We start from the raw sequence: 50564 nt of genomic DNA on the forward strand, positions 1-50564 counted from the left end.
AGCGATGACGGTCGTGGTATTCCGACTGAAATGCACGAAGAAGAAGGCGTTTCGGCTGCCGAAGTTATCATGACGGTACTGCACGCTGGTGGTAAGTTCGATGATAACTCTTATAAAGTATCGGGTGGTTTGCATGGTGTGGGTGTTTCGGTCGTAAACGCCCTGTCTGAAAAAGTGGAATTGACCATCAAACGCCAAGGTGAAATTTTCCAACAGATTTATAAGCATGGTGTTCCTGAAGCGCCACTTGCTGTGATTGGTAAAACAGACGGTACAGGTACTTGTATCCGCTTCTGGCCGAGTGAAGAAACCTTTACTAACATCGAGTTCCATTACGAAATTTTGGCGAAGCGTTTACGTGAATTATCATTCCTAAACTCAGGCGTTTCGATTAAATTAACGGATGAGCGTGAAGAAGATAAATCGGATCACTTTATGTTTGAAGGGGGCATCCGTGCTTTCGTTGAGCATCTAAACCGCAACAAAACTCCAATTCACCAAAAGATTTTCTATTTTGACCATGCGCGTGAAGAAGACGGTATTACCGTTGAAGTAGCAATGCAATGGAACGATGGCTTCCAAGAAGGTGTGTACTGTTTCACCAACAACATCCCACAACGCGATGGTGGTACTCACTTAGCTGGTTTCCGTGGCGCATTAACGCGTACACTGAATAACTTCATGGACAAAGAAGGTTACTCTAAGAAAGCCCAAGCGGCGACTTCGGGTGATGATGCTCGTGAAGGTCTAACCGCAGTAGTTTCGGTAAAAGTGCCGGATCCAAAGTTCTCAAGCCAAACCAAAGATAAACTGGTTTCTTCTGAAGTGAAATCAGCGGTTGAGTCAGCGATGAACGAGAAGCTGTCTGAGTTCTTAATTGAAAACCCAGGCGAAGCAAAAATTGTTTGTGGCAAAATCATTGATGCGGCTCGTGCTCGTGAAGCTGCGCGTAAAGCACGTGATATGACTCGTCGTAAAGGCGCATTAGATTTAGCCGGTCTACCGGGTAAACTGGCGGATTGCCAAGAAAAAGATCCTTCTCTTTCTGAACTATACATAGTGGAAGGGGACTCTGCTGGCGGATCAGCCAAGCAGGGACGTAACCGTAAAAACCAAGCGATTCTGCCGCTTAAAGGTAAAATCCTTAACGTTGAAAAAGCCCGTTTTGATAAAATGTTGTCTTCTCAAGAAGTAGCAACGCTGATTACCGCACTTGGTTGTGGTATCGGACGTGACGAATACAACCCAGACAAACTGCGTTACCACAACATCATCATCATGACCGATGCCGATGTCGATGGTTCTCACATTCGTACTTTGCTATTGACCTTCTTCTACCGTCAAATGCCAGAGTTGATTGAACGTGGTTACATCTATATTGCCCAGCCACCACTTTACAAAGTGAAGAAAGGTAAGCAAGAGCAATACATTAAAGATGAAGACGCAATGGAGCTATACCAAGCGGGTCTAGCTTTAGATAATGCGGGTTTATATGTAAATACAGATGCTCCTGCATTAACGGGTGAAGCACTTGAAAAGCTAGTTCTTCAATACAATGAAGGCATGAAGCTAGTGAAACGAATGAGCCGTCGTTATCCGCATGCGATGATCAATGAGCTGACTTACATTCCTCGCTTAACCGCAGAAATGTGTAAAGATGCGACTCAAGTTCAAGCTTGGGGACAAAAATTGGTTGAGCAACTCAATGCTAAAGAAGTCGGTGCAAGCCAATACTCACTAGAAGTGGAAAAACACGAAGAGTTGGGTGTGAGCATTGCTAAGCTGGTGGTTCGTACTCACGGTGTTATGCATGAATATGTCGTGTCATTAGACTTATTGAACTCGAAAGAATACGGTCGTTTAGCGGATTTATCGGAAGCGTTAGATGGTTTAATTGAAGAAGGTGCTTACGTGAAACGTGGTGAGCGTACTCAGCCTGTTAGTAGCTTCTCAGAAGCATTAGACTGGTTAATTAAAGAGTCTCGTCGTGGTTTATCTCTACAACGTTACAAAGGTCTAGGTGAGATGAACCCAGATCAGCTTTGGGAAACCACTATGGATCCAGAAACTCGTCGCATGATGCAAGTCACCATTGATGATGCCGTTGCATCGGATGAATTGTTTACGACATTAATGGGTGACCAAGTTGAACCTCGTCGTAAGTTCATCGAAGACAACGCATTGAAAGTAGCTAACCTAGACGTTTAGATACCTGACATCTAGTTTCACGAAAGAATAAGAACCTTGGTTAGCCATACCGAGGTTTTTTATTTATTTTTTACTATGCTCTCTTGAAAGCTGATGCACTCATCCATATATCAAGTTATGAAGGAGATGCCATTAGGGTCTTCTGAAAAGTTAATTGAGTATTGCCAATGATAACTGCGTCGATGACGGGTTTAGGGATATGGATTAACACACAATTTGAAATTGCAGGATTAAGCTCGGGCTTTAACTGCACACTATTGCTTAAATAAGAGGATAGTATTATGCGTAATGTAGACTTCTCACCTTTATATCGTAATGCCATTGGTTTTGATCGTTTATTAAACCTAATGGAAACCAATAATGCCAAGAACACCTCTGGCGGATACCCTCCATACAATATCGAGAAAAAAGACGATAACCACTTCCGTATTACCATGGCGGTAGCCGGTTTCTCAGAAGAGCACCTTGATATTACCCAACACGAAAATATGCTAATTGTTCGCGGTGAACGCAAACCGGAAGAAGGTAAAAACTACGTTTATCAAGGTATTGCTGAGCGTGATTTTGAGCGTAAATTCCAATTAGCCGATTACGTCAAAGTATTGGGTGCGGATATGGAAAATGGTTTATTGCATGTAGATTTGGAACGTGAAATTCCCGAAGCGATGCAACCACGAAAAATTGCCATTAACGGTAAAGAGCTGCTAGAAAACCATTAAGTTAGAAAATAACCAATCTAGCCAGTTGATAAAGGAAGAGAAGGGTGCCAAATGGGGCACCCTTTTTTGTATCCTGAATACTTGAAGCTACTACTTCAGTTACTTTGGGTATGCATACTAATTTTGTTGATACGCTTTATTCACTTCCTCGGCAATAATTTCAATACCACGCTGCATATCTTGTTCATTTTGTACGTAATTCATGCGTAAGCACTGATGGGCGTGATCCCATTTTTCGTTATTTTCATCATTCTCTTGGCCGAAGAAGAAATATTCTCCCGGAACAATTAATACACCACGCGCTTTGAGGCGTTGATACAGTTCCATCGTCGTGATCGGCAATTCATCAAACCATAGCCATAAGAAGATCGCGCCTTCTGGTTTGTGGATTTTAAAGCGTTGATCGGTAATTGCGTTTTGCAATAATTCAACAGCATGCTGCGCTTTACGTTGGTAATACGGTTTGATCACATTCTCGCTTAGAGGCAATAAATCCCCTTGGTTGATCATGTGAGTGGCAAGGGCTGGCCCAATGCTGCTTGGTGCTAAATTGACGATGCCATTGATATTGGTCATAGCTTGAGTGATCGCTTCACTGGCAATCACAATGCCACAACGAACGCCGGGTAAACCGAGTTTAGATAAGCTCATGCATAAAATGGTGTTGTCATTCCAAAATGGCGTCACTTCTTCAAAAATGATATTCGGGAATGGGGTGCCGTAGGCGTTATCAATGATCAGCGGAATATTGTTGGCACGCGCCAGTTTATCGAGCTTACACACTTCTTCATCGGTCAATACATTACCGGTTGGGTTGGTTGGGCGAGAGGCACAAATGGCGGCCACTGACTCATCGACATGTACTTGCTCAAAATCAACATGATATTTGAACATGCGGTTATCGAGCATTTCAATTTCTGGGTGATAAGAGACAAAAATATCATCGTCGATACCGGCATCGCTATAACCAATGTATTCTGGAGCAAGTGGCAGCAATATTTTTTTATGGCTGCCATCGGCTTGTTTGCCTGCAAATAAATTAAAGAGTGAGAAAAAGGCACTTTGGCTGCCGTTGGTCAGGCTGATGTTCTTGGCGCTAATGTCCCAACCGTAAGTGGTTTTAAGTAATTCTGCCAAGGCTTGAGTAAAAGCATCTTTCCCTTTAGGACCATCGTAATTGGTCATGGCGGCGATCAGTTCACCGTTGTCGAGCATATCTAAGCTGGCTTGTTTAAAGTAATCGAGCATTTCTGGAATGGCGGCCGGATTACCACCACCGAGCATGATCGCACCGGGAGTGCGCAGCCCTTCGTTCAAATCATCCATTAACTGGGTAATGCCCGAGTAGCGATTAAACTTGTCACCAAACTTAGAAAATTGCATGAAACACCTAATCTTTATTATTGTCATTGGCCTTTGATATGAAGGCACAACATACCTAATTGTGCTTATTAGATAAAGAGGGTTGTTGAGTTTATTTCAACGGTTCACGGGGGATTCTTAGCGAATAGAACTGATATTCAGAAGAAAACAATTGGGAGATGATTTATGGCGCTCTTGAAAATGCACATCCTTATCCTCATTTATCTAATCATAAGAACGTATGTACTTGTCTTATTGACGTTGCAGTGGTGTGACCATGTTAGTTGTCATTACTTGTCGCTTTTCTGCAATGTTCATAGTTGAGTATAAAACAATACGACAACTCTCCACTCTGGTTGATTCTTGTAACCATGAGCCCTTTATTTTCGCTGCACTAGGATATCATTATGACTGACATGTTATTTCAACCTTATCGTCTCAACGATACGTTAACTTTATCTAACCGCATTACCATGGCACCTTTAACTCGCTGTATGGCTGATGATGATTTGGTACCAACGGATCAAATGGTCGCTTATTACGCTCGTCGCGCTGATGTGGGTTTGATCATTAGCGAAGCGACCATCATTCGTGCCGATGGCCAAGGTTTTCCAAATACACCGGGGTTATTTACTCAGGCGCAAATTGACGGTTGGAAGAAAGTTACTTCAGCGGTACATGACAATGGCGGCAAGATTTTTGCTCAGTTATGGCATTTAGGTCGCCAAGCGCATTCGCATTATTTTGGAGAAGGCACGGTTTATGCACCTTCTGCCCTGCAAATTGAGGGTACTTTACCTCGTGCGCGTGACTTTCATTATGAGATGCCAAAAGCGGCTAGCCATGACGAGATTGCTCAATTGGTAGCGGATTACACTCAAGCGGCTAAAAACGCAATTGAAGCTGGGTTTGATGGGGTAGAAATTCATGCAGCTAACGGTTATTTAATTGATCAATTCCTGCATTTTGATACTAACCGTCGTGATGATGAATACGGTCAAACAGTCGAAAATATGTCACGTTTTGCACTCGACATTACTGATTCAATTAGTGCGGCCATTGGCAAAGATCGTACGGCGATTCGCTTGTCTCCAGCGGCTTATACTCACATTGAAATTGATGCTCGTGATAAGGAAGTATTTGATTACCTGTTAGCTCAGCTGTCAGAGCGAGATCTTGCTTATGTGCATGCTGGTATTTTTGATGACAGCGTGGTGTACGAGCACTTAGGCGGTAAAGTTTCTGAATACATGCGTAAGCAGTTTAAAGGTCACTTTATGGCGGTGGGGGGTTACTCGCCTAATCAAGCGGCGAATCATATTGCGAACAATGATTTTGATTTGATTGCGATTGGTCGACCATTAATCGCCAATCCAGATTACATTGAAAAAGTAAAAACAGGCCAACCACTGACGGAATACAATGTCGATATGTTGGCTGAATTGGTTTAAAAACCCCAAGCGATAATGAAAAATAATAAGCCCAGTGAGCAGTGATGCTGACTGGGCTTTGTTTTGTTGGTAATGTTATTTTTAGATGAATTTTCAACCTTCCTAGGTCAAACAAACGCATCCCAATCAATCTTAGTGATACGCTCATCGGCGATATACACCAACACATCACCTTGCTTAATTGCGTGCTCTAACGGAGGGTTCAGTGCTAAACCTTCGCCTTGGTTAATCGCAATTAGAATCGCATCATATTTCTGCTTAAAACGTGAAAATACCGTATTAAAGCTGGTGGCTTGGCCTTGATAGGTCACCATGTATTGAGTCATGCCTAAAGCGTTATTTACTAACTCATAATGCAGTTGGCTTGAGCCGGGATCGACTGCCGACTTCGCTATCATTTCTGACGCAATGGATGGAATACATTCCACATTTTTACAATGTTGTTTGAGTAGGGTGCCTAAATGGGCATCCCTAAAGTAAGTCACGATGTGAGCGTTAGGGTTTTCATTGGCGCAATTTAGCCCAGCAGCCATAATGTCGTTATCACTGTCTAAATCAATAATGATGGTTTTGGCTTTACTGACACCCGCTTTTGCCATGTCTTGTTCATCGGTGAATGAGCTCACATGCACAAATTCTATTTTGCTAGGAAAAGGGTTTTCAATTTGTTGAGCGGAACACAACACAATGGCTTGATGCGTGCTTTTGATTTCGTGTAACAGCATTTCGATTAGATGAGGAGTACGCTCTTCACTCCAGCCTAAAATTAAAATATGGTTATCTACATTCACTTTTCTATGCCCCATTAATCGTGCTTTCCACAGTTGAATGGCGTTGGCGGCTAAGCGGCCCACGACCATTGCAAATAAACCCACACCGCCCGGAATAATAAACAGTGCTGTCACCCATTTTCCCATAACGGTTTGTGGCGACATATCACCATAACCGACGGTCGAACCAGTCACCATAATGTAGTAAATAAAATCAGTAAAAGGGGTTAGGGCTTCTTCTTGAGCGATATCCAACAGCACCCAAGCCAGCACTAAATAAATCCCTAAAGCGATCAGTAAGTTTTTGCCACTGAGCCGATTAAATTTAGCCGTGAACCAGCGATGAAGCTTTTGCAGTATTGGCACGTAGACTTAATCCTTTTCCCTTGGTACTAAAATAAATAAAAAGCCCAAGCTAATAATAGCTTGGGCTTATCTTGACGACTTTTAGTGCAACGACCAAGGATGTTTTTGTAACAACAACTATCGAGTCACGCTATTTAATCATTTAGTGTTTTTGGCGACGCTTATTTTTGCAATAAAGAGATGTCCGCGATCTGCAAGAACAAGTTACGTAAGTTGTTCAACAGAGTTAAACGGTTTTTCTTCAGCGCTTCGTCATCGGCCATTACCATGACGTTATCGAAGAAAGCATCGACAGGTTCGCGTAGTGCAGCCAACTTGCTTAATGCTTGTTGGTAGTCACCCGTTGCAAATGCAGGCTCTAGGGCTTCGGTCATGACTTCAACGTTTTCAGCCAGTGCTTTTTCGGCGTCTTCTTGCAGTAACGCAAGGTCGATATCAGCGCTTAATTCACCATCGAATTTAGCCAGAATGTTCCCCACACGCTTGTTGGCGGCAGCCAGTGCTTCGGCAGCATCCAATTCACGGAAGTGTGATACTGCTTTTACGCGTTGGTCGAAATCCAGTGGTTTGGTTGGACGACGAGCCAATACCGCTTGAATGATATCAATACTAAAGCCAGCGTCTTGATACCAAGCGCGGAAGCGACCTAGCATAAATTCAAGCACATCTTCTTCAACATTCTTGTTGCTAAGATCAACGTTAAATTGAGCTTTGGCTTGAGCGATCAAGTCAATCAGGTCTAGGTTGTAGCCTTTTTCAACGATGATGCGCAAAATGCCTAATGCCGCGCGGCGTAGAGCAAATGGATCCGAACCTTTTGGTGCTTGGCCAATACCGAAGATGCCAACCAGCGTATCCAGTTTGTCTGCCATCGCAACTGCTGCTGCAACGTTTGAGCTTGGTAATTCGTCCCCAGCAAAACGTGGCATGTATTGCTCGTTTAGCGCAACCGCCACTTCTTCATCTTCACCATCATGGCGAGCATAGTGCATGCCCATCACGCCTTGAGTATCGGTGAATTCAAATACCATTGAGGTCATCAAATCACATTTGGCTAATAGACCTGCACGTTTTGATTTGGTTACGTCTGCGCCAATCGCTTCAGCAATTAAGCCGGCAAGCTCGGTGATGCGATCGGTTTTATCTTTGATAGTACCCAGTTGTTTCTGGAATATCGCCGTTTCTAGCTCAGGTAGGTGAGATTCTAGTGTGCGCTTACGGTCGGTGTTAAAGAAGAACTCCGCATCCGCTAAACGTGGGCGAACGACTTTTTCGTTGCCTTCGATCACTTGACGTGGATCTTTAGATTCGATGTTCGAAACAAAGATGAAGTTAGGTAGCAGCTTCTTGTTGTCATCATAGACAGGGAAGTATTTCTGGTCGCCTTTCATGGTATACACCAAGGCTTCTGAAGGTACTTTCAAGAACTCTTCTTCAAATTTTGCGGTCAATACTACTGGCCATTCAACCAAAGAGGTGACTTCTTCTACTAAGTCATCTTCTAGATCGGCGATACCGCCAACCGCTGCTGCCGCTTTTTGTGAATCACGCAGAATAATGGCTTTACGTGCTTCGTAATCAGCCATCACTTTACCGCGCTCTTCTAGCAAGCTTGGGTATTGGTCGGCGTGATCGATAGTGAATTCACGTTCACCCATGAAACGGTGTCCACGAATGGTGCGCGCAGAAGCCACGCCTAAGATTTCACCTTCGATCAGCTCATCACCCAATAAAATAGTTAAGGTTTTTACTGGGCGAATAAATTGTGTGTCTTTGTCAGCCCAACGCATTGGTTTGGCGATTGGTAGGTTGGCTAATGCTTTAGCTGCCATATCAACCACTAAATCTTTAACTGCTTGGCCTTTGACTTGTTGTTTGTGCAGTAGCCATTCACCTTTGTCGGTTTTTAGGCGTTCCGCTTGTTCAACGGTGATGCCATTACCGCGAGCCCAGCCTTGAGCCGCTTTAGTTGGGTTACCATCGGCATCGAAAGCAGAAGAGATCGCAGGGCCACGTTTTTCAACGATTTTGTCCTGTTGGCCTTCTTCTAGTTCGGTGACTTTTAGGGCCAAACGACGAGGCGCGGCGTACCATTTTACGCCTTGATGAGCGATATCCGCGGCTTTTAATTCGGCTTCAAAGTTTGCCGCAAAGGCTTCTGCTAGAGTGCGAAGTTGCGTTGGTGGTAGCTCTTCGGTACCGAGTTCAATTAGAAAATTCTTCGCCATGATTACTTCTCCTCACCTTTGCTTTTCACGTCACTATTTTTACACATTGGGAAGCCTAAAGCCTCACGAGAAGCGTAGTAAGCTTCTGCAACGGACTTAGTTAGGTTGCGAATACGTAAGATATAACGTTGACGTTCGGTGACTGAAATTGCTTTACGTGCATCGAGTAAGTTAAAGGCATGGCCTGCTTTTAAAATCCGCTCGTAAGCGGGCAGAGGAAGCGGTTTTTCTAGCTCAAGTAAGTGCAGACATTCTTTTTCACATTGATCGAAAAAGGTGAATAGGAAATCCACATCAGCATGTTCGAAGTTGTAGGTTGATTGCTCAACTTCATTTTGATGGAAAATGTCACCATAGGTTACTTTGCCTAATGGGCCATCTGTCCAGACGAGGTCGTAAACGGAATCGACTTCTTGAATGTACATCGCAAGACGCTCGATACCGTAAGTGATCTCACCGGTAACTGGCTTACATTCAAGACCACCCACTTGTTGGAAGTAAGTAAACTGAGTTACTTCCATGCCGTTTAACCACACTTCCCAGCCAAGCCCCCAAGCGCCTAAAGTTGGGTTTTCCCAGTTATCTTCCACAAAACGAATGTCATGAATAAGTGGGTCAATACCAAGGACTTCCAGCGAGCCTAAGTAAAGCTCTTGAATGTTGTCTGGTGATGGTTTGATTATCACTTGGAATTGATAATAGTGCTGAAGACGGTTTGGGTTTTCGCCATAACGACCGTCGGTTGGACGGCGTGAAGGTTGCACGTAAGCAGTAGCAATTGGCTCTGGACCAATTGCGCGAAGGCAAGTCATCGGGTGTGAGGTGCCAGCACCTACTTCCATATCTAAAGGTTGAACAATGGTACAGCCGACTTGGGCCCAATAATCCTGCAGCGCGAGGATCATTCCTTGAAAGGTTTTGACGTCGTATTTTTGCATAACTTTATTTGCCTACTCAGTTCGCGCAATGATTGAAAATGGATAATTTTAAAAATAGTGATTCAGTATAGCGAGTTCACTTATTCGCCTCAATCTGTGATTGCAGTAAAAGCAAATGATTGCAGTAAAACAGATGAACTTATATGCTTTTGCGACAAAAAAGCCATAAATCAGGCTAAATCATAAGAAAAGTGAGCAATTGATAATGTTAGATGTAATGTTTTTGGCGCTAGCCTTGAGTATGGATGCATTTGCTGTGTCTATTGGTTTAGGGTCAAAGTTGGGCACTCAAACCAATAAGCCGATGTCACTTGCTATAAAAGCGGGCGTGTATTTTGGTGTGGCTCAAGCGGTCATGCCATTCATTGGTTTCCTTGGTGGACAAGGCGTTTTAGGTTGGGTGGAAGATTATGCCCCATATATTGCTTTTGTTTTATTGTTGTTTATTGGTGGCAAGATGATTTACGAATCATTTGTTGAAGGTATTGAAGAGGATTTTTGCCAAATTACTCATCGAGTTATGTTAACGCTGGCTATTGCCACCAGCATTGATGCGATGGCAGCGGGCTTTAGTTTGCCACTACTTGGCGTGAACCCATTTATTGCCTGTGCCTTAATCGGTATTGTGACTTTTGCCTTTAGTTTCTTGGGTGTGTTTATTGGGCGTAAAAGTGGCACCTGGCTGGAAAGCAAAGCAGAGCTTTTAGGTGGCGTAGTGTTAATTATCATTGCCTTTAAGTTTTTGTTGGTGTGATAGAAATTCACCTTATTGTCATACCCATCATCTACACTTAAACAAGGTTATTTAGATCGTGTGAGGTGAGCATTATGTTGACACGTTATGCAAATATGACTCCAAAAAACCAAAGTTATCTTTTTACCTTTGGTTTGGCGTTAACCTTGATAGGTATGGCGGTGACTGATATGTGGTTGCCGATGGTGGTTGGAGCTATTGTGTTAGCGGCTTTGGCGGTAGAGTCTTGGATTCGAAACTTGTATATCATTCCGATGAAGAAGCAGATTAAAGAGTTAAATGTGCGTTTAGCTCGGCTAGAACATAAAGAGTAAAAAGCAGGCAGCCATAGGGTTGCCTGTTTTTTATGGCGTAATTTTTTAGATAAAGTGATGAATTACCTTAAGCCTTTTTTGATCAAAAATTGATAAGGTAGGCTGTCGGTTTCAGTGCCCAGCAACTGATGATCCATAAAGCGACAGAAGCTGGGAATATCACGTGTGGTTGAAGGATCGTCTGCGGTGACCAGCAATACTTCGCCTTCTTGCATGGTGCGGATTGTTTTTCTGACCATCATTACAGGTTCTGGGCAGCGTAAGCCTTGTGCGTCGAGTATTTTGTTGGCGTTTTTAGGGTCAAATGACATGGCTTGTGAACTCTATAGTGTGATCTAGGGCGTAAATTGAGCCGAGATAATACCGATGGAGAAAAAAAAGGCAATATTGACTTAGCAAACTCTCATTTTGTTCACTAGGTTTATAGTGTGAGTGACCAAGATATAACTTCTCGCTTCCAATCTGAATCTATTTTTATCCAGCTTAGGATTTTCCGCCAGTGTGGTTTCACACTTGGCGGTTTTTTATTTTAGTCATGGGGTATTTTGTATTTTATTGCCAATCAATGCTTTCTTCGGCGTGCTTTTCACACTCTGTTTTGACTAAATCAAATAAAATGGCGCCAGTTTTTGAACAAACCCAATCATCATTCGTGAATTTGAAGTGATATCCGCCAGATTTAGACGCTAACCAGATCTCGTGCATCGGTTCTTGGCGGTTAATAATAATTTGGCTGCGATTTTCAAATTCGAGTGTCATCACATTACCGGATACCTCGTAATCAATGTCAGCCTCTGAGTTATCAATGGCTTCTTCGATTTGCGTCATTTGTAGATCAACTAATTGGTGAAATTCCGTATCATTCATGCTGGTTTATCCTATTTCTTGATAGCGCTTGGCTATTGCTTTTCTTGTGTGTGGTGCGATTATAGGGGGCATTAAATCATTAATCACGATATCAAAATGAAAAAACCTATTTTAGCGGGAATAATGCTGTCAGTAACGGTATTAGCAGGGTGTGGTCAAACAGGTGCTTTATATTTGCCACAAGATGCGCCAGAGCCTGTCAATACAGAAGCGGTCAGCATTAAAGGGTCGGATGGCAGCGTAACCAAACAACCAGCTGCGGACCAAGCAGTCAGCGCAGCACAATCTACTTTGCCTGAATCAGAGCAACAAGCACAATAAGGAAGAGAACATTGGATTTTTTTAATTATCAGGATGATGGTCAGCTTTGGGCTGAAGACGTCTCTCTTACACAATTAGCCGAGCAATATGGAACACCTCTTTATGTGTATTCTCGTGCCACATTAGAGCGTCATTGGAAGGCATTTGATTCTTCAGTGGGCGAACACCCACATTTAGTGTGTTATGCAGTCAAAGCGAATTCTAATATTGGTGTGCTTAATGTGTTGGCTCGCCTTGGTTCAGGTTTTGATATTGTGTCTGGTGGTGAGCTTGAGCGTGTGATTGCCGCTGGTGGCGATCCGAAAAAAATCGTGTTCTCTGGTGTGGGTAAAACGCCAAGCGAGATGAAGCGTGCATTAGAGCTTGGTATTAAATGTTTTAACGTTGAATCCGAGCCAGAGCTTGAGCGTTTAAATAAAGTCGCCGGTGATTTGGGCGTTAAAGCGCCAATTTCATTGCGTATTAATCCAGATGTTGATGCACATACTCATCCTTATATTTCGACTGGCTTACGTGATAATAAATTTGGTATTGCGTTTGATCGCGCACCGGAAGTGTATAAATTTGCCAATAGCTTAGAAAACTTAGATATCCACGGTATTGATTGCCATATCGGTTCTCAGTTAACGGATTTAACTCCATTCATTGATGCCACCGATCGCCTGTTGGCTTTAATTGACGCATTGACTGAGCAAGGCATTAATATTCGTCACCTTGATGTCGGTGGTGGTTTAGGTGTGGTGTATCGTGATGAATTGCCACCTCAACCGTCTGAATACGCTAAAGCGTTATTGTCCCGTTTAGATAACCATAGTCACCTTGAATTAGTGTTTGAGCCAGGTCGCGCGATTGCGGCGAATGCAGGCGTGTTATTAACCAAAGTAGAATTGCTCAAACCAACCGAGCATAAAAACTTTGCGATTATAGATGCGGCAATGAATGACTTAATTCGCCCTTCGCTATACCAAGCTTGGATGGATATTGTTCCAGTTTCGCCTCGTAAAGGTGAAGTGACGACTTACGATTTAGTTGGACCAATTTGTGAAACCGGTGACTTCTTAGGGAAAGACCGCGAGTTGGTGCTGGAAGAAGGTGATCTGCTAGCGGTACGTTCTGCAGGTGCTTATGGCTTTGTGATGTCTTCGAACTACAACACGCGTGCTCGCGCCGCAGAAGTGATTGTTGATGGCAAGCAAGCGCATTTAGTGCGTCAACGTGAAGAATTGACATCTTTGTGGGAACTGGAAAGTATCCTACCGCAATAAATACAGCAATTTACGCCCTAGATTTTGACTAGGGCGTTTTATTTGAATAAATGAGGCGATATGCATTTCCATTTTTCTAAAATGCACGGTTTGGGTAACGACTTTATGGTGGTCGATTGTATTACTCAAAACATCTTCTTTTCACCGGAATTGATTCGTCGCTTAGCCGATCGTCATACGGGCGTAGGGTTTGATCAATTATTGGTGGTGGAAGCGCCCTACGATCCAGAAACCGATTTTCATTATCGTATTTTTAATGCCGATGGCAGTGAAGTGGAGCAATGTGGTAATGGCGCACGCTGTTTTGCCCGCTTTGTTCGTATGAAAGGCTTAACCAATAAATACAGCATTAATGTTAGCACCAAAAAAGGCCGCATGGTCTTAAAAGTCGAAAGCCTTGATTCGGTGACAGTGAACATGGGGCAACCTATTTTTGAACCAAGCAAGATCCCATTTAAAGCCAAACAAGCTGAAAAAACCTACATTCTACGTGCCGGTGAGCATACGTTATTCTGTGGTGCCGTTAGCATGGGTAACCCGCATGTGGTGACGATTGTCGAGGATGTGAATACCTTCGATGTCGATACAGTTGGCCCGTTGCTTGAATCGCATGAGCGCTTCCCTGAACGTGTAAATGCCGGTTTTATGCAGATTATCGACCGAAATAACGTAAAACTACGTGTTTATGAACGTGGTGCCGGTGAGACGCAAGCTTGTGGCAGTGGTGCTTGTGGCGCAGTGGCAATAGGAATTGACCAAGGGCTGTTAGATTCGGATGTTACCGTACAATTACCTGGTGGCACGTTAAAAATCTACTGGCAAGGTGCGGGTAAGCCGCTACACATGACAGGCCCGGTTGCGCATGTCTATGATGGCCAAATTACCTGTTAACATATTAATAATATCAATAGAGAAATGATGGAAACGACAGACTTAACTGCCGAGATTGTGGCCGATTATTTGAAAGATCACCCTGACTTTTTTGCCGATCGTCGGGCTCTTCTCGATCATTTGTCGATATCCCACCAGCAACAAGGGGCGGTGTCGTTAGTTGAAATCCAAATGCGTCGCCAACGCCAAAAAATTGAAGAGCTTGAAGAAGACATTACTCAGTTGATGTCTCTAGCGGCGAAAAATGATCGCACTTTTCATCAATTAATGAATCTACAGCAACGGCTATTACGTTGTGACTCTCTTGTTCAGATTGAAGCTGCGCTTGAGGGTTATGCTCATTCGATAGGGCTGAAAGCGCATCTATTTTTGTTGGTTCAAGATAAATCACGCAATAAGCATGGTTCGCTTGAGAAAAATGATGAACGTGAAATGAACCAGCGTAAATGGGCATTACAACACGATACCTACCAACGTTTTATGACCAATCACTTAAATGGTAAAGAAGCCTACCTTGGGCGCTTGAATCGCCAAGACCGCCATGCTTTATTTGGTGGCGATCGCTTTGCCAGTGATGAGTTATCCGAGTTGGGTTCTTATGTTATTTTGCCATTGGTGCGTCAATCACCATTAGGGTTGCTTGCATTTTCAAGCCAAGAAGGTGGGCATTTCCAGCCAGAAATGGATACGTTATTTTTACGTCACCTTACCGCGTTAGTGACCTTTTTAGTCAAAGATATGCCTATTGATGATGAAATGATGTCTGAAATAAAAACGCTCAGTTGTGCTAATGGCGGGTAAATCCTTCGTATCACCTGAAATACTGCCCGATGAGCTTGCTCATCCGTTGCAGCGTTTTTATGATTATCTGCTTAATGAAAAAGGCCTTAGCCAACGAACTCAAGCGAATTATCAACAGCAATTGACCACGATGGCTCAGCAGCTCGTTTCACTTGGGGTGTCCTCATGGCCAGAAGTGGATGCCGCTTGGGTAAGGCAATTGGTTAGCAAAGCCAAGCGAGAAAAGCTCAAAGCCAGCAGTATCGCCACTCGCCTTTCTTCTCTACGCAGCTTTTTTGATTACTTAATCTTGGTGGGTCTGCTCGAAGCCAATCCCGCTAAAGGGGTGTCTGCGCCAAAAAACCAACGGCCTCTGCCGAAAAACTTAGATGTCGATGAAATGGGGTTGTTGCTGGAAGTGCAAGATGATGACCCTCTCGCGGTTCGTGATCGCGCCATGATGGAATTAATGTACGGAGCGGGGCTGCGTTTGGCTGAATTGGTCAATATCGATGTTAATCAAGTGCAATTAAGCCAAGGTGAAATTCGCGTGATTGGTAAAGGTAATAAGGAGCGTAAAGCGCCTTTTTCCGGCCAAGCTAAAGAGTGGTTAGGGCGATGGTTATCCATTCGCTCAACGATGGCATCAGAATCGGAACTGGCTTTATTTGTGTCGAAACGTGGCACTCGAATCTCGCATCGTAACGTGCAAAAACGCATGGAAGAATGGGGGATTAAACAAGGTGTTTCGAGCCATATTAGCCCGCATAAATTACGCCATTCATTTGCCACCCACATGTTGGAATCCAGCGGTAATTTAAGAGCAGTACAAGAACTGCTTGGCCATGAAAATATTTCGACCACACAAATCTACACTAATTTGGATTTTCAACATTTGGCCAGTGTATACGACAAAGCCCATCCAAGAGCCAGAAAGAATAAAAAATCCGACGATTAATCCCTAAGGAGTTGTTATGTCTGTGCGTTTTTATCGCAACATCCCCACCATTAAAGCCATGACGTTCGATTTAGACGATACCTTGTATGACAACCACCCAGTGATCGTGGGGTTAGAACAAAAAACCACGCAGTGGATGCACACCCATCACCCGATCAGCCAACAAATGAGCCCTAGCCAATGGCGAGCTTTAAAGTTGCAACTTGCTAAGCAAACGCCCTTTTTGCAAAGCGATGTTTCTGAGTGGCGTTTTCAGCAGATCCGTCAGGGGTTAATTCATTTGGGTTACGATGATCCAAATGCTTCCCAAGCGGCAAAAGATGCCATGGATCAAGTGCTTATTTGGCGTCATCAAATTGATGTGCCAGATTTGATTCACCAAGTGATGAGTAAGCTGAAGGCACACATGCCACTGATTGCGATCACCAATGGCAATGTTAATCCAGATAAAATTGGCTTAGGTGACTATTTTGATTTGGTGTTGAACGCCGGCCCTGATGGTTGGGCAAAGCCGCATGGGGAGATGTTTGAAACGGCTTTAGCGCATTTAGGTTTACCCGCGAAGCAGGTTTTGCATGTTGGGGATAATTTGATTTCCGATGTGGCGGGGGCGAAATACGCAGGAATGAGTGCTTGTTGGATAAACGATTTTAGCAAGAGCTTGTTTACAGAAAATGAAGCCAAAGTATTGCCTGATGTGGAGATCACCTCGGTTGGGGATTTGTTGTGTTTTTTAGGTGACGAGTAGGTTTGTTGTGAGTGTGCCGGATTTTTCCAGTTCATGGTGATATGAATGTTCATGGGCTAGCCTTCGGCGACCAACCTTTTTTCAACAGCCAAAAAAGGTGGCAAAAAGGCCGCTGCTAGAAATTTTGTTCTCTTTGTTGCGTTTGGTCTTTTTGCTAACGGCTTCAAGAGGGCATCCATGCCCTCGAGAAGCCTAGCCGTCATCCATGACGACTTACGCAAAAATACTGGCACTACACAAAGCAAAATTTAGGCAGAGGGGTTTCATTGAAGATAATTGAACTGTATACCCATCGTCATCCTTGAAGCGACGAAGGAGCTATCAGGGATCTCGCATTCTTGTGCTTTGCAGAAGGTGGTCAGTAGATTCCTGCTCTCGCCTAGGCTCGGAAGGAATGACGTTGCGTTTGTGATGAGCAGCTGAGTTCGAGCTATAAGCAGCGAAGAATCCTAGTCAGAGAATTTTATTAGACGTTTATTTAGTCTGATATTTAAGTAAACGATCTTAATTTCATATTTTACCGTCATCCTTGAATCGACGAAGGAGCTATCAGGGATCTCGCTTTCATGTACTTTTCAGAAATTGGTCACTAGATTCCTGCTTTCGCCTAGGTTCGGAAGAAATGACGTTGCGTTTGTGATGAGCTGCTGGGTTCGGGCGATGAGCCGCGAAGCTCCCTAGTTTCGATAATCCGTTTATAGAAATTCTTTTCCCTTTTCCTGCCAAACCCTATGATTCCGATCTTCTTCATACACCGCCAAAAACAATTCAAAATATTGCTGTAATGGCGTGACATCCCGTTGCGGTTCTCGTTGCTGTAATAGCGCCATCCCCACTTCGCAGGTACACAAATGACCGGTCGTTTGATTACGACGAAGTGAGTAGTGGGAGTCGTTAGATGTATGCAGCATCACTTTAGGTAGTGCGGCGAGCCACGGGCTTTTGTTGAGCATTTTTTTGGCTTCTTGCCAGGTACTATCCAAAATAATGAACAATGGTTCTACGGCATCACTCTGTTGGTTATCTTGGATGGTTATGCTACTAACTGCAAACGCATCATCACTCGGAAATAACACATAAGTCGGTTGGTGCTTTATCTGTTCCAGTAATGCCGCTGGGGGGTGGACGCGATCCCAAATATGTACGGTGCAATTCGCTAGACTTTGAGTTAACAGTTTTCCAGTGTTGGTCGCGCGGTTAAGTTCATTGGGGTGAGTTAGTAGTGCAATATGAACCGCGCTATCAAGCTTTGGATGGTGTGAACAAATACACTGATAACGAAGGCCACACTGGAGGCATAAGGTGGCTGGTTTGCTTGAAGCCACTGGTATGTGTGGCGTATCTGAATTCAGTGACATGATTGAATGGTGCACCCTAATTAAAAAGCTTAGGTTCAGAGTTTACAGTTTTATTCCTTTTTGCGCTGCGTTGATCTTATCGGAAAATAAAGTGACATTGGCTGGTTCACTTTCACCATCAATTCCTTGCGAGACACTTAATGGGTAACTGACACCGGTATAAGCGAGGGTTTTATTTTTTCCCAACTCGTTTGGAATGATCAGATCTCGCCAGCCAAAGTGATGATAGTTGGTGACTTTTATCGGTAAGTGAGTGGCGCTAATTCGGCTATTAAATTGCCATTGTCCTTGATGATTTTCAAACATCAGCACTGTACAGCCTTCACTTTGACACCAATCCATCAATACAAATAATTCAGGTTGATTGTCGTTGTTAATATCGTAGGTAAGCCAACGGTAACGGTTGTTATCGGGGTTAGAGCGGCTCATGGTAAAATAGTCACGAATGGTGGCATCGACTTTTGCGTTGTAATCAGTACGTCCAACAATGTTGGCTGTAGGCAACGTATTAACTGCGCCTTGGGTCATTTTATTTTGCGTAGGGATGATGCTGATCTCGACTTTCATCTTTTGTAAGATTAAGCCGTTATTGCCTAATTGATATTCCATCCCGTTAACGATTTCTTTTTCTGCTGTTAACTGAAAACCATCGATAGTAAACATACGCAGCGCATTGATAGTTTGACCGTCATGTTGTGTCATTAACACATTGATCTGTTGTTCATTAGCTTGTTGCCAAAAGCCCGTTTCAACTAAGCTTTCATCGCCATTTTGATAGTCATAGACAGTGGTTGCCGTGTGATCGGCATTGAGTTTCAAAGTCGTGGTTAAACCTGCAATTACTTTACTTTGATAGGTGCCAGCAGACTGTTGGCCAATATTTTCATTGGCTTGTTGCTGGCTATCGATAATAAAATTTTGTTCATCAGTGAGTTTTTCTGAAGGCGGCTGATTTTCGCTGCTGCCCATTTCTATCGGTTCACTTTGTGCTAACAATTGAGGCTGGCTTGAGCAGGCTGTCAGTAAAAGGAGAGTGATAAAACTCAGTGGGATTGTAAAAGCCTTCATGTTACTTTCCTTAGTGTTAGCGGGTCATGAGATACCGTCGTTGATGACAAACTACCTTGACTACCAATAGACTGGTATAAAAACAGAAGGTTCATTATGGCATATTGGTTATTTAAAACTGAACCGGACACCTTTTCTATCGATACTCTGCGTGAGCAAAATGTGTCGTGTTGGGAGGGAGTACGCAATTATCAAGCAAGAAACATGCTGCGTGATGACGTTAGTGTTGGTGATCAGGTGTTGATCTATCATTCGTCTTGTAAAAAAATTGGCGTGGCAGGCATCGCGAAAGTGGTGAAAGGGGCGTACCCAGATCATTTTCAATTTCACCCAGAAAGCCCGTACTTTGATATTAAATCCGATCCAAGTAATCCTCGCTGGGTTATGGTGGATATTGAGTTTGTGCGCAAAACCAGCCGCATTATTAGTTTGGCGGAAATGAAAGCGATGCCGCAATTAGACAATTTACCTTTAGTGAAGCGTGGTAATCGTTTATCGATTATGCCTGTCAGCGAAGAGGAATGGTTGGCGATTTTAGATAAAGAATAGACAATAAATCGAGCAATAAAAATGGCGACTCATTGATAAAATGAGCCGCCATTTTTGTATGATGTCCAAGTGAATTCTGTGTCTTGAAGTGACTTGGGTAGACATTAAATACTATAAGTTTATAGCAAATGGTCTTCTAAATAATGCGCGACGGCTTCATCGGCGCTGCTACCAATAATGTCATTGTTAGGGAGTGCTTTCATCACTTTTTCGTGTGCGGTTCCCATGATCAAACCTTTATGCGCGGCAGCCAGCATTTCAACATCGTTCATGCCATCGCCAAATGACACACAATGTTCCAGCTCTTTACCCAGCTTTTGTGCTACGGCTTGTAGTGCATCACCTTTTGATACATTTGGAGCCATCATTTCCAAGCACCAAGGTGTCGAAAAGGCAATACTGATGCGATCACCAAATTCTGCTTTTAGTTGTTGTTCATACTCTGCCAAATGATCGTGATCAGGGTGAGTGAAGAACAATTTCGCAATATCTTCAGTTGGCGCATTGTTGGTATCAAATAGGCTGTAGTTAAAGCCAGATTCTTGATGATGCTTGCTCAGTTTGAGATCTTCTTTATCGGTTAACCAGTCGTTACTGCGATAAATGTGAATACGGTGGTTTGGATCTTGTTTGATGATATCGACAATCGGTTGGATCACATCTTCAGGTAGGTTTTTGCTGTACAGCAATTCGTTGTCTGGAGAATGAACACGTGCACCGTTTGAGGTGATCATATAAGCCGGAATGCCTGCACTTGTACGAAAACTTTCCACATCGACATGGTGACGGCCGGTGGCAAAAATAAATGTCATGCCTTTTTCATGTAATTTCTTGAGGGTTTTTTTCGTAAATTCCCCAAGGGTGTGATCAGGCAAAAGTAAGGTGCCATCAAGATCGGAAGCAACGATATGAAAATTATGGTTTGAAGATGATGTTGAAGAAATAGGGTTCGACATGTTGCCTCTTTTTAATAACCGTAAAAATAAATACAGAGTAATTGTACGCCAAAACAAATAGGAAAAAGAGGGTAAAGCTTTGAATGGCAATTTTCCTCTTTTGTGATTGCTAGGCTTGTTTTGGTTGAGTTCTCATCTGTGAATTATAAAAAGCTAATATGTTGTCTAATGCTTGATTGCGAAAACGATCGGCCTCACAAAGCAATTCATGTTTCGCGCCTTTAATGACCACAAGTTGCCCTAGTGCTGGCTGGTTTTTGTTGAGTTTATTGATAAAGCGGCGCTGGGCGGCATTGTCGACAATGGTGTCTTCACTAGCTTGCAATAGCAATAAGGGTAGGTTGATCTGTTGCACTTGTTGGCTGCATTGCTTTGCTGCTAATAAAGATTGATGTACCCAATGACTGCTTGGTCCACCTAATTGAATGTCCGGCACTTGTTCGTATAAACCACGAAACCATTGGTAGCGTAAAGCGCTGCTGGTTAAGTTGTTGGTTTCAAAAGGCTTGGCATGGTAAGGGGTTTGCCCGGGCGCATAAGCTGGAATATCGCTGCGTGACGACATCCATTTGGTTATTGAGCGTGAAAATGGACGCAGATACCATTGCATCTGAATACCAATCATAGGGGCGCTTAAGGCGACACCATCAAACCCATGTTGTGGGTGTGTTTGCAGATAGCGGGTTGTAATCGCGCCCCCCATTGAGTGAGCGAGAAAGAACTTTTGTTGATAGTGACTTAAATCAAAACTGTTGAGAACATGATGTAAATCTTTGATATAAAAATCGAAATGTTCGACATGGCCAATTTGTTTATCGCTGCAACAGCGATCTGATAACCCTTGTCCACGGTGATCATAAGAATAAATATCATAGCCTTGTTGGAATAAATCCCAGAATAATTCTTGGTATTTATTGACGCTTTCAATGCGTCCGTTGACCACGACGATTGCTTTGGTGTGTTGGGGCTTCGTCAACGAAATCCAATAAAGCTTTTTGCCTTGTTGCCCTTCAATGAACCCATCATTTTTTGTTTGCCAAAATGGCGTTAAAGTCTGCTGTGAAAACTCAATGAGCTGGTCTTCACTGTTCCATTTGGTTTGCTCTGGGCTAGTTTGATTCATGCGTCTTTCCAATCAATAACAGGGCGGCAATCACTCGATTTATACAGCCGTCACTATGCCATTTTTTTCTCATTATCACAGCTTCTATATTGGTATTTCTTTGTCTATTTGAATATGAATATTTGATGACAATGTGGTTTGAGTGGTTGCCTTTTTTTAAAAAAAATACAATATACGCATATCCATATATAAGAATGAGTTTTAAGCATGTTACCTCATCAATTTTTTAAAATGTTATCCGATGAAACGCGTATTCGCTGTTTGTTATTAATTGCTCGAGAAGGGCAGTTATGTGTATGCGAACTGACGGAAGCATTGCAAGAAAGCCAACCTAAGATTTCTCGCCACTTGGCGCAGCTGCGTCAGTCTGGGGTGTTGGTGGATGAACGTAAAGGCCAATGGGTATATTACGGCTTAGCGGGTGATTTGCCCGGTTGGTTGCGTAAAGTGATTGATGGTTTAAAACAGTCTCAATGCTTGCAAAAACAGTATTTAAACGATAGTGAACGCTTACACAAAATGACGGAAAGACCGGTTTGTTGTTAAGTAAACACATCTTAATAAACACAATGAATACACAAGATTTAAGGAATAAACGAGATGACAATTAAAGTTGGAATTAACGGTTTTGGTCGTATTGGTCGCTTAGCATTACGCGCGGCATTTGATTGGCCTGAAGTAGAGTTTGTGCGCATTAATGATGTAGCGGGTGATGCGAATACCCTAGCACATTTGTTGGAGTTTGATTCTGTGCAAGGCCGTTGGTCATATGAAGTTACGGCAGAAGAGTCTTCTATCGTCATTAACGGTAAACGTATTGCGGTGACCCAACAAAAAGAGATCCAAGCGGTCGATTGGTCAGATTGTGATGTGGTGATTGAGTCGACGGGTAAACATAAAAAAACCGCGCTGTTGAACCAGTATTTAGAGCAAGGCGTAAAACGTGTGGTGGTGTCGGCTCCAGTAAAAGAAGAAGGCATTGCGAATATTGTGGTTGGGGTGAATGACGCGATCTTTAACCCAGAAAAGCATCGCATTGTAACGGCGGCCTCTTGCACCACTAACTGCATTGCACCGATTGTTAAAGTGATCCATGAAAAACTGGGGATTGAGCAATCTTCTTTCACCACCATCCATGATTTAACCAACACTCAAACCATTTTAGATGCACCGCATAAAGATCTACGCCGTGCTCGCGCTTGTGGCATGAGTTTGATCCCAACGACAACAGGCTCTGCCACCGCGATTGTGGAAATTTTCCCTGATCTAAAAGGTAAAATTAACGGACATGCCGTGCGCGTTCCATTAGCCAATGCCTCATTAACCGACATCATCTTTGATGTGAAACGTGATACCACCGCTGAAGAAGTGAACGCATTATTAAAACAAGCCTCTCAAGGTGAATTAAAGGGAATTTTAGGCTTTGAAGAGAAACCATTAGTGTCGATTGACTATCGTGGCGACCAACGCTCAACGATTGTTGATGCTTTATCAACCATGGTGGTAGGAACGCGTATGGTGAAAATCTACGCTTGGTATGACAACGAAATGGGATACGCCACTCGAACTGCAGAGTTAGTTCGTAAAGTCGGCTTGGCATAATCAAAAAGGAATGAATCATGACACATCCAACATGGCAATTACCGTTAAATGAACAAGGTTCTGGGTTAGTACTTACTCCTTGCCCTGGTACTAAAGGTGTTGAGTTAGAAGCATCATTACAACAACTGAAGGCGCAAGGTGTGTCAGTGGTGGTGACTGCGCTTAATGATGAGGAACTGCATGAGAAGTCGGTAAATGACCTTGGTAAACAAGTGCAAGCATTGGGCATGAAGTGGTTTCAATTGGTGATTGAAGATGATCGAGCGCCAGATGCTAATTTTGCTTTAGAGTGGAATGCGGCTAGCCCTTCTATCCATGCGGCCTTAAAACAAGGTGAGAAAGTTGCAATGCATTGCATGGGGGGATCTGGACGTACAGGTCTATTAGCGGCACATGCATTGCTTGAGCTGAATTGGCCATTAGACAGGATTATAAGTGAAGTTCAGGCTTTGCGTCCTGGCGCTTTTACTAAGCCGGTGCAAGTGGATTACATCAAACAAGTGGCTGGTCAGTAAGCCCATTTAGATTCAGGTAGCCTTATGTTTGCTCATTTAGACCGACAAGTTCGTCAATACATGCTGGTGACGTTTAATTATTGGAATTTTACTTTAACCGATGGTGCACTGCGTATGCTGGTGGTGTTGTATTTCCATGATTTGGGTTACAGCACTTTAGCGATTGCTTCATTGTTCTTATTTTACGAGTTCTTTGGTGTGGTCACCAACCTTGTTGGTGGTTGGTTAGGGGCTCGTTTGGGCTTAAATAAAACCATGAATGTTGGTCTAGCAATGCAAATTGTTGCCTTGGTGATGTTAGCGCTTCCTAACCCTTGGTTAACCATTCCATGGGTGATGGCTGCGCAAGCATTATCGGGGATTGCCAAAGACTTAAATAAAATGAGTGCCAAAAGCGCCATTAAAACCTTAGTGCCAAACGATCAACAAGGGGCGCTGTATCATTGGGTTGCGGTGCTGACGGGATCTAAAAATGCCTTGAAAGGGATTGGTTTCTTTATTGGTGGCCTCTTGTTGTCATTAATTGGCTTCCAATACTCTGTTTTAGCGATGGCTGCGGTGTTGTGCTTGGTATTAATCAGTAGTGTTATTTTGCTTGAAAGTGATATGGGCAAAGCCAAATCCAAACCAAAATTTACACAAATGTTTTCCAAATCTGCGCCTATTAATATTCTTTCTGCTGCTCGTTTATTCTTATTTGGTGCACGTGATGTGTGGTTTGTGGTGGCATTGCCGGTGTACTTAGGCAGTGTGTTTGGTTGGGATCATTTGTGGGTCGGCGGTTTTCTTGCGTTGTGGGTGATAGCGTATGGAATCGTCCAAGGCTTTGCGCCAAGGTTAACAGGCAAAGCTAAAGGTCAAGTTCCTGATGGTCGTTCGGCTTTATTTTGGGCATTAGGTTTAACGGTTATTACTGGTTTGGTCGCTTATGGTGTGCAAAGTCAATGGCAACCTGAGCTGGTGATTGTCGGTGGTTTAATGATTTTTGGAGCGGTATTTGCGGTGAACTCATCATTGCATTCTTACTTAATTGTGAGTTTTGCTAAAGGGGATGGAGTGTCGTTAGATGTTGGCTTTTATTATATGGCTAACGCGATGGGGCGCTTAATCGGTACAATTTTATCCGGTTGGGTATTCCAAATGGCTGGATTAGCGGCTTGTTTGTGGGTGTCATTTGCCTTTTTAGTCCTGACTTGTGTGATTTCGTTATGGTTACCGAGACAACCTCATAATCAGGCGTCACAAACGTTAAGTTAAGTTTCCGTCAACTTATAGCCACTGCCATGCACATGCTTTATTGTTATTATCAATATTAATAACAATAAAATAGCGATCACCTATGAATCAACGTGTGTTTTTCTTTGATCTCCTTCGCTGTGTGGCAGCAGTGGCTGTTATCGCCATTCATGTATTGGCTCCATATCGCCATGAACTTGGAGTGATTTCATTCTCTGATTGGGCGACTGCAGTCAGTGTCAACGGTGTGTCTCGTTGGGCGGTGCCAGTTTTTATTATGATATCAGGCGCTTTGTTACTGACCGATACACGACCATTTAATTTTAAATATTATGTTCAACGTCGGTTGGGCAAAGTATTAGTACCTTTTGTGGTGTGGTCACTGTTCTATGTTTACTTATCGGGTTGGACAGCAACTGGCTTTGATGTTTCTGTTAGTCAGCAAGTGCTCCGTGACAGCTTGACTCACGAAACTTACTATCATCTAGGCTTCTTCTATTATTTCATTCCTTTGTATTTGTTGATCCCATTCTTTCAAATTTTTGTCCGATATGTCGATGACACTACCTTGTTTGCTACTGTGGGATTGTGGTTGCTATGTACGACGATGTTTTTATTCAGCATCGATGGTCCTTGGAGTAATCAATACTTCCTTTATAGTGGTTATTTACTGCTAGGGTATGTGTTGTATCAAAAAATACCGTTAACTTCGGCTGCTGTATCTGCGATTGCTTTACTTGGTATTGTGGCATTAATCGCGACGGTGGGTATGGTGATTTATGGCAGTTTAGAGGCGGGTGAATATACCGTAGGGCGTTGGCTATCTTATAAAACATTAAATACTGTGTTAGCGGCAAGTATGGTGTTTATGGTGTGTCGTTTTTATGGTGAAAGGTTATCAGGAAAGGCACGTAAAGTGGTTGGGTTTGTGAGTACTTACAGCTTGGGTATTTATATTTTGCATCCGATATTCTTGTGGCCAATGAAAAACTTTGGTTGGTATCAAGGGCATTCTGCTTGGGTGATCCCATTGTGGATTGTGTTAAGTGGCGCTGGATCGTTAGGGCTTAGTTGGTTAATTGCGCGTTCCGCTAAAACGCGCTGGTTGCTTCCTTAATCTCTTTTTAATGCAAAATGAATAAAACGGTTACCTTTATAAGTCAGTGTGCCTTTATCACCAGGATTGAGGGCACTAAAATAATGAATGCCGACTTTGAACTCTCGTTTTGGACCCAAAGGTAACTTTTGCACGTATATCCAATATTCCTGATCTTCTTCACCAACGGCTGCGTCGGGGATATCTAGGCTTTGCTTGTCTAATACTTCGACATTCACTTTTTGTTCAGGAGCATCTTCTCCTAAATTATGCCTCTTATGGAAACCAATATACATCCAAGCCGCTAACGCGATGAGTAAGAGAATACAAATTAATAAAGTGATGGGCATACTAATGAATCCTAAGTGTTTAATTTAAGTGGTGATATTAACTAAGCTTGGATTAAAAAGCGTGATCTAGTTGGTTTTTTCTTTGTGAATTGCTAGTTTTCTCTAAGTTATCTTGTTGTAGTTGGGTATATAGTAAACAAATATAGACACCATGAGGTGGTGAGGGGGAAAAGTGTCAGACATTGAAAAAGTGGTTTCCCATACTCGTCGTTTAGAGCGTTTATTAAGGGAGCAATATTACGCTAAAGGGCAAGGCTTACTTGAGCTCACAGAAAGCTGTGTTAGCCGTTTACCTCATGATGTCGTACAGAAGATCCATTATATTTCTAATATTCGGCAGCAGCTATTAGAGGATGATGATTATCAGCTTGAAGATAGAGATGCATTTATTCGAGCGTGTTTAGAGTGTGAAAAAGAGCTCACACCAAGAAGTGGTCGGTTTATCTGGGGAGTCGCCATTTTTCTCATGGTACTGATGACGGCCGGAGCATTATTGTTTTATACCATTCACTGGGATGAAGTGACGAAATTTTTATAAAACTTATCGTTAGAAAACAAAAAAGGACGCCTAAGCGTCCTTTTTTGTTTTTGGAATTAGATTAAGAAATCATTGGTAGAGTCATCAAACCAACCATTACTGCAATTAATACCAATCCTTGTCTTTGAGATGTAGTCATAAGAAAACTTCCTTCTGGTTGATTGAATATGCAGCTAATATAACAAAAAAAACGCAGTTGATCTAGATCTTTTTAATAGTGGCTTAAAAAAGTAAGTTTACTGTGATTTTTTTACCTGATATTGACATTTAAATGTCATCAGATCTCTAATGGAATCTTGAGTTTCATTTATGTGGCTTATAGGTTTATTTTTAAGTTGTTGTTAAGTAATAAGTTAATGGTTATTCGTTTTTATTTTTACTATGTAAGAAAACCTTACTGATGATTTTGTTATGGTTGAGGTTGAGAGCCTTCTTTACTCGTTTTTAAAACTTTTTCTTTATTCGAATAGTGCCTTTGTGAGAATAGATCTCATCTTTCGTTGAGGGTGGAAGGCATAATTGAACGTTAAATATAGCTATCTTGTGATTGCTCGTTATTGATACAGTTATTTCCATTTTAACTTGTTGTTTTTTATTGATATATGTCTATTGATTGCTTTTTGTCCTCTAAAACTTATGTTTTTGGTGCTTAGCTTGCTTGAAGGGGAGGTTTGTAAGATTTTTATTGCTTTATATTTAGATGACGAAAGGTTTAAATGTAAATGAAGAGCGGTTTATTTTTATATCGGTGCAAAATATCGTTGTTTTTAAGGTAAATTGAAGGCGCTAGTAGGGAAAAATCGACAATTTAAAGAATTCTGGTTATAAAACTCTTTATGGCATTAAGTATAAATATTATGGTATTTGATCGTTTTAGTGGCTTGTAAGCACCACGAGAAATAGCGATGCGTCTTTTGTGTTATAGCAATCTCAGCAATTATCTGATTAATAAATTACTATCATTGATATTAATACGCCCCCACTCATTTTTATGTTGGACTTTTTATGGAAATTTTATCAGCAGCAGTAATGCTGTTTTTGATTATGGATCCTTTGGGTAATTTGCCCGTTGTCTTGTCGATTTTAAAACATTTAGAACCCAAACGACGCCGAATTGTCTTGGTTCGTGAGTTATGTTTTGCCCTTATCATCTTGATGCTATTTTTATTTGCAGGGAAATCGATACTGGGTTTTTTACATGTAAAAGCAGAAACGCTTAGCATCTCTGGCGGTTTGATCTTATTTATTATTGCGATTCGCATGATATTCCCGCAGCCTGGCGGTGTGGTAGGCCTCGCTGCAGGTGAAGAGCCTTTCTTCGTACCAATGGCGATGCCTATGATTGCTGGGCCGTCAGTGATTGCGTCTTTATTGCTATTATCGAGCCAATCCCCAGATAAAATGTTGGATTGGTCTTTGGCGGTTTTATTGGCTTGGGGGGCAACCTTTATCATTTTAATGTTTTATAACTTCTTCCACCGTGTTTTAGGTGAAAAGGGCTTGAAAGCAATTGAGCGATTGATGGGCCTATTGTTGGTGATGATGTCCACGCAGATGTTCTTAGATGGATTAAAGCAATACTTATCATAGAGTGAATAGGAAGTAAGATCGTACCGGCAAAAAAGGCGTACTTTGAAAGTACGCCTTTTTATTGGAAGGGGTTCTAGAGCGAGTTATTTCAAATATTTGTTTTTAATATCAATTAAGGCAAAAGTGCCAAATAAGAAGATGGAAAACTTTTCCCATCGAGTGAGTTTCACGTCTTTGCCTAATGCATCGCCCGAGAAAAGCAAACTTTGTAGTGCATGCATAAACAACATGAAAATCGCCATCACATTGAGTGCAACATGAGTTAACCCTGGAAATGGCTGAATGAGATTTGCGATAAATACTCCCCAAACCAACAACATAAACAGCTTAGCGACGATATGCATGATCTTTTTCATAGTGATTACTCTATTTCAGTTTGATAAAGGCGATAACAGACTTGCCCTGCGGTTTTTTCTCGGTGCAGTTGCCAGTGCTCTGGTAATGTTGGCAATGTGAGTTCTTTTTCGGTTTCGATGTAAATCAGTGCGTTGGGCGATAACCAATGATTATCTTGCAACAAGGTAATGGTTTCTTCTAATAATCCTTGTCGAAAAGGTGGATCAATAAAAACCACATCATAAGGTGTGCCTTCTTTTTGTAAGAATTGCAGGGCATTTTGGTTGAATATTTCGATATTGTTGGCTTTGAGTTGCTGGCTATTTTTCACTAATTGTTGATGAGCGTGCTTATTTAGCTCAATCATAGTGACCAATTCAGCCTGACGTGATGCGGATTCAAAGCCTAAACCGCCTGAACCGGCAAACAGATCTAAACACCGCGCATGAGGAATATCGGTAGCTAACCAATTAAATAAGGTTTCTTTTACTCTATCAGTGGTTGGGCGTAAGCCTTCAGCATCGTGAACGGGCAATTTTCGCCCTCGCCATAAGCCACTGATGATGCGAACAAAGCCGCCACTGCCTTTGTTATTTGAAGTGTTTGTAACTTTACGTCTTTGCATAGGGAATAAACCGCAGATAGATTTTTTAGACCACAGATAAAGTGATAGTATACCAACCCAGAATATCAGAGGTGAATATGCCATTCTGGGCGTTTGGTATAAAGTGTATCAAGCTTCTGAGTGTGTGTTCAGGATTTTGTCGTTTTTCCCATTGGCTGTGATTTGATATTATGGCCCAACGACAGGTCATCTCTACCTTTAAGATCAGAAATAACATTATTAATTTAGTCACTTGAACTCAAAGTGAATGCTAGGATTATTCCATGACAGCTAAAAAGAAACGCGGTTTACTCTCTTGGCTTGGTTTTGCTGATGAAGAAGAACAGAAATCATCAGTTGAAAACGGTGCTGATACTCAAGAATCTTCAGAATTAGAAGAACAAAGCGAACACCTTACCGAGAGTGATGTGGTTGAGTCTGCTGCAGATTCAGAAGCCGAAGAAGCGTTGGAGTCATCCACGACTGCGGAGCTTGATGACAACATTGATCAGCCTGAAAGTGAGGTGATTGACGATCAACCTATTGAAACTGAGCCAGAAGATCAAAGTGATACAATACAAGCTCAAGAATTAGAAAGTGATCGAGTTCAAGAACAAACCAAACCAACCGAAAGTTTCTTTGCTCGTTTAAAGCGCAGTTTGCAACGTACTAAGCAAAATATTGGTGCTGGCTTCTTTGGTTTATTTAAAGATAAGAAGATTGATGACGAGTTATTTGAAGAATTAGAAGAACAATTGCTTATTGCTGACGTTGGCATGAACACGACAGTTAAAATAATTGATAGCCTAACCGAAAAAGCCTCTCGTCAAGATCTTAAAGATGGTGAAGCGTTATACGGCTTATTAAAGCAAGAAATGGCGGATTTACTGTCTGAAGTGGAACAACCGTTAGAGATTGATACCACTAAAACACCGTACGTTATTTTAATGGTCGGTGTGAATGGTGTGGGTAAAACCACCACGATTGGTAAATTGGCGAAACAATTTCAATCGCAAGGTAAATCGGTCATTTTAGCGGCTGGTGATACTTTCCGAGCGGCTGCAGTAGAACAGTTACAAGTTTGGGGACAACGTAATGATGTGCCTGTTATTGCCCAACATACTGGCGCAGACAGCGCATCGGTTATTTATGATGCGATTGAAGCGGCAAAAGCGCGTGGAGTTGATGTGGTCATCGCTGACACGGCTGGTCGTTTACAGAACAAAAGTAACTTAATGGAAGAGTTACGAAAAATTGTGCGTGTGATGAAGAAAATCGATGATTCAGCACCGCACGAAGTCATGCTGACGTTAGACGCAGGCACTGGCCAAAATGCGATAAGCCAAGCGAAATTATTTAGCGACGTTGCTCCGGTAACGGGGATCAACTTAACTAAGCTTGATGGTACAGCTAAAGGCGGTGTGATTTTTGCTTTAGCCGATCAATTTAAAATCCCAATTCGTTATATTGGCGTGGGTGAAGGCATTGATGATCTGCGCCCATTTGAAGCTAATGATTTTATTGAAGCCCTATTTAGTCGAGAAGAATGATTTCATCAACAAGATGATTGAAGGAACATAGATGATTCAGTTTCAACAAGTGAGTAAAGTATACCGTGGTGGGCATCAAGCTCTACAAAAGGTGAACTTTCAGTTGCATAAAGGTGAGATGGCTTTCTTAGGTGGTCACTCTGGTGCAGGTAAAAGTACCTTATTAAAGCTTATTTGTGCGATAGAACGCCCAAGTGATGGAAAAATCTTATTTAACGATCATGATATTAGTCGGATCAAAAGTGGTGATATTCCTTTCTTGCGTCGTAATATTGGGATCATCTTTCAAGATCATAAATTGCTGATGGACCGTACGGTCTTTGATAACGTTGCTTTACCGATGCGAATTGAAGGTGCATCGGAAAACGAGATCAAGCGTCGCGTTTCCGCAGCATTAGATAAGATTGGTATGTTAGATAAAGCACCTTGCCTACCTAGACAGTTATCCGGTGGTGAGCAACAACGGGTTGGTATCGCTAGAGCGGTAGTGAATCGTCCGCGCTTATTATTGGCCGATGAACCTACGGGTAATTTAGATCATGATTTGTCTCATCAAGTCTTACGCTTACTTGAAGAATTTAACCGTGCTGGAGTGTCGATCATTCTTGCTACCCACGATTTAGAATTGGTGAATAGCCGCCCTCAATATCGTCGTTTTGAGTTAAACCAAGGTTTCTTAAGTGAGGTTGAGCGCTATGGTCAATAAGAAAACCAACGCGGCGAAAAAGCCTAAAGCAAAAGCGTCAGCTCGTCCAAAGTCTGAAGGGTTTATTCGCTCTCATATTAAACAAGCTAAAATTGCGCTGCATAATTTGCTGCAACGCCCCTTAGGCACCATATTGACATTAGCTGTTGTGGCTATGTCATTGGCGCTGCCTGCTACTTTCTATACCGCGGGAAAAAACATCGCGACCGCGGCAGAAGATATGAACAGCGCTTCACAAATGAGTGTTTATTTTAAAGAAGGCACACCAGAAGCACGTTTAATGGTGCTAAAAGATCAATTAGAAAGCTGGCCAGAGGTTCAATCGATTCAATATATTTCATCTCAACAAGGCTTGGATGATTTGAGTCAGTTTGCTGGCCTTGAAAAAGCAATGTCGTTATTAAGCGATACAGCTCTGCCACCAGTGCTGATTGTTTTGCCTAAAAGTGAATTTGAACAAACGGATGCGGCTAAAGCGTTGTCTAAAAAGCTACAAGCTCAAGATGGCGTGACCGATGTTCGTATGGATGAAGATTGGTTTGCTCGATTGGATGCGATTAAACACTTAGCGTATATCGTATCGTGTTCATTTGCCGTGTTAATGTTGGTATCGGTTTTCTTAATTGTGGGTAACACGTTGCGTTTCAACATACTGGCGCATAAAGAAGAGATTCAAGTAATGAAAATGATTGGCGCAACCGATCGTTTTATTCTTCGTCCTTATTTATACACTGGTTTATGGTTAGGATTTTTAGGCGCGTTATTAGCGTGGTTGATGACCATGACCATTACGTTGTTAGTGAGTGGCGCTGTGGACACTTTGGCTAATTTATATGACAGCCATTTTAGTTTACTGAGCTTAGGCTGGGATGAGAGTGTCATTTTATTGATGGTCGGTTCAACCTTAGGTTGGATTGCCGCTAATTTATCAGCAAGAAAACACCTCAAAGAAATTGAACCTGTTTAAATTTTAGGCCTCTAATAGCCAGTTGGTTGGTTTTAGAGGCATAAAATGAAGGTTTACCTACTTATTTGGCCTTTAAAATAGAAAGTGAGTCACAAATCCAACTTGTTGATAGCATTTTAAAAATAGGGGGTCAGCAATCGCTTGCATCCTATTCATTTACTATGAATAATAGTTACCCCCTTGAAGATGGGCTTGTTTAAGTCCAGAATAGGTGGGTTGAAATACAGTAAAATGTCTTTTTAACATGTTTAACTAAAGACGAATGAGGAATTGAATGTCAAACGCATATCCAATGGCTTTAGTCACTGCAGAGAGCTTAGATAGCTACATCCGCACAGCAAACAGCTACCCAATGCTGACTGTTGAAGAAGAACGTGACTTAGCAGAGCGATTACATTACAACGGTGAAATTGAAGCTGCAAAAGGCTTAATTTTGTCGCATCTACGTTTTGTTGTGCATGTTGCTCGTGGTTATTCTGGCTACGGTCTGCCTTTAGCGGATCTCATCCAAGAGGGTAACATTGGCTTAATGAAGGCAGTAAAACGCTTCAATCCTGAAGTGGGTGTTCGCCTTGTGTCATTTGCCGTTCACTGGATTAAAGCCGAAATTCACGAATACGTGCTACGTAACTGGCGTATTGTGAAGATTGCAACCACCAAAGCGCAACGTAAGTTATTCTTTAATTTACGCAAATCAAAGAAGCGTTTAGGTTGGTTCAATAATGGTGAAGTCGAAACGGTTGCAAAAGAACTGGGCGTTTCCACCAAAGAAGTTCGTGAAATGGAATCTCGTTTAGCGGCGCAAGATGCGACGTTTGAAATGCCTTCTGAAGATGATGACTCAGTATCGTCTTACACTGCTCCGGTACTGTATCTTGAAGATAAGCAATCTGATATTGCTGAAACCATTGAAGCGGATAATTGGGAATCGCACACCAATAATCGTTTAGGTCATGCTTTAGCGACGTTAGATGAGCGCAGCCAACATATTGTACGCTCTCGTTGGTTAGATGATCAGAAAGCGACACTTCAAGAGTTAGCCGAAACGTATAATATTTCTGCTGAGCGTATTCGTCAGCTTGAAAAGAATGCGATGAAGAAGTTGAAGCTTGCTGTCGGTGAGTTTTAATCTTCAGATAATTTGCTACTAAAATACGGCAATAAGATCGATTCAAATTTAAAAGCCAAGATCATTTGATCTTGGCTTTTTTTATGGGATCACAGTGGGTGATCACAAGGTTATTTATTATGATCTTAATCTGTGGGTAAATGTGTGGAGAAAGCATGTGCCTATCGTCGGATAGACACACTACATATAGTGTTAGCGGCAATGGATCGATGGGGATAAAAATGAGGTTACACACATTTAGATCAGGATCATTACTACATGTTGTGGATCCAAATTTGAAAAAACACTTTATCAACGTAATCCACAGTTTTATCCACAAATGGTGAAAATTTAGCCATTTGGTTTGACCTTAGTTTCTATCTGTCTTTGTTTATTGTGGGATACGTTATACTGGGCGTGAATTTTGCGACCATAAGTTGAGTAGAAACAACGAAATTTAAGGTCAAGCAATGTTAGTGTATGGATATCAAATAAAGGAAAGAACATGGATCAATTTCAACATATTAGTGTCGAACAGGCTCAACAGATGTTAACCACAGGATCGGCGGTATTATTGGATATCCGAGACCCTCAATCTTTTGCTGTGGCACATGCTGAACAAGCGAAGCATTTAACCAATGACACTATCGTTACTTTGATGGAAGAAGTGGAATTTGATCAACCCGTGTTGGTGATGTGCTATCACGGGATCAGCAGTCAAGGTGCGGCGCAATATTTGGTCAATCAAGGCTATGAAGAAGTGTATAGTGTAGATGGCGGTTTTGAAGCGTGGCAACGCAGCGATTTACCTATGGTGAAAATGGCGTAAAGTCATTATCCCATATAGGTGGATTGAACAATGAGAAAATCTAGGTAGGTACTATGGTTCGGTTAGTGGCTTTAAATAACCCTCGTTTAGCGCAAGCTTTCATTGATTATATGGCTTCTCGTCATATCGATGTTCAAATGCTGCCGGAAGGTGAGGGTCAGTTTGCGCTTTGGTTACAGCAATCGGAGCATCAAGTTGAAGCCGAAGCAGAATTAGCGAGATTTCTTGAAAACCCCAACGACTCTAGGTATCAAGCTGCTTCATGGGAAGTTGCGGGTTCGCGTACTCAAAAGTTTCACTATAATACGCCTAACTTTATGGCGTTGATCAAAGCGAAAGCTGGGCCTTTTACTTTGTTGATCATGCTTGCTTGCACGATTATTTACGCTCTGCAAATGTTTGGCTTTGGGGTGCAAATCTTTCAAGCTCTACACTTTCCTGCTGATCCTCAACAAAAATGGCAATTATGGCGTTGGATTTCGCATGCGTTATTACACTTCTCAATAGCGCATATTGCGTTTAATTTATTGTGGTGGTGGCAATTTGGGGGAGATATCGAGAAAAAACTAGGCTCTGGTAAGTTGCTACAAATTTTCTTGTTATCTGCCGCTTTATCTGGCGCAGCACAATACTGGGTGGAAGGCGCGAACTTTGGTGGCTTATCGGGTGTGGTGTACGCTTTAATGGGCTATTTATGGATTATAGGTTGGCGCAGACCAGATAAGGGATTGTTTATTCCTCGCCCTTTAGTGGTGTTTATGTTGGTGTGGTTAGGCCTTGGTTTCTTACAGCCTTTCATGGCGATTGCGAATTCAGCACATTTGGCCGGTTTAATTGCAGGGTGCGGGCTAGCGGCATTGGAAGGCCGAAGCAAAGCGTAATTCTGTGGCTTAGTTAAGCCTTTCGCGGTGAGTGGATACTCGACACTCTTTTCTCTTGTTACAATGGTGAATTATTGCCATTGATGTTGTAAACGAAAGCATGATGAAACAACGTTATTCCCAACATTTTAATATTTTTACTCGTATCGATTGGCAGCAAGTTCAATCGTTTCGCTTTTCTGACGCTTTTGATCCTGATTGGTTACTTGAGCAAGGCTCTTTGTCGCGCTTATTTTCAAAGCATTGTAATGACTTTGCGGCTCATTTAGTTACCCAACGTATTTTATCACCCGATAAGTTAACGGATTTTCAACGCGCTATGTTGTTTGAGCCTGGCTCTCCTGCACAAGAATGTTTATTGCGAGAGGTGGTATTAACTGCGGATGGTGTTCCATGGTTATTAGGTAGCACGCTGATTCCTCGTTCATCGCTGTCTGATGAGCAGTTTGATTTAACCCAGCAAGGGGAAGTGCCGCTTGGATTAACAGTGTTTCAAGCTGAAAAAGTATCTCGGGATGGTTTGCACTTAGGACAAATTCATTGTGAATTGGGTGACTTGGCTGCACGAAGTTCTCGTTTGTGGATGAACCAAAAGCCAATGCTAGTGGCGGAACTTTTTCTTCCTCCTTCACCTATTTATCGCAAGGAATGAATGCAATGAGTATGACAAAAGCGGCCGCGTATTGGCAGCTCACTCGTATGAATCGTCCAATTGGGTCGTTGTTATTATTATGGCCGACGCTTTGGGCATTGCTGTTAGCTGCCGATGGTATTCCTCAATGGGATGTAACGTTGGTTTTTGTGTTGGGTGTTTTTTCTATGCGTTCAGCAGGATGCGTGATTAATGATTTTGCTGATCGCAAAGTCGATGGTCATGTTAAGCGCACCAAGAATCGCCCATTACCTTCGGGGTTGGTGAGCAGTAAAGAAGCCTTAGTCTTATTTTTTGTTTTAATTTTGGTGTCTTTTTTATTGGTGCTGAGTATGAATACGCTCACTATCCAACTTTCTTTAGTTGGTGGAGTGTTGGCGTTTATTTACCCATTTATGAAGCGTTATACCAATCTTCCGCAATTATTTTTAGGCTTGGCATTTAGTTGGGCAATACCGATGGCGTGGGCAGCTGAAGCGGGATTGCTTCCCAATGAAGTGTGGTTAGTTTTTGTGATTAATCTGCTGTGGACCATTGCCTACGACACGCAATATGCCATGGTCGACAGAGATGATGATTTAAAAATTGGCATTAAATCGACCGCTATTTTATTTGGCCGTTTTGATAAGTTAATTATTGGATTATTGCAATTAGCGAGTTTGTTGTTATTGATGGTACTTGGATCGTGGATGGCATTATCTCAAGCTTATTATTGGGGTATTTTGGCTGCTGCAGCCTTGTTTGTTTATCAACAGCGTTTGATTAAAGATCGTGGCCGAGACGATTGCTTTACCGCTTTTTTAAATAATAATTATGTTGGAATGGTGATTACGATTGGGATATTGATTAGCGTTCTTTGATCTATATTTCTCGATGTAAGGTAGAGAAATAACCCACGTTAAACCATGACAAACGAAAACGCCGCGCCATCTTAGTGATGACGCGGCGTTTTTTGTTATACATCCATCATTAGTTTTTCTTCAAAATACTTTCTTGTAGCGTCAGTTGTATTTCAGGTGAAAGCAGCTCGCCCAATAGGTCGACCAGTACTTGGGTTTTGTAATGTTTATCAGCCGATTCAATGTAACCTTGTAGCTTGAGTGTTTGAAAGAAGGTGGTAAATACACCTTTATCAAAAAACTCTGGTGCATTGATGCCATGCAATCTGCCAAGACGTTGTGCGATGTTCTGGCTTTGTTGCTCTAGCGTGGACTTATCGATATCAGGTATTGCCACCAGCTGCGTTAACGCCACTGCGTAGCGCTGCAAGGTTTCAACAATCGTTCTAGAGAGCAATATGAGTGTTTGTACTTGGCTTGGATTGATAGACAGTTCGTCTTGTTGTTCAATAATCAATTGTTGGCGTATCAGCTCATCGACCAATGAATTTACGTAGTCCTCTAATGCTTCTTGCTCATGATGTAAGAACAATTCTGCTTTTAAGAATGGATAAATTAAGGCGATAGCTTGTTGCAGCTCATTTCTTGAGATGCGTTCTTTTTGTATGACCAAGTGAGCAATTAAAGAAGGCACCGCAAATAAATGGATGATGTTATTACGGTAGTAAGTCATCAGAATAGATTGCTTACGATCAAGTGAAATAATGTCACCTTTCTCATCACCTTCAATGACAAATTTATCCAGTTTTTGCGCATGTTCTACTAATTCAGATGCGGTTGTATTTGGTACGGTACTAGTGTCGCTGTAAGGCACTTGAGTTAACAGTGACAAGTAACAGCTGATTTGTTGCTCTAACTTCTTACGAGAAAGCGCGCGTTGATTAGAGGCCAGTAAAGCAGTTGCACATAATGTAAGTGCATTGGTTGCAGCCGCATCGTTAATACGAGTCATCATTTGGTTGGCGAGTTTAGCCACCACTGGATTCATCCATTGTGGCTTTTGAGCGGGATCGGCACTGTTGTCTTTGCTTGACCAACCTGGCACTTCTTCATTTAAGAATTGGTTTAAATTGATAGGCTCACCAAAGTTCACATAACCTTGTCCAAAGTTACGCAGCTTTCGGATGGTTTTTAACACCATGCCAGCATTTTCTTTTTCTTTGCGTTTACCTGTGAGCTCTTTGGCGTAAGTCGATACTTCCATGACATGCTCATAACCAATATAAACGGGTACTAAAGTCACTGGACGATTGAGTCCACGAAGCATGGTTTGAATTGTCATAGCAAGCATGCCAGTTTTGGCTTGTAGCAAGCGGCCAGTACGTGAGCGACCGCCTTCAGAGAAGAATTCGACCGAATAACCTTTAGTAAATAGTTCTGCTAAATACTCTCGGAAGATCGTTGAATATAGCTTATTGCCTTTAAAGGTGCGTCGGATAAAGAATGCGCCACCACGACGGAAAATTGGCCCCGCGGGGAAAAAGTTCAAGTTCACACCTGCCGCAATATGTGGGGGAACCATACCTTCATGATGCAGCACATAAGACAACAGTAAGTAATCCATATGGCTACGATGACAAGGAACATAAATGATCTCGTGGCCGTCTTGAGCCAGTTTACGTACCGTGGCCATATTATTAATGTTCAAGCCTTGGTAGAGCTTATTCCATAACCAGCCTAAGAAGGTCGCGCCAGTTTTGATTAATGAATAAGAAAAGTCGGCCGCGATTTCATCGAGAATATCTTGGGCTTGCTTTTGGGCTTTCTCAATCGAGATTTTTTTCGATTTGGCTTCGTCTGCAATCGCCTGTTGGATTTCTGGTGACTTGAGTAAACGATTAAAGAGTACTTGGCGTTGAGGCAAACTTGGGCCTGACGCTGCTAGCTTTTGGCGAGAAAAGTGAATACGTGCCACACGTGCAAGTTTGTGGGCAATGGTTTCGTCTACGCCATGGGTGTCAGCCATGTATCGCAGTGAAACCACTGGGCTGAAACGGATCAAGCAGTCACGGCCAGAAGACAGTAACAAGCGTGTTTTTTGACAGGCGCTAATGGCTTCAAGGTACGGCTTTTCTTTGCCTTCTTTATTAGGCTTTCTACCCCATAACACTGAGGTAGGCAGCATTTGAATATCAAGTTCAGAGTCACCTTGGTGTAGCTTGAGCAGTTGAGTAAATAGCTCGACCGATTGTTTAGGCAGCACTTTTTTACTTTGTTTGGTCATGCCTTTTGAGGTGAGAAAAACAAAGCGATCGTATTCTTTACCATTAATGACTAATGGAGTTAGTGGGTCAGGTAACCCAAGTGCTTTGGTTTGGGTTTGCAACGAAATAAGGTCAATATCCGAATTAAATGGCATGGCATACACGATAGGTTTACCCAAATCGAGCTGCAATTCTTCAGTCGGATTAGCTGGAATCGTTTTCCCTTTTACTAAGAAGGAAAGAGGTAGCTTGAGAAATGAACGAGAAATCATTTGTCCATAAGACATAACGTTGTATAGCCTCAAAAATAAAAAATATAGCCGTAGACCTTGCGATCTTCGATCTTAAAAATTGCGCTGCAAGGATATCAGAAACCGAGCAAGACGAAGAGTTTATTCAAACAAAATAGCTCGATTCAATATGAGTTTGCTCTTATCTCGCTCTAAAGTGCTTTTTCTTATGGTTGTTTAAAAAGTGATTCATTTCTCTGGAGTTATTGAAAGTTACTGTATATACTCACAGTCAACTGTATAAAAAGACAGGTGGAATATGAAGCCGTTAACCCCTCGCCAGCAACAGATATTTGAACTAATAAAAGATAAGATTGATGTAACAGGAATGCCACCGACTCGTGCTGAAATTGCTCGTGAGCTGGGGTTTCGTTCGGCAAATGCCGCGGAAGAACACTTAAAAGCGCTTGCGCGTAAAAATGTGATTGAAATTATCCCGGGTGCGTCTCGTGGTATTCGCATTGTGCAAACGGAAGAAGAAATACAAGAAGAGCTTGGTTTGCCTTTGATTGGCCAAGTGGCAGCTGGTGAGCCAATTTTGGCGCAAGAGCACGTTGAAAGCCATTATCAAGTAGATCCAACCATGTTCCGGCCTCAAGCGGATTTCTTATTACGTGTGCAAGGCATGAGTATGAAAGATATCGGTATTATTGATGGTGACTTGCTTGCTGTACATAAAACGCAAGATGTACGTGATGGGCAAGTCGTGGTTGCTCGTGTTGATGATGATGTCACCGTAAAGCGCCTAGAACGCAAAGGCTCAACGGTTTTATTGCATGCCGAGAATGAAGAGTTTAGCCCAATCCAAGTCGATTTAACTCAACAACATCTAACGATTGAAGGAATTGCTGTCGGCATTATCCGTAATAACACTTGGATGTAATTTAATCACTTGGTTAGAGTGATTTATGTTGTAAATCTAATTGATAATCATTACCATCAATTAATCTCAACCATGGAGGTTAATTGATGCCATCTTCACCTTCCACTTCTTCAGCAACACCAACCCAACCATTGCCTTGTACCTATCAAGTACCTGCCGATTTGCTTCAGCCATTATGGTTGCGTAGCCGTGAAAGCCTGATTGATGATGGGTTAGTTTATGATCCTATCGCGGCAAGAGCTTGCCAACGCTGTCATCTGTCGGCTGATTGTTTGGCGGGCGATATCGATCAAAAGCAATTACTCCATGCTACATTAACGCAATTGTGCGACATAGAAGTGAAGCGTTTTTTGACTCGCCATCCTAAAGCATGGGTGATTAATGTTGGAGCAGGACTCGATACTCGTTTTTACCGGCTAGATAATGGGTTGTGTAATTGGGTTGAAGTGGATATTGATGAAACCTTAGTGTGGCGACAAAAACTTTTTCACCACAGCGAACGTTATAAAATGTTATGTGGTTCTGTTCCCGATATGAGCTGGCTATCGCAACTGGATATTCCTGAAGATGTGCCGGTGTTAGTGGTCTGTGAACAAGCCTTACTTATGCAGCGACGAAATCAAGTCGCACATTTTGTGCAAAAAGTTGGTTGTCACTTTTCTCATGCGGAAGCGTGTTTAATACTGGCAGGCGATCGAACTCAATCTTATTGGGGAAAGCGTATGGGGTGCGCGCAATATCAACACGGCTTAAAAGATCCTGCCGCGAGCGTGGTGTCATGGCTTCCGTGGATTCACCGCATTAAGCTGCATTCACCCGTTGAGCATGATTGCAAACGATGGAGTGCTTGGCAGAGAGTCGTGTCAAAGTTGCCTTTTATGAAGCGCCGTTTAACCCCGGTTCTACTGCATGCTCGTTGGTAATCAAGACATAGTTCATTTTCTTAGTTTGATTTCTTCGTTTTCTAAAGCAAGGTAAACTGTCGCTTCATTAAGTGAGGTTTCCGTGATCAAACAACTCCAACATATCTTATCCAAACGCGCGCTGCACCAACAGGTGTTAGTGCTCGCTATCCCTATGGTTCTTTCCAACATTACCGTTCCTCTTTTAGGTCTGGTGGATGCGGCGGTGATCGGTCACTTAGATTATGCTTGGTATTTGGGTGGGGTGGCATTAGGTAGCACCATGATCAGTGTGACCTTTTGGTTGCTAGGCTTTCTGCGTATGGCAACGACTGGCTTAGCCGCTCAAGCGCAAGGTGAAGAAAGCTCGCAAAAACTCGCTCAAGTTTGGCTGCAAGGTATGCTAGTGGCTTGGATTCTTGCCGGTTTATTACTGCTTTTTCACTCTCCAATTGCTGATTTAATATTTTCCGTAAGTAATGCGAGTGAAGAAGTAAAGCACTATGGCATGCAGTATTTTTCCATTCGAGTTTGGAGTGCTCCTGCGGCATTAGCCAACTTTGTGATTTTAGGGTGGCTGCTTGGAACTCAAAATGCCAGAGCTCCGATGTACTTAGTGATCGTGACGAACCTAACCAATATTATTTTAGATATTTTGTTTGTATTGGTGTTTGATTGGAAAGTAGCCGGAGCGGCTTGGGCATCGGTGTTGGCTGATTATACTGGTTTGCTGTTGGGATTATTTTTTGTCATGCGAACGTGGCTCAAGCAGCAATTGCCTAATGTGCTGTCATTACTGCCTTCTGCTACACAAGGTTTAGGCCGCATGTTACGTCTAAATAGTGATATTTTCTTGCGCTCTCTTTGTTTGCAAGCGGTATTTAGCTTTATGACTTTTCAAGGCGCGGCATTAGGTGATGATGTGGTGGCGGCAAATGCGGTACTAATGAGTTTTTTAATGATGGTATCGTATGGCATGGATGGATTTGCTTATGCAATGGAGGCGATGGTAGGAAAAGCGGTTGGTGCGAAGAGCCGAGATCAGCTATTACATTCATTAATTGGCACGTCATTTTGGGGGTTAATTTGTAGCTTGATATTAACTCTTTTGTTTTTGTTATTTGGTCACAACCTGATTCGGTTAATTACGGATATCCCGAATGTACAAGCACAAGCTGATATGTATTTGCCTTGGTTGATTGTGATGCCAATTGTGTCGATGTGGTGTTTTCTTTTGGATGGTATTTTTGTGGGAGCAACCAAAGGTAAGGACATGAGAAATAGCATGTTGATCGCCATGTTGTGTTTCTTTGCTTTGTATTTCAGTTTTTCAGCATGGGGAAATCACGCTTTATGGATGTCGATGGTTTGCTTTATGGGTATGCGCGGAATTGGTTTAGCGATAATTTTCATCACTCAATGGAAAGCTGATCGCTTTGTTGAATCCAGTTAATCTACACTCTAATAATTACTGAATTATTAAATGACAACCAAACAATAGAGATAGAAAAGGAGCCTAAATTCAGCTCCTTTTTTGTTTTTTATGTTGAATCATTTATTTAAATAGTCATTAAAACAGACGATTTAAGCCATTAAGTGCCGCTACTCGGAACGCTTCCGCCATGGTTGGGTAGTTAAAGGTGGTGTTAACAAAATACTCGATGGTATTCGCTTTCCCTTTTTGTTCCATAATGGCTTGGCCGATGTGAATAATTTCAGCCGCTCGCTCACCAAAACAGTGGATCCCTAATATCTGTTTAGTTTCACGGTGGAATAAGATCTTCAAACTGCCAATATCTTTACCTGCGATTTGTGCTCGAGCTAGGTGTTTAAACGAGGCTCGACCAACTTCATAAGGCACTTTTGCTGCGGTTAGTTCTTGCTCTGTTTTGCCCACTGAACTGATTTCTGGAATGGTATAAATACCGGTTGGAATATCATCAATTAAGAAGTTATCGGCTTTTCCTTTGGAAATAGCTTGTGCTACAAATCGACCTTGATCATAGGCAGCACTTGCAAGGCTCGGGTAACCAATCACATCACCTACGGCATATACATGTTCAACGGCAGTTTGGTAATGCTTATTGACCGATAGCTGGCCACGAGAATCAGGGGTTAAACCCGCAGCTTCTAAATTGAGTTTATCAGTATTACCTGTTCGGCCATTGGCATACAGCAGGCAATCGGCTTTCATTTTTTTGCCTGAATCTAAATGGACGATAACCCCGTCATCTGTACCTTCTACTTTTTGATACGTTTCATCATTGCGAATCACGACGCCACTATTCCAAAAGTGATAAGAAAGCGCATCCGATGTTTCATTATCAAGGAAAGCGAGTAGACGATCTCGGGTGTTTATTAGATCGGTTTTAACGCCCAACCCGCGGAAGATAGACGCGTATTCACAACCAATAACACCAGCACCGTATATGATGATGTGTCTTGGGTCGTGCTTAAGGCTTAAAATGGTATCACTGTTATAAATGCGCTCATGATTAAAATCGACGTCATCGGGTTGATATGGGCGAGAGCCGGTCGCGATTACAAATTTGTCGGCGGTGTAATGTTCAAAAGTGCCATCGGTTTGTGCGACGGAAATGCTATTCGTGCCCGTGAATTGAGCGCTACCAAATATTAATGCGCAATCATTACGGTCGTAAAAGCCTTGTCGTAAACGGGTTTGCTTATCGATAACGCTTTTAGCATGGTCGAGAATATCAGAGAAAGAAGCCGTTAAGCTGGTGTTATTTTTGCAAAAAAGTGGGTTACTGTTGAATTCAATAATACGACTTACTGCATGGCGAAGGGCTTTTGAAGGAATCGTGCCCCAGTGAGTGCAACCCCCACCAACGCTGCTTTCTTTTTCAATGATCGCTACATTTAAACCAGCTTTTGCTAGCCCCATTGCTGCGCCTTCACCGCCTGGTCCACTACCAATGACGATGACATCAAAATGTGTCGAATCCTTCATGCTATTCCCTTGTTTTGCCTAATCGTTCATAAGTGCTCAAAAAAGAGAGCGACTTGATGTTATTTAGAAGTAGGATATTAACCTATTCATTTTATGGGTAAATGATCAGCATGACAGACAGTCGTTGTGATCACATAGATCAAATATTCATAAGGAAATTTGCGAGAGGTTGTAAGGAATATTTTACTGCATCAATAGGATAAACCTCCATTTATCGGTATATTAACCGTCTGGTTGATAAGTAGAATTGAATTATGGGTATTCGAGCTCAACAAAAAGAAAAAACACGCCGCTCTTTAATTGATGCTGCTTTCGGGCAACTGAGCGCGGATCGTGGTTTTTCCAATTTAAGTTTACGAGAAGTCTCTCGAGAAGCTGGTATTGCGCCAACTTCATTTTATCGCCATTTTAAAGATATGGATGAATTGGGTTTGGTGATGGTGGACGAAGGTGGTTTATTGTTGCGCCAACTCATGCGGCAAGCTCGCCAACGAATAGTGGCTGAAGGCAGCTTAATTCGCACTTCGGTTCAAACTTTTATGGAATTTATCGAGCAAAGCCCGAATATCTTTCGCTTATTATTGCGCGAACGTTCTGGTACTTCTGCTGAGTTTCGGATGGCGGTAGCTCGTGAAGTTCAGCATTTTGGCGCGGAATTAACTGAATATTTGGTGCATGCAGGAATGAGCCGAGAGCAAGCATCGATTCAGGCTGAAGCCTCGGTTACGATTGTTTTTACCTCGGGTGCAGAGGCCTTGGATTTAGAGCCAGAAGCCAGGGATGCTTTGGCTGAAAGAATGATTCTTCAATTAAGAATGCTGGCGAAAGGCGCGGTGGTTTCGCGTGATGTCACAAAGACAAGGTAATACACGCTCTATGCCGCAGAATTGATCTCTGCGGCTTTTTTGTTGGTATTAAATTTATTTACGATCCAGAAAAACGCCGACTTCCATGTGGTGAGTAAATGGAAATTGATCAAATAACGCAAAGCGAGTGATGTTGTGGGTTTGCGTTAATATCGCTAAGTTATCCTTTAATGTTTCAGGGTTACATGAGATATACATAATGCGCTCATAACCTTGAACCATTTTACATGTCCCTTCGTCCATTCCTGAGCGTGGTGGATCGACAAAAATCGTATTGCAATTGTAGCTGGTTAAGTCGATACCATTATCTTTTAGGCGGCGAAACTCCCGTTTACCTTCCATTGCGTCTGTGAAATCTTCAGCTGACATACGAATGATTTGCACGTTATCAATGTGATTGGCTTTAATATTGTATTGTGCGGAATCAACCGAAGGCTTAGCTAATTCAGTGGCTAACACGCGATCGAAATTTTGCGCTAACGCCAATGAGAAATTACCGTTTCCGCAATAGAGTTCTAATAAATCACCTTGGCTTTCTTGAGTGCAATCGACTGCCCATTCCAGCATTTTTTGCGCTACGATGCCGTTTGGTTGGGTGAAACTATTTTCAACTTGCTGATAAATATATGGCTTACCGTCAACATGCAGTTTCTCAATGACATAATCACGATCCATCACAATTTTCATTTTTCGAGCGCGACCAATCAGATCAAGATTGAAGCCTTCATCATTTAAACGCTGCTTCAAAGCGAGAGCTTCTTTTTTCCATTCTTCATCCAGTTGGCGATGGTAAAGTAAAGAAACTAAAACCTCGCCGCTAAGCGTAGATAAAAAGTCTACTTGGAAAAGCTTATGGCGCAAGCTACGGTTACCTTTCATTGCCTCAAGCAGCATTGGCATGAGGTCATTAATCAAGCGACTCGCGGTAGGGAATTGGTCGACACGATACTTTTCACGAGTTTTCTGATCAAACATGATGTAGTACATGTCTTCCCCTTCATGCCAAACTCGAAACTCAGCACGCATACGGTAATACTGTTCTGGAGATTCAAAGACTTCAATTTCAGGCGTAGTAAATTCACCAAACATTTCATCTAAACGTTGTAGTTTTTCATTCAATTGTTGTGTGTAGAGATTGCTGTCGCCAGTTTGGTTTGACATAAGTTAAGCCTTTTGCTTTGAAACAGAACAGGATTAGAACAAGGAGCGCAGATTTTATCCATCGAGGGCAAGATGTCCAGTTTTGTCGTCAATCTATCTATTTTCATGTATGAATGATAAGAAACTTATTCATTGTTACTAACTATAGGTAGACATCAAAATCATAGCACTTTAGGATGCTTGCAGCTGGTGGCCGTACGCTTTCTAATGTTGAAATGTGCGGCTTAAAAGGGAATTTGGTGTAAATCCAGAACTGACGCGCAGCGGTGAAAAGAACGAAACTTTCCAGTACCTTTTATTTTGGTACTTTGACACTACCTCAAAGGGATGGGGTGGGAAGTCGAAAGGAGTAGGTAACGAAACAACATTCTGTTTTGTTGAGCTTTAAGTCCGAAAACCTGCCAGTGATTCAGAGCAATGGCTCGCAATGTTTCTCGCGTTTTAGGACTAAACAATCATGAAAAAAACAACTTTAGCTGCAGCCATTAGTGCTGTAGTCAGCAGTAGTATTTTACTGCCTTTACATGCTCAAGAATCCACATCTTCACTGCAAACAACGGATGTAATGTTGGTGACGGCCACCAAGCGTACTGATCCGGTGACTAATTTAGTCACACCTATCATCGAAATTACTAAAAAACAAATAGAAGACTCTCAAGCCAATTCGTTAACGGATGTGTTGCAACAGTTACCGGGTGTGCAACTTAGTTCTAATGGTGGCTATAACCAGCCTAGCCGTATTTATGTGCGCGGCAGTAGTGATGTGTTGGTCTTGTTTAATGGTGTACGTTTAGGCAGTGCGACGCTTGGTTATTCTGATGTGAGCCAAGTTCCTTTGGCTGGTATCGAGAAAATTGAATATTTGCGTGGCTCAAGAGCCGCTGTCTATGGTGCTGATGCGAGTGCTGGTGTGATTAACATCATCACGCGTGGTAACAATAAAGAGACGACTGGAAGCGTACAGGCTACTGGTGGTTCAAATGGTTACCAAAGTTATACCGCCAGCGCCGCCATGGTGCCAAGTGATAAATCGTGGGTAAATATTACGGCTCAATACCAAAATTCGGATGGTTATGATGTTGCGACTTTTGGTGATGAAGACCGAGATGGCTTTGAGAATAGCAATTTTGTCGCAGATTGGGGCGTGCAGCTAGATGATAACTGGTTAATTCGTATGAATGGTTATTATCATCAAGGCCAAACGGAGTATGATTATAATCCTGCTTGGGGAATCAGTTCTGATCAAAATAAGACCAATAATTATAGTTTTAATGGACAGGTCATTTATACGACAGAACGTTTTGTTTCGAACTTAACGCTTGGTAATAGCCAAGACAAATCAAAAACCCAGCACAATATACCTTCTTCTCAAACCGTGACTCAAAGAAATCAATTAACTTGGCGAAACAGCTACCAGTTAACCCAAGTTGATAGCCTTGGTTTTGGTGCTGAATATTTGAATGATGATGTGAGTGATTCTGATACGGTATATGAAGTACAAGAACGTGATAATAAAGCAGCTTACTTAACATTAGGGCACGATGGAGATGTCCTTCAGTTAGAAGGTAGTGTTCGTTTTGATGACAATGAGCAGTTTGGTGATAAAACCACGTGGCAATTAGGTGCTGGCTGGCAATTTATTGAAGCGTTGCGTTTAACTACTAATATTGGTACTGGTTTTAAAGCCCCTACTTTTAATCAATTGTACTACCCTGGCTTTTCTAATCCAGATTTACAGCCTGAAGAATCAACCAATTATGAAGTGGCTATTGAAGGTGAGCATAGTTTCATTAACTGGCGTTTGGCTGGTTTTTATAACGACATAGATAATCGCATTAGTTGCCAATCCGCTTTTTCTACCTGCATTAATGACAGTCTTACTATTCAAGGTGTTGAGTGGGTTGGTAATTTCAATACTGGTTTGTTGAGTCATCAAGTTTCTCTGGAATATCTAGACCCAGAAGATAAAGCGACAGGAAAAGATGCCATTCGTATCGCTCGAGAGAACTTTAAGTGGCAAGTTGGCTATCAAGCGGAAGTTTGGCAGGCCAATGTTAGCTATGTATACCAAGGTAAACGTTATGATACGGGTGACGTACGCTTAGATGGTTACAGCTTAGTAAATTTAGCAGCAAGTTATAATTTAACTAATCAGTGGGTTTTATCCGCTCGTATCGATAATTTATTCGATGCTGATTATGAAACTGCAGCAAATTATAACGAACCTGAACGCTCTTATTATGGCTCTATTGCTTACCAATTTTAATATTTAGGTTTGGTTTCTTAATGCAAGCGCTCATCATATTGATGGGCGTTTTTTATTTTGCATGCGCGTAAATAAATCAGTTCGGTTATACTCGTCTGCAGTTGATTTTAAGTTAAGCAAGGTGAAGACGTTGGCCAATATTTTGATTTTTGACTCTGGCGTAGGAGGGCTTTCTGTCTTCCAGAAAATACAAAATCAATTACCCATGTTGAACTACGTGTATTTATTCGATAATGAAGCTTATCCCTATGGCGAATTAAAACCGGAGATATTGATTTCTCGTGTCACCACTTTAGTTTGTTCAATAGTAAAGCGATTAAACATTGATATGGTAGTGATTGCTTGTAACACCGCTAGTACGATTGTACTACCAGCGCTTCGGGATATATTAACTGTACCTGTTGTCGGAGTCGTGCCAGCGATCAAGCCAGCGGCATCGATATCACAAAAAGCGATTGGATTAATTGCCACGCCAGCAACGGTAGAGCGTCAATATACCCATGATTTAATTAAACAATATTCATCCTCTATTCCCGTGAGACTATTGGGAACGACGCGTTTAGTTACAATGGCTGAAGAAAAGCTGCGAGGAAAAGCGGTTGATATTGAAGAGTTAAAAGGTGTGCTGGGACCTTTGATTGATCAGATAGATGTCGCTGTATTAGGTTGTACGCATTTTCCATTGCTACATAATGAGATTCAAACGGTTTTCGGTTCGGATGTTACGTTAGTGGATTCAGGGCTCGCGATTGCCAAAAGAGTGGAGGATTTACTGCAATTAAACAATATTGGTTTTCAAAAGAAGCAAAAGCCTTACGCTATATACAGCAGTGCCACACCTTGGGAAGGCGTGGCACTGAATAATGGATTACAACAGTTTGGGTTTAGTCCAGTTCAGACATTCCGCCTTCAGGATGCTTAGGATCATTAGCAACACGAACTTTTAGAGTTCTTTGCATGTAATCTTTTTCATTTAAAGCTGAAATGACGTTATCAGCATCCGACTCAGCGACAACAACAAAACCAAAGCCACGACGTTTACCTGTTCTTTTGTCCTTCATAAGGCGAACAGCAAACACTTCACCGTGTTCAGAGAAAGCTTGACGTACATTTGACTCATTCGCTTTATATGGAAGATTTCCCACATAAAGAGTTTGAGTCGATGCTTTTTCTGAATTAGAGCTAGATTGTGCTGAAGAAGAAACAGAAAGAATAAGAGTGGTTGCGACAACACCAACTAAAAAGCTAACTACTGGATTTATATCTACAGAGAAAAATAGAGCGGTTCCAAGTACTGCAAGAGCGATGACCATAATGGTCGATTTTTTTGAGTTCATATTTGCATACTACATGTTGAATGAAAGAAAGTAAGAATACATCTATATAAGAATAGACATATTGATCTTACGTTTAATAACCAACATTTACCAACTTATTGCTGTGATACTGCTCAAATGTTGAAATTATAATCACAAAATAGTGATTTGGCTTAATTTTAAGCAGTTGAATTTTTTTTTCAAAAAAGCACTTGCCAATGATTAAATACTCCCTATAATGCGCCCTCACTG

General features: G+C 42.1%; 49 protein-coding genes, 1 pseudogene and 1 riboswitch (1 of these 51 only partly in view). Of the genes and pseudogenes, 33 read left to right on the forward strand and 17 right to left on the reverse strand.

Going from position 1 to position 50564, the window contains the following annotated elements:
• Positions 1-2208, forward strand: the 3' portion of a protein-coding gene (gene gyrB, locus A1QC_RS06650; protein WP_017024273.1) for a DNA topoisomerase (ATP-hydrolyzing) subunit B. 231 nt of this gene lie to the left of the window's left edge; the window shows 2208 of its 2439 coding nt (coding positions 232-2439); its start codon lies off the left edge, out of view; it ends in the stop codon at positions 2206-2208.
• Positions 2209-2489: 281 nt separating this feature from the next.
• Positions 2490-2927, forward strand: a complete 438-nt coding sequence (locus tag A1QC_RS06655) for an Hsp20 family protein (protein ID WP_017024274.1) — start codon at positions 2490-2492, stop codon at positions 2925-2927.
• Between the two features lie 117 nt (positions 2928-3044).
• On the opposite strand, the gene A1QC_RS06660 is transcribed toward A1QC_RS06655, so the two are convergent.
• Positions 3045-4310, reverse strand: a complete 1266-nt coding sequence (locus tag A1QC_RS06660) for a valine--pyruvate transaminase (RefSeq protein WP_017024275.1) — start codon at positions 4308-4310, stop codon at positions 3045-3047.
• A 386-nt stretch (positions 4311-4696) separates the two neighbouring features.
• On the opposite strand from A1QC_RS06660, the gene A1QC_RS06665 reads away from it, so the two are divergent.
• Positions 4697-5740 carry an alkene reductase gene (locus A1QC_RS06665; RefSeq protein ID WP_017024276.1) on the forward strand — a complete coding sequence of 348 codons (1044 nt, stop codon included), beginning with the start codon at positions 4697-4699 and terminating at the stop codon, positions 5738-5740.
• A gap of 107 nt (positions 5741-5847) precedes the next feature.
• Here the strand turns inward: A1QC_RS06665 and A1QC_RS06670 are convergent, their stop codons facing one another.
• From A1QC_RS06670 to glyQ, 3 genes are all read right to left on the reverse strand, one after another.
• Positions 5848-6876 carry an ion channel gene (locus A1QC_RS06670; protein WP_017024277.1) on the reverse strand — a complete coding sequence of 343 codons (1029 nt, stop codon included), beginning with the start codon at positions 6874-6876 and terminating at the stop codon, positions 5848-5850.
• Between the two features lie 161 nt (positions 6877-7037).
• A complete protein-coding gene (gene glyS / locus A1QC_RS06675; RefSeq protein ID WP_017024278.1) occupies positions 7038-9104 on the reverse strand; it encodes a glycine--tRNA ligase subunit beta in 2067 nt (688 codons plus the stop codon).
• Between the two features lie 2 nt (positions 9105-9106).
• On the reverse strand, positions 9107-10042 hold the full coding sequence (glyQ, locus tag A1QC_RS06680; RefSeq protein WP_017024279.1) for a glycine--tRNA ligase subunit alpha: 936 nt from the start codon (positions 10040-10042) through the stop codon (positions 9107-9109).
• Between the two features lie 205 nt (positions 10043-10247).
• Between glyQ and A1QC_RS06685 the strand changes: the two genes are divergently transcribed.
• Positions 10248-10796 (forward strand): manganese efflux pump MntP, encoded by a 549-nt coding sequence (locus A1QC_RS06685; protein ID WP_017024280.1) that lies wholly within the window; start codon positions 10248-10250, stop codon positions 10794-10796.
• A gap of 74 nt (positions 10797-10870) precedes the next feature.
• The gene (locus A1QC_RS06690) at positions 10871-11110 is read left to right on the forward strand and encodes a hypothetical protein (RefSeq protein ID WP_017024281.1); all 240 of its coding nucleotides are present in this window, start codon (positions 10871-10873) and stop codon (positions 11108-11110) included.
• Positions 11111-11172: 62 nt separating this feature from the next.
• On the opposite strand, the gene tusA is transcribed toward A1QC_RS06690, so the two are convergent.
• Entirely contained in the window at positions 11173-11421 is a 249-nt protein-coding gene (gene tusA, locus A1QC_RS06695) for a sulfurtransferase TusA (RefSeq protein WP_017024282.1), read from the reverse strand.
• A gap of 241 nt (positions 11422-11662) precedes the next feature.
• On the reverse strand, positions 11663-11977 hold the full coding sequence (gene cyaY, locus A1QC_RS06700; RefSeq protein ID WP_017024283.1) for an iron donor protein CyaY: 315 nt from the start codon (positions 11975-11977) through the stop codon (positions 11663-11665).
• Positions 11978-12073: 96 nt separating this feature from the next.
• Between cyaY and lptM the strand changes: the two are divergent.
• The 6 genes and pseudogenes from lptM to yigB all read left to right on the forward strand — a co-directional run.
• A pseudogene (gene lptM, locus A1QC_RS15690) lies at positions 12074-12172 on the forward strand (LPS translocon maturation chaperone LptM); the annotation flags it as partial.
• A 137-nt stretch (positions 12173-12309) separates the two neighbouring features.
• Entirely contained in the window at positions 12310-13563 is a 1254-nt protein-coding gene (lysA, locus tag A1QC_RS06710) for a diaminopimelate decarboxylase (protein ID WP_017024285.1), read from the forward strand.
• 60 nt (positions 13564-13623) lie between these two features.
• Positions 13624-14454: a diaminopimelate epimerase gene (gene dapF, locus A1QC_RS06715; RefSeq protein WP_017024286.1), complete on the forward strand. Its 831-nt coding sequence runs from the start codon at positions 13624-13626 to the stop codon at positions 14452-14454.
• Positions 14455-14481: 27 nt separating this feature from the next.
• The gene (locus A1QC_RS06720) at positions 14482-15255 is read left to right on the forward strand and encodes a DUF484 family protein (RefSeq protein WP_017024287.1); all 774 of its coding nucleotides are present in this window, start codon (positions 14482-14484) and stop codon (positions 15253-15255) included.
• The gene (gene xerC / locus A1QC_RS06725) at positions 15245-16192 is read left to right on the forward strand and encodes a tyrosine recombinase XerC (RefSeq protein ID WP_017024288.1); all 948 of its coding nucleotides are present in this window, start codon (positions 15245-15247) and stop codon (positions 16190-16192) included. Before A1QC_RS06720 ends, xerC begins: the two co-directional genes overlap by 11 nt.
• A 22-nt stretch (positions 16193-16214) precedes the next feature.
• The gene (yigB, locus tag A1QC_RS06730) at positions 16215-16940 is read left to right on the forward strand and encodes a 5-amino-6-(5-phospho-D-ribitylamino)uracil phosphatase YigB (RefSeq protein ID WP_026025713.1); all 726 of its coding nucleotides are present in this window, start codon (positions 16215-16217) and stop codon (positions 16938-16940) included.
• Between the two features lie 695 nt (positions 16941-17635).
• Here the strand turns inward: yigB and A1QC_RS06735 are convergent.
• Entirely contained in the window at positions 17636-18298 is a 663-nt protein-coding gene (locus A1QC_RS06735) for a tRNA-uridine aminocarboxypropyltransferase (RefSeq protein WP_017024291.1), read from the reverse strand.
• A gap of 42 nt (positions 18299-18340) precedes the next feature.
• On the reverse strand, positions 18341-19366 hold the full coding sequence (locus A1QC_RS06740) for a hypothetical protein (protein ID WP_017024292.1): 1026 nt from the start codon (positions 19364-19366) through the stop codon (positions 18341-18343).
• 96 nt (positions 19367-19462) lie between these two features.
• Here A1QC_RS06740 and A1QC_RS06745 point away from each other — a divergent pair, with 96 nt between their 5' ends.
• Entirely contained in the window at positions 19463-19915 is a 453-nt protein-coding gene (locus tag A1QC_RS06745) for an EVE domain-containing protein (RefSeq protein ID WP_017024293.1), read from the forward strand.
• 119 nt (positions 19916-20034) lie between these two features.
• On the opposite strand, the gene A1QC_RS06750 is transcribed toward A1QC_RS06745, so the two are convergent.
• On the reverse strand, positions 20035-20871 hold the full coding sequence (locus tag A1QC_RS06750; RefSeq protein ID WP_017024294.1) for a Cof-type HAD-IIB family hydrolase: 837 nt from the start codon (positions 20869-20871) through the stop codon (positions 20035-20037).
• Positions 20872-20980: 109 nt separating this feature from the next.
• Positions 20981-21994, reverse strand: a complete 1014-nt coding sequence (locus tag A1QC_RS06755) for an alpha/beta fold hydrolase (RefSeq protein ID WP_017024295.1) — start codon at positions 21992-21994, stop codon at positions 20981-20983.
• A 207-nt stretch (positions 21995-22201) separates the two neighbouring features.
• On the opposite strand from A1QC_RS06755, the gene A1QC_RS06760 reads away from it, so the two are divergent.
• The 5 genes from A1QC_RS06760 to A1QC_RS06780 all read left to right on the forward strand — a co-directional run bounded on the left by A1QC_RS06760 (position 22202) and on the right by A1QC_RS06780 (position 26464).
• Positions 22202-22540 (forward strand): metalloregulator ArsR/SmtB family transcription factor, encoded by a 339-nt coding sequence (locus A1QC_RS06760; RefSeq protein WP_017024296.1) that lies wholly within the window; start codon positions 22202-22204, stop codon positions 22538-22540.
• A 54-nt stretch (positions 22541-22594) separates the two neighbouring features.
• Positions 22595-23596: an ArsJ-associated glyceraldehyde-3-phosphate dehydrogenase gene (locus A1QC_RS06765; RefSeq protein ID WP_017024297.1), complete on the forward strand. Its 1002-nt coding sequence runs from the start codon at positions 22595-22597 to the stop codon at positions 23594-23596.
• 17 nt (positions 23597-23613) lie between these two features.
• Positions 23614-24111, forward strand: a complete 498-nt coding sequence (locus A1QC_RS06770; RefSeq protein ID WP_017024298.1) for a dual specificity protein phosphatase family protein — start codon at positions 23614-23616, stop codon at positions 24109-24111.
• A gap of 24 nt (positions 24112-24135) precedes the next feature.
• Positions 24136-25368, forward strand: coding sequence for an organoarsenical effux MFS transporter ArsJ (gene arsJ, locus A1QC_RS06775; protein ID WP_017024299.1), 1233 nt, complete (start codon positions 24136-24138; stop codon positions 25366-25368).
• 82 nt (positions 25369-25450) lie between these two features.
• On the forward strand, positions 25451-26464 hold the full coding sequence (locus A1QC_RS06780) for an acyltransferase (protein WP_017024300.1): 1014 nt from the start codon (positions 25451-25453) through the stop codon (positions 26462-26464).
• Here A1QC_RS06780 and A1QC_RS06785 read toward each other — a convergent pair.
• A complete protein-coding gene (locus tag A1QC_RS06785; protein WP_017024301.1) occupies positions 26461-26793 on the reverse strand; it encodes a DUF2500 domain-containing protein in 333 nt (110 codons plus the stop codon). The two genes, A1QC_RS06780 and A1QC_RS06785, sit on opposite strands and share 4 nt — an antisense overlap.
• A gap of 172 nt (positions 26794-26965) precedes the next feature.
• Here A1QC_RS06785 and A1QC_RS06790 point away from each other — a divergent pair, with 172 nt between their 5' ends.
• Both A1QC_RS06790 and A1QC_RS06795 read left to right on the forward strand, forming a co-directional pair.
• Positions 26966-27331, forward strand: coding sequence for a hypothetical protein (locus tag A1QC_RS06790; RefSeq protein ID WP_017024302.1), 366 nt, complete (start codon positions 26966-26968; stop codon positions 27329-27331).
• A gap of 1005 nt (positions 27332-28336) precedes the next feature.
• Positions 28337-28921, forward strand: coding sequence for a YhgN family NAAT transporter (locus A1QC_RS06795; protein ID WP_017024303.1), 585 nt, complete (start codon positions 28337-28339; stop codon positions 28919-28921).
• Between the two features lie 83 nt (positions 28922-29004).
• Here the strand turns inward: A1QC_RS06795 and A1QC_RS06800 are convergent, their stop codons facing one another.
• Together A1QC_RS06800 and rsmD are read right to left on the reverse strand one after the other, a co-directional pair.
• Positions 29005-29277 (reverse strand): DUF1145 domain-containing protein, encoded by a 273-nt coding sequence (locus A1QC_RS06800; RefSeq protein WP_017024304.1) that lies wholly within the window; start codon positions 29275-29277, stop codon positions 29005-29007.
• A 5-nt stretch (positions 29278-29282) separates the two neighbouring features.
• Positions 29283-29882: a 16S rRNA (guanine(966)-N(2))-methyltransferase RsmD gene (gene rsmD, locus A1QC_RS06805; protein WP_017024305.1), complete on the reverse strand. Its 600-nt coding sequence runs from the start codon at positions 29880-29882 to the stop codon at positions 29283-29285.
• 263 nt (positions 29883-30145) lie between these two features.
• Between rsmD and ftsY the strand changes: the two genes are divergently transcribed.
• The 8 genes from ftsY (at position 30146) to ubiA (ending at position 37414) form a co-directional block, all read left to right on the forward strand.
• Positions 30146-31411 (forward strand): signal recognition particle-docking protein FtsY, encoded by a 1266-nt coding sequence (gene ftsY, locus A1QC_RS06810; protein WP_017024306.1) that lies wholly within the window; start codon positions 30146-30148, stop codon positions 31409-31411.
• A gap of 31 nt (positions 31412-31442) precedes the next feature.
• Entirely contained in the window at positions 31443-32117 is a 675-nt protein-coding gene (gene ftsE, locus A1QC_RS06815) for a cell division ATP-binding protein FtsE (protein ID WP_017024307.1), read from the forward strand.
• Positions 32107-33084, forward strand: a complete 978-nt coding sequence (ftsX, locus tag A1QC_RS06820) for a permease-like cell division protein FtsX (protein ID WP_017024308.1) — start codon at positions 32107-32109, stop codon at positions 33082-33084. The genes ftsE and ftsX overlap by 11 nt, the downstream gene beginning before the upstream one ends.
• A 274-nt stretch (positions 33085-33358) precedes the next feature.
• Positions 33359-34213: an RNA polymerase sigma factor RpoH gene (gene rpoH, locus A1QC_RS06825; RefSeq protein ID WP_017024309.1), complete on the forward strand. Its 855-nt coding sequence runs from the start codon at positions 33359-33361 to the stop codon at positions 34211-34213.
• Between the two features lie 484 nt (positions 34214-34697).
• Positions 34698-35021, forward strand: a complete 324-nt coding sequence (gene glpE / locus A1QC_RS06830; RefSeq protein ID WP_017024310.1) for a thiosulfate sulfurtransferase GlpE — start codon at positions 34698-34700, stop codon at positions 35019-35021.
• Between the two features lie 53 nt (positions 35022-35074).
• Positions 35075-35902 (forward strand): rhomboid family intramembrane serine protease GlpG, encoded by an 828-nt coding sequence (gene glpG / locus A1QC_RS06835; protein WP_017024311.1) that lies wholly within the window; start codon positions 35075-35077, stop codon positions 35900-35902.
• Between the two features lie 103 nt (positions 35903-36005).
• Positions 36006-36554, forward strand: coding sequence for a chorismate lyase (locus A1QC_RS06840; RefSeq protein ID WP_017024312.1), 549 nt, complete (start codon positions 36006-36008; stop codon positions 36552-36554).
• Positions 36555-36559: 5 nt separating this feature from the next.
• Complete coding sequence (ubiA, locus tag A1QC_RS06845) at positions 36560-37414, forward strand: 4-hydroxybenzoate octaprenyltransferase (protein ID WP_017024313.1); 855 nt, start codon at positions 36560-36562, stop codon at positions 37412-37414.
• 109 nt (positions 37415-37523) lie between these two features.
• Here the strand turns inward: ubiA and plsB are convergent, their stop codons facing one another.
• On the reverse strand, positions 37524-39944 hold the full coding sequence (plsB, locus tag A1QC_RS06850; RefSeq protein WP_017024314.1) for a glycerol-3-phosphate 1-O-acyltransferase PlsB: 2421 nt from the start codon (positions 39942-39944) through the stop codon (positions 37524-37526).
• A 262-nt stretch (positions 39945-40206) separates the two neighbouring features.
• Between plsB and lexA the strand changes: the two genes are divergently transcribed.
• The 3 genes from lexA (at position 40207) to dinF (ending at position 43185) form a co-directional block, all read left to right on the forward strand.
• On the forward strand, positions 40207-40830 hold the full coding sequence (gene lexA, locus A1QC_RS06855; RefSeq protein ID WP_017024315.1) for a transcriptional repressor LexA: 624 nt from the start codon (positions 40207-40209) through the stop codon (positions 40828-40830).
• An 86-nt stretch (positions 40831-40916) separates the two neighbouring features.
• The gene (locus A1QC_RS06860) at positions 40917-41753 is read left to right on the forward strand and encodes a class I SAM-dependent methyltransferase (RefSeq protein ID WP_017024316.1); all 837 of its coding nucleotides are present in this window, start codon (positions 40917-40919) and stop codon (positions 41751-41753) included.
• An 82-nt stretch (positions 41754-41835) separates the two neighbouring features.
• Complete coding sequence (gene dinF / locus A1QC_RS06865; protein ID WP_017024317.1) at positions 41836-43185, forward strand: MATE family efflux transporter DinF; 1350 nt, start codon at positions 41836-41838, stop codon at positions 43183-43185.
• 117 nt (positions 43186-43302) lie between these two features.
• Here dinF and sthA read toward each other — a convergent pair whose 3' ends face one another.
• Complete coding sequence (sthA, locus tag A1QC_RS06870) at positions 43303-44703, reverse strand: Si-specific NAD(P)(+) transhydrogenase (RefSeq protein WP_017024318.1); 1401 nt, start codon at positions 44701-44703, stop codon at positions 43303-43305.
• 254 nt (positions 44704-44957) lie between these two features.
• Here sthA and fabR point away from each other — a divergent pair, with 254 nt between their 5' ends.
• Complete coding sequence (fabR, locus tag A1QC_RS06875) at positions 44958-45569, forward strand: HTH-type transcriptional repressor FabR (RefSeq protein WP_017024319.1); 612 nt, start codon at positions 44958-44960, stop codon at positions 45567-45569.
• 54 nt (positions 45570-45623) lie between these two features.
• Here the strand turns inward: fabR and trmA are convergent, their stop codons facing one another.
• Positions 45624-46730: a tRNA (uridine(54)-C5)-methyltransferase TrmA gene (gene trmA, locus A1QC_RS06880; RefSeq protein WP_017024320.1), complete on the reverse strand. Its 1107-nt coding sequence runs from the start codon at positions 46728-46730 to the stop codon at positions 45624-45626.
• 171 nt (positions 46731-46901) lie between these two features.
• Positions 46902-47150, forward strand: a riboswitch (cobalamin riboswitch).
• 37 nt (positions 47151-47187) lie between these two features.
• Here trmA and A1QC_RS06885 point away from each other — a divergent pair.
• The gene (locus A1QC_RS06885) at positions 47188-48996 is read left to right on the forward strand and encodes a TonB-dependent receptor domain-containing protein (protein WP_017024321.1); all 1809 of its coding nucleotides are present in this window, start codon (positions 47188-47190) and stop codon (positions 48994-48996) included.
• 130 nt (positions 48997-49126) lie between these two features.
• Positions 49127-49918, forward strand: a complete 792-nt coding sequence (gene murI / locus A1QC_RS06890; protein ID WP_017024322.1) for a glutamate racemase — start codon at positions 49127-49129, stop codon at positions 49916-49918.
• On the opposite strand, the gene A1QC_RS06895 is transcribed toward murI, so the two are convergent.
• Positions 49881-50333 (reverse strand): RNA recognition motif domain-containing protein, encoded by a 453-nt coding sequence (locus tag A1QC_RS06895; protein ID WP_017024323.1) that lies wholly within the window; start codon positions 50331-50333, stop codon positions 49881-49883. The genes murI and A1QC_RS06895 overlap by 38 nt on opposite strands.
• Positions 50334-50564 lie beyond the last annotated feature (231 nt).

This window comes from Vibrio rumoiensis 1S-45, from assembly GCF_000286955.2.
Lineage (GTDB): Bacteria > Pseudomonadota > Gammaproteobacteria > Enterobacterales > Vibrionaceae > Vibrio > Vibrio rumoiensis_A.

Bases quoted from the DNA above. Each gene is read 5' to 3' on its own strand.
- A1QC_RS06655 (WP_017024274.1), top strand. From the start codon at position 2,490: ATGCGTAATGTAGACTTCTCACCTTTATATCGTAATGCCATTGGTTTT.
- A1QC_RS06660 (WP_017024275.1), bottom strand. From the start codon at position 4,310: ATGCAATTTTCTAAGTTTGGTGACAAGTTTAATCGCTACTCGGGCATT.
- A1QC_RS06665 (WP_017024276.1), top strand. From the start codon at position 4,697: ATGACTGACATGTTATTTCAACCTTATCGTCTCAACGATACGTTAACT.
- glyS (WP_017024278.1), bottom strand. From the start codon at position 9,104: ATGGCGAAGAATTTTCTAATTGAACTCGGTACCGAAGAGCTACCACCA.
- glyQ (WP_017024279.1), bottom strand. From the start codon at position 10,042: ATGCAAAAATACGACGTCAAAACCTTTCAAGGAATGATCCTCGCGCTG.
- A1QC_RS06685 (WP_017024280.1), top strand. From the start codon at position 10,248: ATGTTAGATGTAATGTTTTTGGCGCTAGCCTTGAGTATGGATGCATTT.
- A1QC_RS06690 (WP_017024281.1), top strand. From the start codon at position 10,871: ATGTTGACACGTTATGCAAATATGACTCCAAAAAACCAAAGTTATCTT.
- tusA (WP_017024282.1), bottom strand. From the start codon at position 11,421: ATGTCATTTGACCCTAAAAACGCCAACAAAATACTCGACGCACAAGGC.
- cyaY (WP_017024283.1), bottom strand. From the start codon at position 11,977: ATGAATGATACGGAATTTCACCAATTAGTTGATCTACAAATGACGCAA.
- dapF (WP_017024286.1), top strand. From the start codon at position 13,624: ATGCATTTCCATTTTTCTAAAATGCACGGTTTGGGTAACGACTTTATG.
- A1QC_RS06720 (WP_017024287.1), top strand. From the start codon at position 14,482: ATGGAAACGACAGACTTAACTGCCGAGATTGTGGCCGATTATTTGAAA.
- xerC (WP_017024288.1), top strand. From the start codon at position 15,245: ATGGCGGGTAAATCCTTCGTATCACCTGAAATACTGCCCGATGAGCTT.
- A1QC_RS06735 (WP_017024291.1), bottom strand. From the start codon at position 18,298: ATGTCACTGAATTCAGATACGCCACACATACCAGTGGCTTCAAGCAAA.
- A1QC_RS06740 (WP_017024292.1), bottom strand. From the start codon at position 19,366: ATGAAGGCTTTTACAATCCCACTGAGTTTTATCACTCTCCTTTTACTG.
- A1QC_RS06745 (WP_017024293.1), top strand. From the start codon at position 19,463: ATGGCATATTGGTTATTTAAAACTGAACCGGACACCTTTTCTATCGAT.
- A1QC_RS06750 (WP_017024294.1), bottom strand. From the start codon at position 20,871: ATGTCGAACCCTATTTCTTCAACATCATCTTCAAACCATAATTTTCAT.
- A1QC_RS06755 (WP_017024295.1), bottom strand. From the start codon at position 21,994: ATGAATCAAACTAGCCCAGAGCAAACCAAATGGAACAGTGAAGACCAG.
- A1QC_RS06760 (WP_017024296.1), top strand. From the start codon at position 22,202: ATGTTACCTCATCAATTTTTTAAAATGTTATCCGATGAAACGCGTATT.
- A1QC_RS06765 (WP_017024297.1), top strand. From the start codon at position 22,595: ATGACAATTAAAGTTGGAATTAACGGTTTTGGTCGTATTGGTCGCTTA.
- A1QC_RS06770 (WP_017024298.1), top strand. From the start codon at position 23,614: ATGACACATCCAACATGGCAATTACCGTTAAATGAACAAGGTTCTGGG.
- arsJ (WP_017024299.1), top strand. From the start codon at position 24,136: ATGTTTGCTCATTTAGACCGACAAGTTCGTCAATACATGCTGGTGACG.
- A1QC_RS06780 (WP_017024300.1), top strand. From the start codon at position 25,451: ATGAATCAACGTGTGTTTTTCTTTGATCTCCTTCGCTGTGTGGCAGCA.
- A1QC_RS06785 (WP_017024301.1), bottom strand. From the start codon at position 26,793: ATGCCCATCACTTTATTAATTTGTATTCTCTTACTCATCGCGTTAGCG.
- A1QC_RS06795 (WP_017024303.1), top strand. From the start codon at position 28,337: ATGGAAATTTTATCAGCAGCAGTAATGCTGTTTTTGATTATGGATCCT.
- A1QC_RS06800 (WP_017024304.1), bottom strand. From the start codon at position 29,277: ATGAAAAAGATCATGCATATCGTCGCTAAGCTGTTTATGTTGTTGGTT.
- rsmD (WP_017024305.1), bottom strand. From the start codon at position 29,882: ATGCAAAGACGTAAAGTTACAAACACTTCAAATAACAAAGGCAGTGGC.
- ftsY (WP_017024306.1), top strand. From the start codon at position 30,146: ATGACAGCTAAAAAGAAACGCGGTTTACTCTCTTGGCTTGGTTTTGCT.
- ftsE (WP_017024307.1), top strand. From the start codon at position 31,443: ATGATTCAGTTTCAACAAGTGAGTAAAGTATACCGTGGTGGGCATCAA.
- ftsX (WP_017024308.1), top strand. From the start codon at position 32,107: ATGGTCAATAAGAAAACCAACGCGGCGAAAAAGCCTAAAGCAAAAGCG.
- rpoH (WP_017024309.1), top strand. From the start codon at position 33,359: ATGTCAAACGCATATCCAATGGCTTTAGTCACTGCAGAGAGCTTAGAT.
- glpE (WP_017024310.1), top strand. From the start codon at position 34,698: ATGGATCAATTTCAACATATTAGTGTCGAACAGGCTCAACAGATGTTA.
- glpG (WP_017024311.1), top strand. From the start codon at position 35,075: ATGGTTCGGTTAGTGGCTTTAAATAACCCTCGTTTAGCGCAAGCTTTC.
- A1QC_RS06840 (WP_017024312.1), top strand. From the start codon at position 36,006: ATGAAACAACGTTATTCCCAACATTTTAATATTTTTACTCGTATCGAT.
- ubiA (WP_017024313.1), top strand. From the start codon at position 36,560: ATGAGTATGACAAAAGCGGCCGCGTATTGGCAGCTCACTCGTATGAAT.
- plsB (WP_017024314.1), bottom strand. From the start codon at position 39,944: ATGTCTTATGGACAAATGATTTCTCGTTCATTTCTCAAGCTACCTCTT.
- lexA (WP_017024315.1), top strand. From the start codon at position 40,207: ATGAAGCCGTTAACCCCTCGCCAGCAACAGATATTTGAACTAATAAAA.
- A1QC_RS06860 (WP_017024316.1), top strand. From the start codon at position 40,917: ATGCCATCTTCACCTTCCACTTCTTCAGCAACACCAACCCAACCATTG.
- sthA (WP_017024318.1), bottom strand. From the start codon at position 44,703: ATGAAGGATTCGACACATTTTGATGTCATCGTCATTGGTAGTGGACCA.
- fabR (WP_017024319.1), top strand. From the start codon at position 44,958: ATGGGTATTCGAGCTCAACAAAAAGAAAAAACACGCCGCTCTTTAATT.
- trmA (WP_017024320.1), bottom strand. From the start codon at position 46,730: ATGTCAAACCAAACTGGCGACAGCAATCTCTACACACAACAATTGAAT.
- A1QC_RS06885 (WP_017024321.1), top strand. From the start codon at position 47,188: ATGAAAAAAACAACTTTAGCTGCAGCCATTAGTGCTGTAGTCAGCAGT.
- A1QC_RS06895 (WP_017024323.1), bottom strand. From the start codon at position 50,333: ATGAACTCAAAAAAATCGACCATTATGGTCATCGCTCTTGCAGTACTT.